Genomic DNA, 55,735 nt, shown 5'->3' with positions numbered 1-55,735 from the left:
CCATCGTCCTTGCCGCAGGCAAGGGCACGCGCATGAAATCCGATCTTCACAAGGTGTTGCACCCGATTGCCGGGCGCCCGATGCTGGAGCATCTGCTCGCCAGTGTGGATGCGCTTTCGCCCGCGCATACGGTGGTGGTGGTCGGCAGCGGACGTGAACAGGTCGAGCCGGTTGCGCAGCGCCACGGCGGGAATGTGGTGGTGCAGGAACCGCAGCTCGGGACCGGCCATGCGGTGCAGCAGGCAGAGGCGAGCCTCGCGGGCTTTGACGGCGACGTCCTGATCCTCTTCGGCGACGCCCCGCTCGTCACCAGCGCGACGATGCAGCGGATGCTGGACCGGCTCCACGGTCCGGACAAGCCCGCCAGCGTCGTCCTCGCCTTCCGCCCCGCCGATACGCTCTCCTATGGTCGCGTCATCACGCGCGAAGACGGCACGATCGAAAAGATGGTCGAGCATAAGGATGCGAGCGAAAAGGAGCGCGCCTGCACCCTCTGCAATTCGGGCCTTATCGCCACCCGCGCCGCCGACCTCTGGCCGCTCCTCGCCCGCATCGGCAACGATAATGCGGCGGGTGAATATTATCTGCCCGACGTGGTCGTACTCGCCGCCGCCAATGGCCGCCGCTCCGCCGCGATCGAGGCCAAACCGTGGGAAGTGGCGGGCATCAACAGCCGCGCCGAACTGGCCGAAGTCGAGCGCCAGTGGCAGGACCGCCGCCGCCTACAGGCCATGACCGACGGCGTGACGCTCATCGCGCCGGAAACCGTCTTCTTCTCCCACGACACGCAGATCGGCCGTGACACCGTCGTCGAGCCGAACGTCGTCTTCGGCCCCAACGTCCGCATCGGGGAGAACGTGAATATCCGCGCCTTCAGCCATATCGAGGGCGCCACCATCGCGTCCGGCGCCGAAATCGGCCCCTATGCCCGTCTCCGCCCCGGCGCGGAGATCGGCGAGAAGGCCAAGGTCGGCAATTTCGTCGAGGTGAAGAAAAGCCGCTTGGGCAAGGGCGCCAAGGCCAATCACCTGTCTTATATCGGCGACGCCGATGTTGGCGCGAACGCCAATGTCGGCGCGGGCACGATTACCTGCAATTATGACGGTTTCCTCAAATATCGGACGGTGATCGGGGAGGGGGCCTTTATCGGCTCCAACACCGCCCTCGTCGCGCCGGTCACGGTGGGCAAGGGCGCCATCGTCGGCGCGGGTTCGGTCGTGACGAAGGATGTCGCCGAAAACGCTTTGGCTGTCGCGCGGGGGAGCCAGGAAGAGCGCCCCGGGTGGGCGGCCCGCTTCCGCACGGCTATGGCGGCGAAGAAGAAGAACAAGTAACAGCATCACCGTTCGCTTCGAGCGTAGTCGAGAAGCATATATGAAAGTGCAAAACGTCTCTCGACTTCGCTCGAGACGAACGGAAGGTTGGAAGAGTATATGTGCGGAATTATCGGTATTCTTGGCCGGGAAGAAGTGTCGGATCGCCTTGTCCAAGGTCTCCGCCGTCTCGAATATCGCGGCTATGACTCGGCCGGTCTCTGCACGATCGTCGATGGCAAGCTGGAACGTCGCCGCGCCGAAGGAAAGCTCGACAATCTCGCCCGCGAACTGGATGCTTCGCCGCTTCCCGGCACCGTCGGCATCGCCCACACGCGCTGGGCTACCCACGGGGCGCCGACCCGCGACAACGCCCACCCCCACGCGACGGACGAGGTCGCGCTCGTTCACAACGGCATCATCGAGAATTTCCGTCCACTGCGTGAAGAATTAATTGCCGAAGGCCGCACCTTCACCAGCCAGACCGATACTGAAGTTGTCGCCCACCTCGTTAGCCGCGAGGTTGAGCGTGGCTCTTCGCCCAAGGACGCAGTCGCTGCGGTCTTGAAGCGCCTCCATGGCGCCTTCAGCCTTGCCATCCTGTTCCGCCAGCATTCTGACATGCTGATTGGTGCCCGCCTCGGCTCGCCGCTCGTTGTCGGCTATGGCGAGGGTGAAACCTATCTCGGCTCCGACGCTCTCGCTCTCGCGCCGCTCACGCAGAAGATCAGCTATCTCGAGGAAGGCGACTGGGTCGTCATCACTCGCGATGGCACGCAGATCTACGACCGTGACGACAATCCGGTCGAGCGCCCGATCACCATCTCCGGCGCCAGCGCGGCGGCGATCGAGAAGGGCAATCACCGCCATTATATGCAGAAGGAGATTTACGAGCAGCCGATCGTGGTCGCTCAGACCCTCCAGACCTACATCCGTTCGTTCGAGCAGCAGGTCGCGCTGCCCGACATGACATTCAGCTTTGCCGACGTGCCGCGCATCACCATCGTTGCCTGCGGCACCAGTTTCTATGCCGGTATGGTCGCCAAATACTGGTTGGAGCAATTCGCCCGCGTTCCGTGCGAACTCGATATCGCATCCGAATTCCGCTACCGCGAACCGGTGCTGGAGGCGGGCGGCATGGCCCTCTTCATCTCGCAATCAGGCGAAACCGCCGACACGCTCGCCGCCCTCCGCCACGCCCGCGCCCAGGGCCAGAAGATCGCCGTCGTCGTCAATGTGCCGACCAGTTCAATGGCGCGTGAGGCCGACCTCCTGCTTCCCACCCATGCGGGTCCGGAAATCGGCGTCGCCTCGACCAAGGCCTTCACCTGCCAGCTTTCGGTCCTCGCCGCTCTCGCCGCGAAGGTCGCCCGCGATAAGGGCAAGCTGACGGCTGACGAGGAGCAGGACATCGTTCTTCACCTCACCGAAGCTCCCGCCGCGATGAATGCCGCGCTTGCGCATGATGCGGACATCGAAAAGATGGCCCCGCTCATCGCCAAGGCACGCGACGTGCTGTATCTCGGCCGCGGCACGGATTATCCGATGGCCCTCGAAGGCGCGCTGAAGCTGAAGGAAATCAGCTACATCCACGCTGAAGGCTATGCGGCGGGCGAGATGAAGCACGGCCCCATCGCGCTCATCGACGACAATGTCCCCGTCATCGTACTCGCGCCGTCGGGCCCGCTCTTCGAAAAGACAGTGTCGAACATGCAGGAAGTCCAGGCGCGGGGCGGCAAGGTCGTCCTCATCTCCGACGCCGAAGGCTTAGCGCAGGCCAGCGAAGGCACGATCGCAACCATCGAAATGCCGAAGGTCCACCCGCTCATCGCGCCGCTCGTCTATGCCATCCCCATCCAGCTCCTCGCCTATCACGTAGCGGTGGCCAAGGGCACGGATGTCGACCAACCGCGAAACCTCGCCAAATCCGTCACTGTCGAGTGACGCATAAGCTCTCCGATCCCGTCGCGCCTGCCGCAGATCCGATTGATTTCGACATGTTCCTGAAGGTCGATATCCGCGTCGGCACGGTTGTCGAGGTTGAGCCCTTCCCGGAGGCGCGAAAACCGGCTTGGAAGCTGAAGATCGATTTTGGTTCCGGTATCGGCGTCAAGAAATCGAGCGCGCAGATCGTCGAGCATTATCGGCCCGACGATCTGATCGGTACGCAGGTGGCGGCGGTGGTGAACTTCCCGCCGCGCCAGATCGGCCCGTTCATGTCCGAAGTGCTCACCGTGGGCTTTCCCGATGAGCAGGGCGCCGTCGTTCTGACCCGCCCCGACCGGCCGGTTCCCAATGGAGCACGGCTTTTCTGACGCGCGAAACGAGTGGAAGAGAGTTGGACTAGGCAACGGGAACGGCTATCGCCCACTGCGTGACAAAGCCCCATGTTCCTCTCCGCCTCACCGTCGATCTCCCTGCCATTCAGGCCAATTGGCGCTGGCTCGACAGGATGAGCGGCGGCGCCGCGTGCGGGGCGGCGGTCAAGGCGAATGCTTATGGTTTGGGCGCTGAGAAGGTGGTCAAGGCCCTCCTCGATGCGGGGTGCCGGGATTTCTTCGTGACGACCTGGTCCGAGGCCCAACCCATCCTGCACCTTCTCGAAAATGCATCTCTCTCCTTGCTTCACGGTGTTTCGAGAGAGGATGTGGCCGATGTCGCTGCGGCGCCGTCCGGCGTCCGCCCGATCCTCAATAGCCTGCAGCAAATCGCGCGATGGAAAGAGGCCGCTCCCGGCCGCCCTTGTGACGTCATGATCGATACGGGCATGAACCGCCTCGGCCTGTCCCCGGAAGAGGCGCTGAGCGGCGCGCTCAGCGGGCTCGATGTCGACATTCTGCTCAGCCATCTTGCTTCCGCTGATGAGGATGTTCCGCAAAATGAGAGGCAGCTTCGAACATTTGAAACGGTCGCCTCACAAGTCGCGGTGAAGCGCCGCAGCTTGTCAAACAGCGCCGGCATTCTTCTGGGTTCAGATTATCATTTCGACCTGACACGCCCCGGCCTGGCGCTTTATGGCGGCATACCGCGGAAGGAGGGGCAGGGGCACATTCGCCCCGCCTTCAAAGTGGAAGCACAAGTGGTGCAACGCCGCACCGTGCGCGCCGGTGATACGATCGGCTATAACGCGACGTTTACGGCGCCGCGCGACATGGAAATCGCAATCGTGAACGTCGGCTATGCCGACGGCTATCTCCGCTGCTTCTCCAACATCGGCGAAGCGCGAGTGGCAGGAGAGACGGTTCCCGTGCTCGGCCGCGTTTCTATGGACCTTACGGCGGTGCAAGTGCCAGTCGCCTCAAGTTTGGACGAGGGCGATTGGGTCGAAATCCAACTCGATTTGCCAAAGGCGTCGGCTCAATCCGGCTTGTCGCAGTATGAAGTTCTGACGTTATTAGGATCGCGCTATTCGCGGGGCACCCTAGTGGGTTGAGACGCCAAACCATTCTTCATTTAAACCGTTGATCCTGGGGCGGGGATTGTGTCGGCGATCAAAGGACGGGCCCTAGCTGGCTCGGCAAATTACCTTAGCTCAGGTGATCGCATCGAAATCAATGTGACTGGCGACAAAAGGGGCCTCAGTTTCCTGAGGCCCCTTCCTAAAGTTAAGTCTGATCGAAATCAGAACTTGAAGGCAGTGTTCACAAAGAAGCTGCGACCGATATAGTCGTAGCCTGAGTAGAGCGGCGCATTGCCGATCGTGTTGACGGCTGCCGAGATGCGCGGCGGCTGCTTGTCAAACAGGTTCCGGACACCGGCCGTAAGTTCGAAGTCTTCGGCAACGTTGAACTGCACCGACGCGGAGTGCAGGAAATAGTCCGGCACTTCGAGGATGTAGCTGTCACGATAGGCCTGAGCGAGGTCTTCGTCCACTTGGCCCGTCTGTTCGTCATAGGCGAAGTAGTCGTAGGTTCCGCTGCTGCTGTCGATCCAATCCAGACCATAACGGAAGGTCACTTTGCCTGTCCGGAACGTGGCGTCGAACGAGCCGACCCAATCTGGAGTTACATAAGTGCCGTTGGCGTCGGTCAGATACTCTTCAGGGAAGAGGCGGCTCGACTGTTCCGTATACTTGGTGACATTGGCATTGAGCGTGAAGCGGCCATCGAAAACATCCACAGCGTAACGTGCGTTGAATTCGAAGCCCTTAACAATGTCGGTCGACAGGTTCACATAGTCGCTGTTGACTTCCAGTTCGTTGTTCGCATCGCGTACCACGAAGCGACAGAAGCCTGCATCCGGATCGAACGCCGTGTCGCCATAGCAGCGGTTGAGGATCGTTCCTGCGCCGAGGCTGGACACGCCGTTTTCGACTTTGATGTCGAAATAATCGAGCGCAAGGCTGAGTGAACCGGCCGAGCCCAGCGTCGGACGCGCAACGGCGCCGACAGACCAGTTGGTCGACGTTTCAGCTTCAAGTCCGAATTCCGCACCGCCACGAGTGAATGTCTTGATGCTGTTGTTCTGGACAAAGGTCGTGACATCAAGGCCGACTGCCGCGCAATTTTGTGCGACCAATTGATCGTTGGCCGAATAATCGGACGGATCGCTGGGGAAGTTGTCCGAATCGCAGGGATCAGTGCCTGCGCCAAGGAAGCCGCTGGTCGCGCCCAGGAACTGTTCTGCCAGTGCCGGTGCACGATAGGACGTGCCGTAGCTTGCACGTAGCCCAAAACCGCGGACAACCTCCCATTCACCAGCAATCTTGTAGGTCACATCGCTGCCGTATGATTCATAATCCGTGTAGCGTGCGGATGCGTTCAGATTGAGGTTTTCGAAGAACGGACGGTTCGAGAGGATCGGCAGGAAAACTTCACCGAAGACTTCGCGAACGGAGTCGGTGCCGCGCGTCGGCAAAGACGAGGTCAGGCCGAGCAGGTTGCCGTTGATCGCATTCTCGTCGGGCGTGTCGTCGATCCGTTGCTGGCGGTATTCGGCCCCGATTGCCAGCTGCGCATCGCCACCGGGGAGTGCGAAGATCGGACCGTCGATACCAACCGCAAACGTCGTTTCACGGAATTTGTTCGTGCCGACCGTGTTCGCGAGGATGTAATCGCGATAGGCTTGCGGCAAACGGCCGCCGATCGTGTCGGCATTAAGCTCCGGAGCCGCGACGCAATTGGCGAAGGTCGCCGCGTTGGTGCAGCTGAACGTGCCGTCCGTATTCTGGGTAACGAGAAGCGAATTCGCGATCCTGTCGATCAGGAACGATTCGACCTCATACGTCGCGTCCGTCCAAGATTTGCCGATATAGGCATCGTAACGCCAGCCTGGCAGGGCGAAGTCGCCGCGAATACCGCCGCCAGCTCGGACATAATCGACATTCTGACGCGAGTCCGTCAGCCCGAAGCCAATGAAGGCGCGCGCTGCTACGATCTGCCCGCTCGACGTTTCGTTCGGCGCCAGAAACGCGCCATTACGGAACTCGGTCGGAAGAAGTGGGCTTCCCCGAAGATAATCGAGGGACAGCTGGCGGTAGAGGTATGCAGAAGACTTACGGCGGGTTGCCAAGACTTCGCCGTAAAGCTCGGCGTTACCGAGGGCGTCGAGATCGTACGTGCCCGAGAAGAAGCCCGTATAGATTTCTGTCGGCGTTACGACATATTCTTCGCCCATGGCCGGGTCGTAGCTGTCACGATCATAGAGACCAACGCCAGCATATCCGGGCGTCGGGCCCGTGGTGACGCTCGCGTCCGGGACGAGACGATTGAACCGTCCAACCACACCGCTGGTGCGGCCGATCGCATCGCGAGTTGGGACGCCGAGGGTGTTGATGGTCGCGCCACCATTGTCGATCGTGAAGCAATTACGGGGATCACCGATCGGATACGGGTCGGCAGAGCCGAATTCCGAACCCTCACCGTCGAGGTAGCCTGGGATCGGGCAGCCGGTGAAGCTGGCATCGTTGATCGAAAAGCCGTCGCGCTTACGGTATTCGAGCGATCCGATGATGTTGAGACGAGTGGTGCCGAAGCCGAAAGTAGCAGCCACGCGGCGATCCACGCCGGCGCCCACTTCCGGCACGTTGACCTGAGCTTCAATTGAAAGGCCGCGGACCTTCTGGTCGGTGATGATGTTCACCACGCCGGCGACGGCATCCGAACCGTAAACCGACGACGCGCCCGCCTTCAGGACTTCGATGCGTTCGACGATGGCGGTCGGCAACACGTTAAGGTCGGCTGCGAGAACCGATCCGCGCGTACCGGCTGGCGAGAGGCGGCGGCCATTCAGCAGAATGAGCGTGCGAGCGGGGCCGAGGTTGCGCAGGCCCAGCGTGTTCGCGCCAGTGCCGCCATCGGTGACGAAGCCGCCATAATAATTGTTGATCTGACCCGATCCGGCGGTGACCGCATTGCTTTGCAGTGCGTCCGTGGCGCTGTTGAAGCCTGCCTGGGTGATTTCTTCGGCGGTTACGACCGTGATCGGCTCAATCGTGGAATATTCGTCCCTGCGGATACGCGATCCGGTCACGACGATCTCACCCTCGCCCTGCTCGGCGGTTTCAACAACTTCGACTTCGTCGGTCGTCGTATCCTGTGCAACAGCCGGAGCAGCGACGACAAGCGCCAAGCCAAAAACAGCGGACGAGCGCAATGCGCTCGTGCCGAGCAATCCTAATCTATTCATTTTTCACCCCAAATTATTGGCTGACGGTGGGTCAGTCCGGTGAAAGGCTGCGGCAAGGAGTTTTATTGTGCAACCAGGGTCGTGCGGATTTTCCGTTTAAATTCAATACTGTCGCCAAATTGCAACAATGTGGGTCATTGACAAGCCTGTCCGGAGGCGCCCGAGTTGCAGGTTGCGGCATGCCATTGTAGCCTATCGGAAATAAGGAGCGCTGGATGGCCACTTCCCCCGACGGCACTGTCATCATCAAGAAATATGCCAATCGGCGCCTCTACGACACGGGATCGTCGTCCTACATCACGCTCGATCATCTCGCCGCGATGGTGCGCGAGAAGAAGGAGTTCAAGGTGATCGACGCGAAATCGGGAGAGGATATCACCCGGGGCGTGTTGACGCAGATTATCATGGAAGAAGAATCGCGTGGCGAGACGATGTTGCCGGTGAATTTCCTGCGGCAGCTCATCACCATGTACGGCGATTCCATGCAGAATATGGTGCCGCAATATCTGGAGGCCTCGCTGGAGGCGTTTCAGCGCAACCAGAGCCAGTTTCAGGATGCAATGACCGGCGCATTTGCCGGGAGCCCGTTCGCGGAGATGGCCCGGCGGAACATGGAAATGTTCCACGCGGCGACGCGTGGCATTCAGCCCCAGCCGAAATCTGAGGAAGGGACGAAGGCCGAGCTTGCCGAGCTCAAGGCACAGCTCGCCTCGCTTCAGGACAAGCTCGACAAGATGAGCTGAGACGAGGCGGCTCCGCGAACGAAGCCGCCCGCTCGAACTTACGGCTTCACAAACTTAAGCGTCATGCGGTCGCTCTCACCGATCGCGGTATATTTCTCACGATCCGCGTCGCCACCCCGAAAAGTCGGGGGCAGGGACCAAACCCCATTCGGATGGTTCGCCGTGTCCTTTGCATTGGCATTCACTTCGGACGCGCCCACGAACTTGAAACCGGCTTCTTCGGCGAGCCGACGGACGGTGGAAACCTTCGTATAGCCACTGCTCTTTTCGAGCGCATCGTCGGCGCTTTCCGGCAAGCGATGTTCGACGATGCCGAGCGTGCCGCCTGATTTCAGCATGGCGAACATTTGCTTAAAGGCTTCGGGAGCGAACGGGCTGTTTCCCATCTGCCAATTGTGAACGTTGCGGAAGGTGAGGACGGCGTCCGCCGTACCGTCGGGAACGCGGGAAGCTTCAGCGCCCATGGCCGGGAAATCCGCGGTCTTGATCGCGCCATAAACGGCGGGATTGGCTTCCTTTAGCCGGTTGACGCCGCCAAGACCCCGGCCGGACGCGACCGTATAAAGCGTGCCGCCGCCCGACGCGACGTAGGGCGCGAGGATTTCGGTGTACCAGCCGTCGCCCGGCCAGATTTCCACGACTGTGTTAGAAGGCTTCACGCCAAAGAAGGCGAGCGTTTCGGCCGGGTGGCGATACTGATCGCGGGCAAGATTGGCAGGCGTACGGCTTGGCGCAGCGATCGCCTTGGCAAGGCCATCGCTTGCATGGGCGCCGTGCTCTTCATGCTGAACGATGGCGGCGCCTGCGGTGCCGGCAGCGAGAAATGAAAGGAGCGCGAGGCTCCGGACAATGGATTGGCGCATCGGTAAACCCTCCCTAAATGATGTTGAAAGCTTGATGCGGGAAGGACGATGACGGCGCAACATTTGTTATGGACGGTTTCGGGAAGCGCCTTCGCGGTCGCTGCGACCGCCGGTCTTGCCGAGCATCGGCGCCAGCGCCGCCGCAACCTCGATAGCGTCGGCTGGATGCCCTGGAACCTTATTCAGGTGATGGGGGGGCTCGTTGCGGTGCTTGCCTTCGCTTATTCGCTGCGTCTTTAGCGCGCCCCGCTAATCCAATTCCAGCTAGGGCTGAGCCTGTCGAAGCCCGGAACAAGCTGGAACCGTCCTTCGACAAGCTCAGGACTAGCGGATCGAGAAATATTTGCCTCTTTCTCTTACAGGCACGCCTCGAGGAAGGGCTGGTCGAAGCCGAACTGCTTGGCCTTTTCGAGCGTGTAGGGGCGCAGGCCCATGGCCCGATATTCGCCGATGATCTTACCGTCCGGCGTTTCATCGAGATATTCGAACTTGAAGAGTTCTTGGGTGACGATCACGTCGCCTTCCATGCCGATCACTTCGGTGATGTTGGTGGTGCGGCGGGTACCGTCGCGCAGACGCTTCACCTGAACGATGAGGTCGACAGAATCCGCGATCTGACGCGAGATCGCTTCCTTCGGCACCTTGATGTCGGACATCATCACCATGTTCTCCATACGCGCCAGCGCCTCGCGCGGACTGTTCGAGTGGAGCGTACACATGGATCCATCGTGGCCGGTATTCATGGCCGCGAGCATGTCGAAACATTCCGATCCGCGAATTTCGCCCAGGATGATGCGGTCCGGACGCATACGCAGCGCGTTGACGACGAGGTCGCGGATGGTGATCGCGCCCTGGCCCTCCAGATTTGGCGGGCGGGTTTCGAGCGGCAGCCAGTGCGGCTGCTGCAGGCGAAGTTCGGCGGCGTCTTCGATGGTAATCACTCGCTCGCCCGGGTCGATCATCTTCGACAAAGCGTTGAGCATCGTCGTCTTGCCCGAACCCGTACCGCCGGAAATGACGATGTTGAAGCGGCTCGCGCCCGCGACCTTCAGGGCCGTCGCCATCTTGTCCGACATCGAGCCGAAGCCCTTCATCATGTCGAGCGTGATCGGCTTTTCGGAGAATTTACGAATAGAAATCGCGGTGCCGCGCAAAGAGAGCGGCGGCACAATCACGTTGACGCGGCTGCCGTCGGGGAGGCGCGCGTCGGCGAGGGGCGTGGTCTGGTCGACACGGCGGCCGACCTTGTTCACGATGCGCTGGGCGATCTGAAACAGATGCTCCTCGTCGCGGAACTGGATCTGCGCGATCTGCAGCTTGCCCTTCTTTTCGACGAAGGTCTGGGCGGGGCCATTGACCATGATGTCGGAGATTTCAGGGTCGTTCAGCAATTCTTCCAACGGCCCGAGGCCGAGCAGTTCGTCGACCAGTACCTTTTCCAGCGCGAATTGCTCGCGGCGATTGAGGTTGATCTTGAGCTCGGCCAGCACCTCGCCGATGATCGGGCGGAATTCCTCGGCCAGCTCGTCCTTTGTCAGCATCGAAGCCGCTTCGGGGTCGACGCGTTCGAGGAGGCGGGGAAGAACCTGTTCCTTGATACGGTGGACGGAGGCTTCGAAGCCCTCGACCTTCGACGAGCCCTGTTCGGCCGACCCTGTAACCCGATCCTGAAGACGCGTCATCGCGTCGGCCTTCGCGGGCGGCGTGTCGCTATCGGTGGGCAGGGGCGCGGTTTCGACTGGCGGAAACTGCTCCGAGGCAGCTTCGGCGGCACGGACCGGGGTGCCGCCCTTCATCGGGCTTGCATTGCCGAAGGCGGGCCGCTGACCGCCTGCATTCATTCCACCACGCCGTCCAAAAGCATTCATCGCGAGCGCACTCTTCCTACCGAATTGGCGCGTTTATGGACGAAATTGGTAAACAGGGCGTGAAGGAGCGAGGAGCTTAGCCTTCGACGCTGGCCTTTTCGGCGAGGACGGTGAGGCCCTTGTCGTTCACTTCGGCAAAGCCGCCTTCGATGGCGATGCGCTCAGCCGGGCCGCCAGCGGTGCGGTGGATGAGGAGGTCGCCGTTGCGGATCGTCGACATAAAGGGCGCGTGACCGGCAAGCACGCCGAAATCGCCATCGGTGCCCGGCACCACGACCATGTGCACATCGTCCGAACGGACGAGCTTTTCCGGAGTGACGAGTTCGAAGTGAAGGTCAGTCATTGCCTTGATCCCTGGTGCCGTCGATCGCCTGATCGAAGGCCTTGGTCGCTGCCTCGAACTTGTCGCGGCAGCCGGTGTTGCAAAATCCGACGACCGCGCCTCGATAGAGCGTCAGTGAATCTGCCGAGACCGGTTTCCCGGACCAAGGACAGAGTTCGTTAACGGCGTCTTCGAGGCGTGGCGTCAGTGTCACTTACGCTTCGGCGGCCAGCTTCTTGGCCTTTTCGACGGCTTCGTCGATGCCGCCGACCATGTAGAAGGCCTGTTCCGGCAGGTGGTCGTACTCGCCGTCCACGACCGCCTTGAAGCTACGGATCGTGTCTTCCAATGCCACGAACTTGCCCGGAATGCCGGTGAAGACTTCGGCGACGTGGAAGGGCTGCGACAGGAAGCGCTGGATCTTGCGGGCGCGGCTGACGGTGAGCTTATCTTCCTCGGAAAGCTCGTCCATGCCGAGGATCGCGATGATGTCCTGAAGTGCCTTATACTTCTGCAGGATCGCCTGGACGCCGCGGGCCGTTTCATAATGCTCTTGGCCGACAACGCGCGGGTCGAGAACGCGGCTGTTGGAGTCGAGCGGATCGACGGCCGGGAAGATGGCGAGCTCGGCGATCGCGCGGTTAAGCACTGTCGTCGCGTCCAAGTGGGCGAAGGAGGTCGCCGGGGCCGGATCGGTCAAATCGTCGGCCGGAACGTAAACGGCCTGCACCGAGGTGATCGAACCCTTGTTGGTCGAGGTAATGCGCTCCTGAAGCTGGCCCATGTCCGTCGACAGGGTCGGCTGGTAGCCCACGGCCGACGGAATACGGCCCAGTAGCGCCGACACTTCCGCGCCCGCCTGGGTGAAGCGGAAGATGTTGTCGACGAAGAAGAGCACGTCCTGGCCTTCCTGGTCGCGGAAATATTCCGCGATGGTGAGGCCGGAGAGGGCGACACGCGCACGGGCGCCCGGCGGCTCGTTCATCTGGCCATAAACCAGGGCGACCTTGGAACCTTCGGAGGTCGCGTTGCCGTCCGCATCCTTGGCGATGACGCCCGCGTCGAGGAATTCGTGATAAAGGTCGTTGCCTTCGCGGGTGCGCTCACCGACGCCCGCGAACACGGAGGTGCCGCCATGGCCCTTCGCGATGTTGTTGATCAGTTCCTGAATGAGCACCGTCTTGCCGACGCCCGCACCGCCGAACAGGCCGATCTTGCCGCCCTTTGCGTAGGGGGCGAGAAGGTCGATGACCTTGATGCCGGTGACGAGGATGCTCGTTTCGGTCGACTGATCGATGAAGAGCGGGGCTTCGGCGTGGATCGGGGCGGTAAGCTCCGAACCGATCGGGCCGCGCTCGTCGATCGGCTCACCGACCACGTTCATGATGCGGCCGAGCGTCTTCGGGCCAACCGGAACGCGGATCTGCGAGCCGGTCGCAGTCACGGTTTGGCCACGCGTCAGGCCGTCGGTCGAGTCCATCGCGATGGTGCGGACGGTGTTTTCACCGAGGTGCTGCGCGACTTCGAGGACGAGGCGGTTGCCGTCGACCGTGGTCTCGAGCGCCGACAGGATGGCGGGGAGGCCGGTGTCGAAGGTCACGTCGACGACGGCGCCGATGACCTGGCTGATGCGGCCGACATTGTTGGTGGTCTGCTTCGCGGCGGTTGCCATGATTTGCTTCCTTGCCTTCTTGAATTCTTAAAGCGCTTCGGCGCCGGAGATGATTTCGACGAGTTCGGTCGTGATCGCGGCCTGGCGGGTGCGGTTATACTGGATCGACAGGCGGTTGATCATGTCGCCCGCATTGCGCGTCGCATTGTCCATCGCGGTCATGCGGCTGCCCTGTTCGGACGCGGCATTTTCGAGCATCGCGCGGAAGATCTGCACGGCAATGTTGCGGGGGAGGAGATCGGTGAGGATTTCCTCTTCGCCCGGTTCGTATTCGACGACCGCATCGGCGCCGGAAGTTGGCGAAGATGATGCGGAGGGCGACATTTGGACCGGGATGATCTGCTGCTCGGTCGGTTCCTGAACCAAAGCCGATTGGAAGCGGGCGTAGAAGAGGTGGGCGACGTCGAAGCCGCCGCTATTGTAGCGCTCGATCACTTCCTCCGCGATCGCCTGGGCGTCGCCGAAGTTGACATATTTGATCGCAGACGTGTCATATTGATGCACGATCTGCTTCGGGAAGAGGCGGGCGATTACCGCGCGGCCCTTGCGGCCCACGAGGTAGAAGTAGACCGTCTTGCCCTGAGCCTGAAGTGCGTCCGCCTTCTTGCGGGCGGCGCGGACGATGTTCGAGTTGAACGCGCCAGCGAGGCCGCGATCCGACGTGCAGACGATCAGCAGGTGGGTGTCGTCCTTGCCAGTGCCGGTCAGGAGCTTCGGACCTTCCGGACCGACGCTGACCTTGGAGGCGAGGCTCGCCATCACCGCTTGCAGGCGTTCCGCATAGGGACGGCCAGCCTCGGCAGAGGCCTGCGCGCGGCGCAGCTTCGCCGCGGCGACCATCTTCATCGCCTTGGTGATCTTCTGGGTCGATTTGACCGAGTTGATCCGCCCTTTGAGTGCCTTGAGAGAGGCCATGATTTCCTACTCTTCTTCCCTAATCGTCATGCTGAACTTGTTTCAGCATCCAACTGCGAGCATCCAAAACTTCATCCGCATGGACCCTGAAACAAGTTCAGGGTGACGGATCAGGCAAACGTCTTCACGAAATCGGCGAGGATCGACTTGAGCTTCGCCGTCGTGTCGTCGTCCAGCGCCTTGCTGTCGCGGATCGCGGCCAGAACATCGGCATGATCCGAACGCATGTGGCTGATGAAGGCGCTTTCGAAGCGGGTGACGGCGGCAACCGGCACGGTGTCGAGATAGCCGTTCACGCCGGCGAAGATCGAGACGACCTGTTCTTCCATCGGCATCGGGTTGAACTGCGGCTGCTTCAGGAGTTCCGTCAGGCGCGCACCGCGGTTGAGGAGCTTCTGGGTCGACGCGTCGAGGTCCGAACCGAACTGGGCGAAGGCGGCCATTTCGCGATACTGGGCGAGTTCGAGTTTGATCGAACCCGCGACCTTCTTCATCGCCTTGGTCTGCGCGGCCGAACCGACGCGGCTCACCGAAAGGCCGACGTTAATCGCGGGGCGGACGCCCTGATAGAAGAGGTCGGTTTCGAGGAAGATCTGGCCGTCGGTGATCGAGATCACGTTGGTCGGAATATAGGCCGACACGTCGCCGGCCTGCGTTTCGATAATCGGCAGCGCGGTCAGCGAGCCGTTGCCGTTCGCGTCGTTCATTTTCGCGGCGCGCTCGAGAAGGCGGCTGTGGAGATAGAAAACGTCGCCCGGATAGGCTTCGCGGCCCGGCGGACGGCGCAGCAGCAGCGACATCTGACGGTAAGCGACGGCCTGCTTGGAAAGATCGTCATAAACGATCACGGCGTGCATGCCGTTGTCGCGGAAAAATTCGCCCATCGTGCAGCCGGTGTAGGGCGCGAGGAACTGGAGCGGAGCCGGTTCCGAAGCGGTGGCGGCAACGACGATCGAATATTCCATCGCGCCATTTTCTTCGAGCGCGCGGACGATCTGCGCGACGGTCGAGCGCTTCTGGCCGACAGCGACATAGATGCAATAAAGCTTCTGGCCTTCGTCGCTGCCCTGATGGGCGGCCTTCTGGTTGATGAAGGTGTCGAGAGCGACGGCGGTCTTGCCGGTCTGGCGGTCACCGATGATCAGCTCGCGCTGGCCACGGCCGACGGGGACGAGAGCGTCCAATGCCTTGAGGCCGGTCTGCATCGGTTCGTGCACCGACTTGCGCGGGATGATGCCCGGCGCCTTCACTTCGACGCGGCGGCGCTCGACATTTGCAAGCGGACCCTTGCCGTCGATCGGATTGCCGAGGCCGTCCACGACGCGGCCGAGCAGGCCACGGCCGACCGGAACGTCGACGATGGTGCCGGTGCGCTTCACGGTATCGCCTTCGCCGATTTCGGCGTCGGAACCGAAGATCACGGCGCCGACATTATCGGCTTCGAGGTTGAGGGCCATGCCCTTGGTGCCGTTGGCGAATTCGATCATCTCGCCGGCCTGGACATTGTCGAGGCCGTGGATGCGGGCGACGCCGTCGCCGACCGACAACACGGTTCCGACTTCGGAAACCTGCGCTTCGGTGCCGAAGCTGGCGATCTGGTCCTTGATGACCTTGGAGATTTCTGCGGCGCGGATATCCATTTTCAGCCTTTCATCGCATGTGCGAGAGTGTTGAGCTTCGTCTTGATCGAACCGTCGATCATCTGGCTGCCGATCTTGACCACGAGGCCGCCGAGGATCGACGGATCGACGTTCAGGTCGACGGCAATGTCACGGCCCATGCGGGCACGGAGATTCTTCTTGAGCTCTGCGACCTGATCGTCGTCGAGCGGGTGGGCGGAGGTGACTTCCGCCGTGGTTTCGCCGCGATGGGCGGCGGCAAGCTGGTTGAACGCGCGAATGACAGGCCCAAGCTGGCCAAGGCGGCGGTTCTGGGCGAGGACGCCGAGCAGGTTGCCGGTCAGCGGGTCGAGCTTCATCGACTGCGCCACGGCGGCGACGGCCTTCACGGCGGCATCGCGGCCAATGAGCGGGCTGACCGTCAGCTCCTTGAACTCGGCCGATTCGGCGAGCGCGGCCTTGAGGGCCGACAGGCTGGCCTGAACCGCCTCGATCTTCTTTTCATCGCGGGCAAGATCGAACAGCGCGGTCGCGTAGCGCCCTGCGAGACTTGCCTGAATGCCGCCGGAATTCTCCACGCGCCCTGTCACTCCCGTAAAGGATTTTCCATGCGAAAGAGAGGTTATGGGGCGGGGTCCGTGGAGCATTGCCACACGGGTCTCGACACACACCTCTCATCGGGTTGCGCGGCCCCTAGCAGGCGGGTGCGGGGGATGCAACTGGGGTGTTGGCTTTCGGCAAGCGCAGGGTTCTCAGACCACAAAGGCCGTTCGCCCTGAGTAGCCTTTGAGCTTGCCGAAACGGCGTATCGAAGGGCTCCATGGGACGATGCTTCGATACGGGTCTTCGACTTCGCTCAGCCCCTACTCAGCACGAACGGTTTTTCTGCGATTCATTCATTTAGCCGCAAGCTTGGAGTGCGGATCCCTCCCGTCCTGTCTTTCGTCACCCCGGCGGAAGCCGGGGTCTCTTGGCAAGAGAGGCGCGTTCTCGTCATGAGATTCCGGCTTTCGCCGGAATGACGCTAATTAGAATGTTTGATCGCAAGCTTTGGAGTGCGGCTCGCATCGCCAGCGCCTAAATAGCCCTTATGTCTATCCAGCCCATCACCGACGACGAAGCCTGGAGCGCTGTCTTGGCGCGCGATCGCCGCATGGATGGGCGGTTCGTGACGGGTGTGCTGACCACAGGCATCTATTGCCGCCCGTCCTGCGCGGCACGGCATCCCAAGCGGGAGAATGTGCGCTTTTTCGCCACCGGGTCGGATGCGGCTGCGACGGGCCTTCGCGCCTGTTTGCGCTGCAAGCCGGATGAGGTGAGCCGCGACGAGGGAGCTCTGGCGCAGTGTTTCGAGCTGATGGCGAATGCGGAGGAGGCCCCCTCGCTCGAAGATCTGGCTGCCGCCACCGGCTATTCGCCCTTTCACCTTCACCGCATCTTCAAGCGCGCGACGGGCATCACGCCCGCCGCTTATTCGCGGGCCCTGCGCGCCGGGCGGCTGAAGGAGGCGCTGGGCGATAGCGCAAGCGTTACCGAGGCGATTTATGCGGCGGGCTATTCCGGATCGTCGCGTTTCTATGCGGATGCGAAGGGGAGGCTGGGCATGAACCCCAAATCATGGCGGGACGGCGGGCGTGGCGAGACGATCCGCTGGACGACGGCGGAGACGGCGCTTGGCACCATGTTCCTTGCCGCGACGGATAAGGGCATCTGCCGCCTGTCGTTCGACGAGGATGAGGCGATGTTGCGGGCGCGCTTTCCACATGCGGTGATTGAGGAGGGCGGCGCGGACCTCGCCAATCTCGTCCAGCGCGCTGTGGCTGCGGTGAACGCGCCGGAAAAGCCGCACGATCTGCCGCTCGACGTGCGCGGCACGGCCTTTCAGGAAGCGGTGTGGCGCGAGCTTTCCCGCATTCCACCGGGCGAGACGCTGAGTTATGCGGCGCTCGCGGCCCAGGCGGGCAATGCAAAGGCCGTCCGCGCGGCGGGTACGGCATGCGGCGCCAATCAGATCGCTATCCTCATTCCTTGCCACCGCGCCAAACGCGGCGACGGGACGCTCGGCGGCTACGCTTATGGGCTGGAGCGGAAGGTGAAATTGCTTGAGCGGGAGAAAGACGTATGACGGGTTATCGTATCAGCGGCTTACCGCTTGCGGACTTCCAGCCGCTATTCGGCCTTAGCGATGAAGCGCTGAAGGCGCGTGGCGTCCTTCGCATGGTTGCGGACAGCAAGCCGGGCTTTCCATGTCGTATCACGTTGGAGGATGCAGAGCCGGGCGAGACGTTGCTTCTCCTCAATCACGAACATCAGGGCGCCGACACGCCCTACCGGTCGCGTCACGCCATTTTCGTTCGTGAAAATGCGCGTGAACCCGCCCTGTTCGAAAATGAGGTGCCGGCCGTCCTTGGCATAAGATTATTGTCCATCCGCGCTTTCGACGCGATGCACATGATGGTGGATGCGGAATGTGTGGAGGGCGCGGAACTCGAGCCGTTGATCGAACGCATGTTCGGCAATCCACACGTCAGCTATCTCCACATTCACAATGCCCGGCGTGGCTGCTTCGCCGCCCGCGCCGATCGGATCTGATCCGGAACCAGAAAGGCCGCTTCCGCATTGCCGTTTCTGAAAAAGGAGGCTGCGATGAATGGGATTCGCATTGGCCAGCAGGTGCTTGGCTCCGACGGCGGAATGATCGGTGTCGTTGATCGGGATGATCGCGAGCGCATTCGCATCCACTCGACCGTGCATCCGCAGGGCCATTATTTCATCCGGTCGGAATGGGTCGCGCGAGTGGACGATCATGTTCACCTCTCTTTGCCCGCCGCCACCGCGCGCGACCGGTGGGTGGGCGATACTGAAACGGTATCCGCATCGGCCTGGGCTTCGGGCGACGTGACGGGGGAGGTCGATCGGAAGGAGGCCAAACGCAACCTTCCGATGATCATTATTGGTATCATCTTTCTGCTCGCCATTCTGGTCTTCGCGGTGCGGAGTTGCGGTTATGCCGTGGATGAAAGCACCAATACCGAGCAGGCGCTGCCATCCGCCGACAGTGACGCGACGGGTACGGGGGCAGCGAACGGGCAGTAGGCAGCATCATTGTGCTCCTGCGAAAGCAGGAGTCCAGCTCTTCCGGTGGCGCGACGGGGCTCCTGCTTTCGCAGGAGCACGAAGGTGATGGGCTTAGAGAAAGCTATAAGGATCGACGTCCACCGCGACGCGCACGCCGCGCGGCCAATCGAGCTTGCCTAGCCATTCGCGGATGATGTCCTGCACGTCCAATGACCGCGCGGCATGGACGAGAAGGCGCTGGCGGTGGCGGCCCCGGAGCATGGCGAGCGGGGCGGGGGCGGGGCCGAAGACCGCCATATTTTCGACAATTGGCGCGGTCTTGCCGATGAGGCGGGCGGTTTCGGTGGCTTCAGCGAGGTCTTCGGATGAGACGATGATCCCGGCGAGGCGGCCGAAGGGGGGCATGGCGGCGCTGCGGCGAGCCTCGGTTTCGGCGGCGTAGAAGCCTTCGACATCGCCGCTGACCAGGGCGCTGATGACGGGGGCCAGGGGTTCGTGGGTTTGGACGAGGACTCGGCCCGGCTTTTCGCCACGTCCGGCGCGGCCCGATACCTGGCAAATCTGCTGGAAGCTCCGTTCGGCGGCGCGGAGGTCGCCCCCTTGCAGGCCGAGGTCCGCGTCGACCACGCCGACGAGGGTGAGGTTCGGGAAATGATAGCCCTTTGTGACGAGTTGCGTGCCGACGACGATGTCAATCTCGCCGCGTTCCATGCGGCCGACGAATTCGGCGGCCTTGGCGGGGGACCAGATGGTGTCGGACGTAACGATCGCGGTGCGCGCCTCGGGCCAGAGGGCGGCGACTTCGTCCGCGATGCGCTCGACGCCGGGGCCGCAGGCGACAAGGCTGTCTTCCTCACTGCATTCCGGGCAGGCGCGAGGTGGAGGCATGACATGGCCGCAATGGTGGCAGGCGAGGCGGTGCATCAGCCGGTGCTCGACCATCCATGCGGTGCAATTGGGGCATTGGAAGCGATGCCCGCAGGTGCGGCACAGGGTGAGCGGCGCATAGCCGCGACGGTTAAGGAAGAGCAGGGTCTGCTCGCCCCGCTCCAGGTTATCCTCGATCTCGCGGACGAGGCGGGGAGCGAGCCAGCGGCCGCGCACGGGCGGATCGGCGATGAGGTCGATCGCCTCTATGTCCGGCATTTGCGCGGCGCCATAGCGGCCTTCGAGCTTCACTTCGCGATAGACGCCGATCTCGGCCATCTGGCGCGTTTCAATGGCGGGGGTGGCGGAGGCGAGGACGACCGGAACGGCTTCGAGCTTGGCGCGCATCACCGCGACGTCGCGGGCGTGATATTGGACCCCGTCTTCCTGCTTGAAGCTCACCTCATGCGCTTCGTCGACGACGATGAGGCCGAGATTGGCGTAGGGCAGGAAGAGGGCGGAGCGGGCGCCGACCACGACCCTTGCCTGTCCGGCGGATATGGCCCGCCAGGCGCGGCGGCGCTGGGATTGGCGCAGGCCCGAATGCCAGGCGACGGGCTCGACGCCGAAGCGGGCGGAGAAGCGCTTCAGGAAGGGCTCGGTCAGCGCAATTTCGGGGAGGAGGACGAGGGTCTGGCGGTCGTTGCGAAGCGCCTGCGCGACGGCTTCGAAATAGACTTCGGTCTTGCCCGAGCCGGTGACGCCGTCGAGGAGGAAGGGGGCGAATTCTGCCTTCTGAACGGCGTCGATGAAGAGGGCTGCGGCGTCCTGCTGCTGCTGTTCCAGCTCGGGCGGAGCGTGGTCTGGATCGGGAAGGGGGAACGGGGCGTCGATATCGACTTCCACCGCCTCCACCGCGCCTGCCTTGACGAGGCCGCGGATGACGGCGTCGGAGACGTCGGCCGCGAGGGCGAGTTCCTTCACCAGCCCCTGACGCCCGGCGATCCGATCCAGTGCCTGCGCGCGTTGCGGCGTCAGGCGATCGGGGACGAGGCCTGTGGGGCGATATTCGGTGATCGTGCGGGCGCCCTCCAGCGCGCTCATCGAGGCGAGCGCCATGCGCAGAACCGAGGGGAGCGGCGCGAGATAGTAATTCGCCGTCCATTGGATCAGGCGTCGCAACGGCTCCGATAAAGGTGGAGCGTCATAGGCGTGGAGAAGGGGGCGGAGGCGATTGTCGCCCACTTCCTCGGTCGCGAGCCGGTCAGGCTCCCAGACGACGCCGACCAGCTGGCGCGGACCGAGCGGGGCGATGACGATCGAGCCCGGCTCGACGTTCATGCCATGGGGCACGCGATAGTCGAGCGGGCCGAGGGCGGAATTCAGGATGATGACACGGACCCGGCTCACGCCCTCCATCTAAGGTGGAGTTCGGACGTTGGGAAGCACGGCCCGGACCGAACGGGCCGTACACTCTTTGCCGTTCCTCAAGGTTCCAAGTCATCGGCCTGGGGCATTTCACCCTCGCTGCTGGCAAGGCGCGCGGTGATAGCCTGGGCTACCACCGGCTCAACGGCCCGTCTGATCTTTTCCAGCCGATCGCGCAGCAAATACGGGGTGAGGTCGAAAGGCTGATAAGTATCGGCCTGATTGTCGGCCATGAAAGCGAAATAGGGATCATCGGAGGTGCCCCCCGCCTGCGCGATGCCGCGATCGATATAGCGCGCCGCGAAGTCGAAAGCGGCGCAGCGATCCGCGGCTTGCCAGGACGGCGCCTGCTCTTCTGCCTTGTGGCAGCGCTGGCTGAATGCCCGGGGCGCCCGCCAGGCCCTTATGCGCCATAACTCGGTCGAAGTCATAGGCCGCGCGCTCAATATCGGTGAAGCTCAACGGCGTGGGGGGCGCCGGCGGCTGGAAAAGCGGCTCGGAAATATTGGCCAGATCCACCTGGGCATTGGTGTCCGCAGTCAGCCAATCCGATGGTGGCGCTTCGGCGGCGAGGGAGTCGGCCGTGTCGAGGACCAACTCGTTCCCCAATTCGGTCATGGCGACGTTGGCGAGGCTCGACTCATCATCGCGAAAGGCCGCGATGATGAGAAGGAGTGCTACGATCCCGCCCGGAACGAACAGGCGGTCCCACGACCAAGCCTTGCCGTTGTCAGAGGTCTCCCCTCCGCTGTGGGGTGTGGGTGGAGGTGGAGGTGGAGGTGGAGGTGGAGGTGGAGGTGGAGGTGGAGGTGGAGCTGATGATGCTCCTCCGCCTTTTAAGGCGTCGTAAGCGCGACGGCGCTCCGGGTCGCCGAGGATGTGATAAGCCGCATTGATCTCAGCCGCTCGGCGCGTCGCGTCCGCCGAGCGATTCGTGTCTGGATGATATTTGAGCATAAGCGCTTTGAAGGCAGCGCGGATGACGACGTCGTCCGATGACGGCGAGACGCCCAGAATGGCGTAATGATCGATCGCAGCCATGCGTCCCCCAAGCATTTTCCCGTGTCGTGCATCAAGTCTGCTGACAGTGCAATCGGGCCGGGGAGCGCATTGGGAAAGACAGGTGCCGGCGCGACCGGTTTATCGCGCAGCCGCGTGGGTATACGAGCCGCCGGCCAGCTGGATCCCGTCGCGATTATAGATGTCGTCGCGGAAGGCGATGCGGCCCTTGTCGGCGGCCGCTGTCAGGTAGGTGATGTAAACCGGAACGGGCTTGGGCAGGTCGAGGCGCTGTTCGGGCTTGCCGCGCGGTACGGCGACCGGCTTGCCATAGAGCCAGCGGGCGAGACGCGGCGCATCTTCAAGGCGCACGCAGCCCGCACTCGCCCGGCGGTCGCTATCGCCGAACAAATCCTTGTCGGGCGTGTCGTGCAGATAGACGCCGAGCTTGTTGGGAAACATGAACTTCATCCGGCCCATGGCATTGGCGGGGCCGGGTTTCTGCCGGACGCGAAGCTGCGTCGCGCCATTGGCCACCGCCCGCCAATCGATGCGCGTCGGATCGACTGGAACGGCATTGTCCGACCAGTCGGACAGAATTTCATAACCTCGGGATTGAAGGTAGGGCAGCCCGCTCGACAGCACATGCGGCGCGATGCGTTCGGCGACGAGATCGGGCGGCACGTTCCAATAGGGATTGACCGCGGTATAGCGGATGAAGCCCGCCATCATCGGCGTCTGCTGGCTTTCCTTGCCAACGACGACGCGCATCGAATCCTGTACCTTGCCATTGTCATAGAGATAGAGGCGCTGGGCTGCGGCATCGACAAGGACATAGCGGCCCTGGGCGGGCAGGGTACGCAGCCGATCGAGATTGAGGTTCAGGATTTGACGTTCGGCAGGGCCATAACGGCCCGGCGCGGCGATATATGCCGCCCGGAGAGCCCCATAAGACGGATGCATCCAGCCCATCGTATCGAGGAAGGTGCGGAGCGAAGGCGCGGCACCCAGTGCGTCGAGCGCCGCACGGCGGCTCAGCGCGTCGGGCGCCAATTCAGGGTCCACATAATGAATATCGAGCTTACCCGGCTTCGCGACATCGCGCGCATAATCCGCATAAGCGCGGGACAGGCGGAGCTCCACTTCGGCCAGCGCTTCAGCATCGCCGGTGCGGGCTTTCGCCAAAGCTGCGGCGAGTGCGCGCGGCTTGTAATCGTCGGGGTCGAGCCCATCGACTCCAGCATGTTGAAGGAGGGCGACGAGCCGGTCCGCCTCCGGGCGGACAACCGTTCCCGAAACCCAGACCGGACGATAATCCCGCGCCCGGTAGAATTCCCGTATCTCTTTCTTCCCGCCTTCCGCGCGGATTTCATCCTTAAGCTCTTGAAGCGTAGTGGGAACGCGCACGTCCGCCATCGCCGGACTCGCGAAGGCGAGCAAAGCGGGCATGACGGCCGAGAGGAGGAAAATATGCGCCGACCGTCGGGGGTGTCGGCCGGCGCATGAGGATAGAGATATTGTCATTTTTCGAAGTCGATACGCTCTTAGCCGCGTTCGCCGGAAGCCATCGGAGCCTGGGCGGGCGGCGGAGCCTGATAGACGGGCTGGGTGTTTGCCGGCGGACGGCCTTCATAATAAGTGCCGTTCTGGTAATAACCATCGGCGCGTCCGTCATTGTCGCGGTCGGCCCAGATGGCGCCGGCAATGCCGCCGACTGCGGCACCGATCACGGCGCCTTCGATCGGGCTGAGGCCGCCGACGACGGCGCCTACACCAGCACCGGCTGCGGCGCCAATAGCGGCACCGGTGCCTGCGGACTGCAGGGTTTCTTCATTCTGGGCGGTGTCGGTGGTGCTGCACGCACCAAGAGACAGAGCACCAGCCGAAAGGACTGCGATGAGGGCATTCTTCATGTTGCTTCTCCCGTTTATTGCGGACCAAAGGGGCGAAAGCCCAGCTAGGGGATGCCGGGCGGCCCGCATATTTGGCATGTCGAAAACGATAAGCCGTTGGAAACGTTCCGCCCCGGTAATGCCCGCTTTTCAAGGCGGTGGATGCGAAAACGGAGATTTCGCGCCGGGCTGTTCGGTTTCGTCGCTATAACGAAAATAGACTTGCGGGTTGGGGTGGACGATAAGACGGAAAGAGAGGCGGGCGCCCGCAGGCGCCCGCGCAAAGGGGCTTATTCGCGGCCGCGTCCCCGGCTGCCTTCGCCCTGCTGGCGTTCCTTATGACCGCCATGCTGTTGTTGCTGCTTATTGTCGCTTTGGCGGCTGCCGCCTTGCTGCTGCTGTTTGTTCGCACCTTGACTTTGGCGGTCGCTGCCTTGGTCTTTGTTGGCCATGTCACACATCCTAACACCGTTGTTTCGCCCGCCCGCAAGCGAGCGTCGGAAAAACCGGCCGCGAAGCGCGCCTGTTCCGGAACGTCATGGAAAAACAGGGTGGTAGGACGATCTTTCGGGCCGAAGTGCGATGCCGTCTTCAGGAGCGGCAATAAAGCGGCTAAAAGCGGCTTTTGCGGAGAAGCATGCAATGATCACGATGCTGGCGCTTGTTGCCGCCGCCTTCTTCCAGGATCGGGCCGAAGAAATGCGGGGCCGTGAAATATCCTGGACGGAAGCGGCGTCCTTGCCGACGCAGGTAAGGGGCGATTTCGACGGCGACGGCGCGGACGATGTCGCGCGGATCAACGTGGTGCCGCACAGTTACAGGCACGATATCGATATCGTTCTTGCGAAAGCGGCCAACCGGTCGGTGCATATCGTGGCGGCACATCAGCCCGACAAAGGCGCGCTCATTCATCGCGGCATCCGGTTGCTGCAACCTGGACGCTATGCCATCGCCTGTGCACGGGCGGATGGCCGCGACACGCCGGAATGCGTCAAGGGCATTGCGGATGTGGCGATGCCGGGCATCGAGGTCTTTGCGCCGGGCGGTACGCGGCATCTGATCTGGCGGGAAGGCGAGAATTTCGTCGCTGCCCGCGCTGTCGAACCTGACACGGATCAGATGGTCGGGGCACAAAAGGCCGATTGAAATGCCGCTCCGACCTGAAGAAGAGAACGTCATCTAACTTTGCCGAGATTATCAGATTCTCGACCGCCGATCCGCGCTATAGGGGCGCCCATCACTTCCACGATTCGGGGACGCCCCAGCCATGAAATTCTTCGTCGATACCGCGGACATTAACGACATCAAGGAACTGGCCGGCACCGGCCTGCTGGACGGCGTTACGACCAATCCTTCGCTGATCCACAAATCGGGTCGCGATTTCCTGGAGGTGGTTGCCGAGATCGCGAAGATCGTGCCCGGTCCGGTTTCGGCCGAAGTCGTCGCGCTCGACCACGCGGAAATGATGCGCGAGGCGGAAATCCTTCGCAAAATTGCCGACAACATCACGGTGAAGGTGCCGCTGACCGTCGATGGCCTCAAGACCTGCAAGGCGCTGACCGGCGAAGGCACGATGGTGAACGTCACCCTTTGCTTCTCGGCCAATCAGGCATTGCTTGCGGCGAAGGCCGGTGCGACGTTCATCTCGCCTTTCGTGGGCCGTCACGACGATGTCGGCTATCCGGGCATGGAGCTGATCGCCGACATCCGCGAGATTTACGACAATTACGATTTCGGCACGGAAATCCTGGTCGCAAGCGTGCGCAACCCCATTCACGTGCATGATGCGGCAAAGCTCGGCGCGGACGTGATGACCGCGCCTCCGTCAGTCATTCACCAGCTGTTCAAGCATCCGCTGACCGAGAATGGCCTGAAAGCCTTCCTTGCCGACTGGGAAAAGACCGGCCAGAAGATCGGCTGACGGCGTTCCGCCGGGCAGGGCCCGGCGGACACCTATTCAGTTGGAATAATCGCTGTCGAATTCCGGTCGCGCGTCCGGATCTAGGAACAGGGCGAGCGCGATGCTGCCGATAATCGCGGCCTCGCGGTAAGCGGGATCGCGCGGCAGATAGGCGCGCTTGTGCTGGCCAGCGGTGAGATCGACGCCGCCAATATCCTGGCCGTTGACCGACATCGTATAGCCGAGCGGCGCCGAAGACGGGTGCGTGGTCAGCGCGCCATCGTGGGAGGAGCGAATTTCGATCCGTTCGCCGCGATAGAAGAGATAGCCGGCCCTCTCGTCACGGTAGCTCGCCTGTTCTTCCAGTTCGAGGTGCGCGTCGATCTGGCGGCCGTTCCGTTCGAACTGGCAGCGATAGCGGAGCGGCTTCTGGCGATAGGAGAAATTGTTCGAGCCGTAGTCGCTGGCGCGGAACTGGCAATCGCCGCTGACCGCGCCGTCGACGCCGGGGCCACGGGCGACAAAATGCGCGCCGCCTTCCTTGTTGCGTTCGCCGCCCATGCGATAGCGGTCTTCGCCGCGCTCGAAGGGGCCGACAACGCCGGCAATCGCGAATTCGCCTCTATAAATACCGGGCGCGATGCCGGACAGAACGGCGTCTTCCAATGCGCCGGGCGGCGCGTTGGGCATTTCCATTTCATCAAGCGTGCAGCCGCCGAGCGTTACCGCAGCGCCCGCGAGCAAGAGCCAAGATGTTTTCATGTCCCTAATCCCCCAAATTCCCTTTTGACCGGGACAGTTAAGTCCACGCTCCCTGACGCGCGGCTGAACGGATCGGCCGATCAGCCTTTCTTCGCGACGCCGACGAGAGCCGGACGCAGCAGACGGTCCTTGATCATATAACCGGCCTGCATTTCCTGCACGATCATGCCGGGCTCCGCATCCGGGCTTTCGATTTCGATCATCGCCTGATGCTTGTTGGGATCGAGGGGCTGGCCCATCGCGTCGATGCGGGTGATGCCGTGGCGCTGGAAAACCGTGTCGAGTTCGCGGCCGGTGGCTTCGAGGCCGGTGACGAGGCCCTTCATCTTTTCATCCTCGCGCATTTCTGCGGGGATAGCGGCGAGGGCGCGGTCGAGATTGTCCTTCACAGAAAGGATGTCGCGGGCGAAGGCGGTCGCGGCATAAGCGCGGGCGTCCTGCGCGTCCTTTTCGAGGCGGCGGCGGACATTCTGGGTTTCGGCCTGCGCGTAGAGCGTCTGCTGCTTGGCCTCGGCAAGCTCCTCCTGAAGCCGCGCGATTGCGTCATGCTCCTTCAATTCAGGCGCGTCGGCGGCGGTTTCCGCGCGGATCTCTTCGGCTTCGTCGTGCAGATTTTGTTCGTTGGTCATGCCATCAATCTCGATAATGCCTGTGCAGTAAAATCAACCATTGGGACGACGCGCGCATAGTTCAAGCGGGTGGGGCCGATCACGCCCACTACGCCGACCACGCGACCATCGCCGCCGCGATAGGGCGCGGCGATAACGGATGAGCCCGATAACGCGAAGAGCTTGTTTTCGGACCCAATGAAAATCTTCATGCCTTGCCCCGCGCGTGCGCTGTCGAGGAGGCGCGCGATTTCCTCCTTGCCTTCCAGCTCGTCGAGGAGCTGGCGGACGCGTTCCAGATCGGCGGCCGCAGCCTGATCGATGAGGTTCGCCTGTCCGCGCACGATGAGGACGGGGCGGGCGGCGCCGTCTTCGGACCAGATGGCAAGGCCGCGCTGGATGAGCTGCTGCGCGGCCTGATCGAGCGCGGCCTGGCCTTGCGCGATTTCTTCAAGGAGGCGCGCTTGCGCTTCGCCGAGGGTGAGGCCGGTGAGGCGAGCGCTCACATAATTGCCGACTTCGTTGAGCTGCGAGGCGGTGACGCCGGGGGGGAGGTCGATGACCCTGTTTTCGACCGACCCGTCATTGCCGACCATGACGGCGAGGGCTTGTGTCGCGGAGAGCTGGACGAAACCGAGTTGCCGCAAAACCGGCTCGCGCTTTGGCACCAGCACGATTCCGGCGCAGGCGGAGAGTCCGGAGAGGGCAGCGGTGGCGGCGGCGAGGGCGTCTTCGATCGGGCCGCCGCCACGGGCTAGGCGGGCTTCGATCTGCGCTTGTTCCTCGGCGCTCGGCTGCGCGGCCTGCATCATGCCGTCGACGAAGAGGCGGAGGCCGGTTTCGGTGGGGATGCGACCTGCCGACGTGTGCGGCGCGGCAAGGAGGCCCTCTTCCTCCAGATCCTGCATGACGTTGCGGATCGAGGCGGGGGAGAGATTAAGCGTGGAAATGCGCGATATGGTGCGCGAGCCGACCGGCTGGCCGGTGTCGAGATAGCCCTCGACCACGAGCCGGAACACATCGCGGGCGCGGGCGGTGAGTTCGGAGACGGGCGGGGTGGTCATGGGGGGTATTTAGTAAAGATCGACCGGTTCGTCACCACCGTCACCCTGAACTTGTTTCAGGGTCCATCGTGAAACGCATCCCGCTGGCGGAGAAATGGATGCTGAAACAAGTTCAGCATGACGGTGTTGGGGGGTGGCGCAAGCGAAGGGGCGGCGGTAAGGCCCGTCCAAACCTAACGAAAGGAATTTCATGCGCCCTTCAGGACGCGCGCCCGATCAGATGCGGGCCATCTCCATAGAACCCAATTTCACCCGCCATGCCGAAGGCAGCGTGCTGGTGAGCTTTGGCGATACCAAGGTGCTGTGCACCGCCTCTATCGAAGAGAAGGTGCCGCCCTTCCTGCGCGGCAAGGGGCAGGGCTGGGTGACGGCCGAATATGGCATGCTGCCGCGCGCAACGCATACGCGGGGGAGCCGTGAGGCGGCGAAGGGCAAACAATCGGGGCGGACGCAGGAAATTCAGCGCCTCATTGGCCGGTCGCTGCGCGCGGCGGTGAACCTTCAAAAGCTCGGCGAGCGGCAGATCACGCTCGACTGCGACGTCATCCAGGCCGACGGCGGCACGCGGACGGCGGCGATTTCCGGCGCTTGGGTGGCGCTCCGCGTCGCGGTCGACAAGCTGATCGCGCAAGGGCTAATCGCGGAAGATCCGATCGAGCGGAAGGTCGCGGCGGTGTCCTGCGGCATCCATGGCGGAACCGCCGTGCTCGACCTCGATTATGATGAGGATTCCACCGCCGGCGCCGACGGCAATTTCGTGCTGACTGACGACGGCAACATCATCGAGGCGCAAGTGACGGCAGAAGGTGAATGCTATGACGAGGAAGGCCTGCTCCGGCTGCTCCGCCTTGCGCGGATTGGCTGCACGGAAATCTTCGCCGCGCAAGACAAGGCCAGCGGCCGGTGACGCGCCGTCTGGAGCCGGGCAGACTGGTGATCGCCAGCCATAACAAGGGCAAGATTCGCGAGATCGCCGCCTTGCTCGGTCCCTATGGGATCGAGCCGGTGTCGGCTGCGGACCTCGGCCTGCCGGAGCCGGACGAGACGGGAAACACCTTTGTCGACAATGCCGAACTGAAGGCGCGGGCGGCGGCGGACCTGTCGGGTCTGCCCGCGCTGGCCGACGATAGCGGCCTTTGCGTCGATGGATTGGACGGGGCGCCCGGCATCTATTCGGCGCGCTGGGCGGAGCTTCCCTGGTCGGAGCGCGCGGTCGATCCGGCGGACGATGCGGGCGACGTGAAGGTCGAGCGCGACTTTGGCTATGCGATGGAGCGGGTCCACAACGAACTGCTCGCCAAGGGGCCGGAGGCGGGGCGCAGCGCCCATTTCGTGTGCGCGCTGTCGGTCTGCTGGCCGGATGGACATATCGAAAGCTTCGAAGGCCGGGTGGACGGCGCGCTCGTCTGGCCGCCGCGCGGAGAGCGGGGCTTTGGCTATGATCCCATGTTCCAGCCGATCGGGCGGGACGAGACGTTCGGTGAGATGGACCAGAGCGAAAAGCACGCGATGAGCCATCGTGCGGATGCTTTTCGGAAGTTGGTGGAGGCTTTGATCGGATGACGAGCGTCACCCTGAACTTGGTTCAGGGTTCATCTGACCATGCATTCCGTCGGTGGAGAAATGGATGCTGAAACAAGTTCAGCATGACGGAGGGGGCTTGGAAGATGCGCTCGCCCTCTACATTCATTGGCCATTCTGCGTTTCGAAATGCCCTTATTGCGACTTCAACAGTCACGTCCGCGAGGCCGTGGACCAGGCGCAGTGGCGGGAGGCGCTGCTCGTCGACATGGCGCATGAGGCGGCTCTGCTTCCCGAACGCAGGCTGACGTCCATCTTCTTCGGCGGGGGTACGCCTTCGCTCATGCCGCCCGCGACCGTCGCCGCGCTTCTTGAGGCGGCGGAGCGGCATTGGGGCCTCGCGCCCGATATCGAGATCACACTGGAGGCTAATCCGTCGTCGGTCGAAGCGGCGCGCTTCGCTGACCTCGCGGCGGCGGGGGTGAACCGGGTGTCGCTCGGTTTGCAATCGCTCGATAATCAGGCGCTGCGCTTCCTCGGCCGCGCGCATGACGTGGAAGAAGGGCTTGGGGCGCTCGACACCGCGCAAAAGCATTTTTCGCGGGTCAGCTTCGATCTCATCTATGCGCTTCCGGAGCAGGATGAAGCCGCGTGGGAAGCGGAACTGGCGCGGGCTTTGTCCTTCGGGACCGGGCACATGTCCCTCTATCAACTCACCATCGAGCCGGGGACGCGCTTTGCCGCCTTGTTCGCCAAAGGAGAATTGGCGCCGAAGGATGCGGATGAGGCGGCTGGCTTTTACGAACTCACGCAGGCGATGACGGGCGCGGCGGGCCTTCCGGCTTACGAAACGTCCAACCATGCCCGTCCCGGCGAGGAGAGTAGGCACAACCTCACTTACTGGCGCTACGGCACCTATGCGGGCATCGGTCCGGGCGCACACGGGCGGCGCGGGGGGCTGGCGACGCAGCGGCACCGGAAGCCGGAAAACTGGCTGTCGGCATTGGCGCGTAATGGTCATGGGCTGCAGGAAGAGGCTCCGCTTGCGCCCACCGATCAGGCGATGGAAGCCCTACTTATGGGGCTTCGGCTTCGCGAGGGTGTGGATTTGGATCGCATCGCCGCGCTCGTTGGCAAAGGTGTGGCGGATATCGTCGATCTGGCCGCAGCCGGGCGGCTCGAGCGTGCGGAGCTGATCCGGCGCGACGGGGAACGGCTGGCGGTCACACCACGCGGCATGATCCTGCTCGACGCGATCCTTGCCGAGGTGGTTCGGGCTTAATTACCACCGCTAGCCCTGAGCTTGTCGAAGGGCGTGTGCAACGCACGATTCACACGGGCTTCGACGGGCTCAGCCCTAGCGGGGTCGGGGCAGTTCATTTCTTTGGGGAAGCGGGATTAGTCCCTTCCAAAGCCCTTGGGCGCGGCTGACACCACATTCGTCCCCGTCGCCGTCACTTCCTGCACGGCCAGCATCCGCTGCGCGGTGCCGTCGCTCTTGAAGCGGAAGGCGCCGTCGACGCCGGTGAAGCCTTCGTCGGACAGGATCGCGCGGGCGGGGAAGGGGCGGCCCAAGTCCCAATCGCCCGCGATCCGCACCGTCAGCAGCACCGCGTCATAGCCCAGGCTCGCGAGGCGGTAGGGCGTTTTGTGGTAGCGCGCGCGGTAGCGAGTGATGAGCTGGTTGAAGAGTGTGTCCGAAGGCGCCGCGAACCAGGCGCCGCGCAGGGTGGGTGTCTTGCCAAGCTCGCGATCGGTCGACCAGAGTTCGGTGCCGAGCAGGCGCGCGGCCTTGGACGGGCCGTTCTTGATGAGCGGCGCGGCGGCGACGGCGATGCGGCCGCCGTCGGCGATCAGCACCGCATCATATTGCCCCTTGCCGTTGAGGCGGGTGATGGCGGAGCGGAGCGAGGCCGGAGTGCGGTCGAAATTTTCCATGGCGACGAGGCGGCCGCCGGATGTCTTCACTGCATCGATCATCGCCTGGCCCGCGCGCTGGCCATAGACGCCGTCCGGAACGAGCGCGCCGAAGCGCTGGACGCCTGAGGATCGAGCATGAGCGACGATCCGGTCGATCGACTGGGTGGGCGTAAAGCCCATCACGAACACGCCGTCGCCCGCAATGCCGGTATCGTTTGAGAAGGAAATGACGGGAATTCGCGCGGCGCGGGCGATGGGCGCGACGGCGCGCACGTCTTCGGAAAGAAGCGGGCCGAGGATGAGGCCGTTGCCCGCCGCGAGCGCCTCATTGGCCGCCGCCGCCGCACCGGATTTCGCGGTGTCGTAAACGGTGATGCGGATACGCTCGCCGCCCGTGTCGAGAAGCGCGAGATTGGCGGCATTGGCGATGGAGGTTCCGACGCCCGCATTTTCGCCGGTGAGCGGCACGAGCACGGCGACTCGATTGCGCGTTTCTTCGGGCGGAAGATTGATGGCGGGTTCGTGGCCCGGCTGCGGCACGCCCGGCTGGCGCGGCGGGCCCTTGGGCACGACCTGACAAGCGGCAATGGCGAGCGTGATGAGTCCAGCGCCCGTAATCTTGAGGAACGAGCGACGTGCTTGCGGAATGCGGGACTGGTCTGCCATGACGAAACTCACCTTATGAACGCGAACCTTGCCCCCGGCCTTTATATCGTGGCGACTCCAATCGGCAATCTTTCCGATTTGAGCCCCCATGCTGCAGACGTGCTGACCCGCGCTGACGTCATCGCGGTGGAGGACAGCCGCGTCACCGCGAAGCTGCTCGCCCATATCGGCGTCCGTAAGTCCATGACCCCCTATCACGATCACAATGCCGACAGGGTGCGGCCGGACCTGATCGCGCGGATGGCGGGGGAGGCGGTGGCTTTGGTGTCGGACGCGGGAACGCCGCTTATCTCCGATCCCGGCTTCAAGCTGGTGCGCGACGCACGGGCGGCAGGGCGGGCCGTGTACACGGTGGCAGGGCCGTGTGCGGCGATCGCGGCGCTGACCCTGGCGGGGCTTCCGACCGATCGGTTTCTGTTCATGGGCTTCCTGCCATCCAAGGCTGGGGCGCGGGCTTCGGCCATTGCGGAAGTGGGGAGCGTTCGGGCGACGCTCATTTTCTACGAGAGCGGGCCAAGGCTTAATGCAGCGCTGGAGGCGATGGCGGCGGGGCTGGGTGATCGCGAAGCGGCGGTATCGCGCGAGATTTCGAAGAAGTTCGAGGAGACGGTGACGGGCACCCTTTCCGAACTCGCCATCCGCTATTCTGAGGCGCCGCCCAAGGGCGAGATCGTGATCGTGGTGGGCCCGCCCGGTGAACCGGAAGGGGCCAGCGCCGATGATCTCGATGCGGCACTGAAGGACGCGTTGGAGCGGCTGTCCGTCTCGCGCGCGGCGGCGGAGGTTTCGAAGGCCTTGGGGCTGCCGAAGCGGGACGTGTACGAGCGGGCGCTCCAGCTGAAATGAACCGGAAAGAGGCGGAGAAGCAGGGGCGACGGGCGGAAAGCCTTGCCGCTTTATGGCTGCACCTCAAGGGCTGGCGGATCGTCGCGCGACGGGTGCGGACGCCCGTGGGGGAAATCGACCTCATCGTGCGGCGCGGGCGGATGGTGGCGTTCGTCGAGGTCAAAGCGCGGGGAACGGCGGATGGCGTAGGGCTGGCGCTTGATCGGCACCGGCTGAAGAGGGTCGCAGCGGCGGCCGAGGCGGTCGCGCCCCGGTTTGTGAAACCTGGCGAGGATATGCGGATCGACGCGGTGTTCGTGGTTCCGGGGCGGTTGCCAAGGCATTTGGAGAATGTCTGGCACGGGTGACAAAGTGCGCCCGTCTTCGTAGACACCCACAAACGTTCGTCCCGAGCGAAGTCGAGGGGCGTGATAGCGGCATTGCGCCAGCGCCTCTCGACTTCGCTCGAGACGAACGGGATTGGTAAGGATAGCCTCATGACCCTTCGCGTTGCCGTGCAGATGGATCCGCTGGAAAGCATCAATATTGCGGGGGATTCGACCTTTGCGATTATGCTGGGCGCGCAGGCGCGGGGGCATAAGCTTTTCCATTATGAAGCGGGCGATCTCAGCTATCGCGAGGGGCGAGTGACGGCACCCGCGCGGCCGGTGACGGTGCAGCGCGTGGAGGGCGATCACTTTACGGCTGGGGAGCTGGTGACGCTCGATCTCGCCGAGGATGTCGACGTCGTATTGATGCGGCAGGATCCGCCTTTCGACCTTGCCTATATCACCGCGACGCACCTCCTCGAGCGTATCCAGCACAAGACCCTCGTGGTGAACGACCCGGCCTCGGTGCGAAATGCGCCGGAGAAATTATTCGTGCTCGATTATGCCCGGTTCATGCCGCCGACGCTCGTCACGCGGCGGCTGGAGGATGCGCGGGCCTTTCATGCCGAACATGGAGAGGTGGTCGTGAAGCCGCTTTACGGCAATGCCGGGTCGGCGGTGTTCCATGTCGGGCGGAACGACGCCAATCTTGCCGCGCTGACTGAGCTATTCGGGCAGGTGTGGCGCGAACCGTTCATGGTGCAGGCCTTCCTTCCCGACGTGTCGAAGGGCGACAAGCGCATCGTGCTGGTTGACGGCAAGCCGACGGGGGCGATCAACCGACTGCCGCGCGAAGGGGAAATCCGGTCAAACCTCGCCGCTGGTGGGCGAGCGGAAGCGACAGGCCTGACGCCGCGCGAGCAGGAAATCTGCGATGCGCTGGGGCCGGAACTGGCAAGACGCGGGCTGCTGTTCGTCGGTATCGACGTGATCGCGGGCTATCTGACCGAGATCAATGTCACCTCGCCCACGGGGATCGTGGCGATCGACCGCTTCAACGGGACGGATACGCCGAGCCTCATCTGGGATGCGATTGAGGCTAAGGTCCGCTAAGCAATACCCCGCCATTCCGGCGGACGCCGGAATCTCTTGACGAAAGGGCGCCTTTCCCGTCCTGAGACCCCGGCTTTCGCCGGGGTGACGGTGAACAGCGGATAAGGGAATTGAGTAAGTGACTGATTGGGTGATCCAGTTGATCGAACAGACCGGCTATCTGGGCGTCGGCTTTCTCATGTTTCTCGAAACCGTCTTCCCGCCCATTCCGTCCGAAGTGATCATGCCGATCGCGGGCGTCGCCGCGGTTAACGGGCCGATGACGCTTTGGGGCGTGATTGCGAGCGGCACGACCGGTGCCATGCTCGGCAATTTCTTCTGGTATCTCGTCGCGCGCGTGATCGGGGTGGACCGGTTCCGCCCCTTTATCGAAAAGCATGGCCGCTGGCTAACCCTCGATTGGTATGATGTGGTGAAGGCCGAGAAGCTCTTCGGCCGCTTCGGATCGGTGATCGTCGGGGTAGGGCGCCTTCTCCCCACGGTCCGCTCCGTCGTATCGATCCCGGCAGGCCTCCTCCACATGCGCCTCAAGAGCTTTCTGTTCTGGTCGAGCGTCGGCACGGCGGGGTGGAGCTCCGCCCTGGCCGTCGCTGGCTACGCTCTGGGACGGCAATTCGGTGCGATCGAGAGCATTATCGGGCCGCTCTCGACGGCGGTAATCGGCCTGATCGTTCTTGCCTATGTGTGGCGCCAGCTGACGTGGCGGAAGCGGCACCCGGCCGAGGACCAGCCTGCCGACTGATCAGGCGCGCGGGTGGGCGTTGCGGTAGACGTCCAGCAGATGGGCGGCATCGACGGCGGTGTAAATTTGCGTCGATGACAGGCTCGCATGGCCGAGCAATTCCTGAAGCGAGCGGAGGTCAGCGCCTCTGCCCAAAAGATGGGTGGCGAAGCTGTGGCGCAAAGCGTGCGGCGTGGTCCGATCGGACAGGCCGAGACGCATGCGGGCCGCGCGGACGGCGCGGCGGACGATCTCGCCATGCAGGGGCCCGCCGCGTGCGCCGCGAAAGAGAGGCTGATCCTTTGCCGCCGGATAGGAGCAGAGGGCGAGATAATCCTCGATCGCCGCGCGCACGGGCGGGAGGAGCGGCACGATGCGCGTCTTGTTGCGCTTTCCCGTGACGGTCAGTGTTTCGCTTAAGGGCAACACGGCGCCCGTCAGGCCCAACGCCTCCGCGACGCGCAGGCCCGAACCATAAAGCAGAAGGAGAACGGCAAGGTTGCGCGCGGCGATCCAGTCTTCGGAGCCTTCCTCCGCCGCTTCCTCCGCCAAGGCGACCGCTTCGTCAGGAGAAACGGGACGCGGAACGCTGCGCGGCCTTTTCGGGCCTTTGAGCCGGGGGAGTGCGACCGGCAGCCCCTGCTGTTCGGCGACATAGGAGAGAAAGCCCCGGATCGCCGACAATTCCCGCGCGGCCGAAGCATTGCCGAGCCCCGCCATACGGCGATGGCCAAGGAAGGCGCGAAGATCGGCGGGCTGGAGCGCGGTCAAAGCGGCGCCGTCCACCGCCTGGCCGAGGTGCGTGCCGAGGAATGCGATCAGCCGGTGGGCGGTCGCGACATAGGCACGCACGGTATGTTCCGAACGGCGGCGGTCCTGGGAGAGGTGGTCGTGCCAGCGCGCGGCGAGGGCGCTGGCGGGGTGATCCGTCAGGGCAGCAGCCATCGGCCCATCGTGCGGGTGAGAACGTGGCCGAGGAAGACGAGGAGTTCCGAACCATGCCGCGTCTCGAACGCCTGCTCGGCGCGCTGGCCGAGCGCGAGGAGGCCGCGCGGCAGCGGCGCTTCGCCATTGAGCGGAATGAGCGCTTCCGCGCGGACAAGATCGCAGGCCGGGCCGAAGAGCGGATGGCCGCGCTCGACGCCGCGCAGCAGGACACCGTCGAAGTCGGCGATGCTATGCTCGACGATGCGCGGATCGACAAATTGCAGGCCTGAGGCATCGGCGCGCATGCCCTTGTCGCCCACGAAAAGGGCGAGGGCCACTGCGTCGAGGCCGAGTATGTGCGGCCATTCCTGTGTCACGATATGGATGAGGTGATCGAAGCCCTCAGCCTCGATCGCGGCGAGGACGGCGGCGTGGATCGAAGAGACCGCGCCCGAATGGCCGCGCGCGAAGGCGATAAGATCCTGATTGGCCTCCTCCGCCGCCGCAACCCGCGCCTGAAGCGCCGCGACCGCCCGATCCTCGAAGTTGATCACCGTACCCATTTCGCCAGTGTAACCCTTTGATGGTTAACAAGCGATGGGGAAAAAGAGAAACAACGTCATTCCGGCGCAAGCCGGAATCTCGTGACGAGAGAGGCGCCTTTTCCGGCCTGAGACCCCGGCTTTCGCCGGGGTGACGGACGAGGCATTTAGTCGAACAATTCTTCCAGGAAGGATTTGCGACGCTTTTTGTAATGGCCGTGATGACCCTGGTGGCCGTGGCCATAACCATAAGGCTGTTGATAAACGGGCTGCGGCGGGGCCTGCGGAGGGACGGGAGCGGCGGGGGGCGCATCCTGCTGGCTGCGTTCCAGGATCTTGTCGAGCTCGCCCCGGTCGAGCCAGACGCCCCGGCACTGCGGGCAATAGTCGATCTCGACGCCCTGGCGCTCACTCATCACCAGCGGGATCTTGCAGACGGGGCAGGGCATTCCAACGGCGGCATTCGTCATGACGGGCTCCTTTGCAGGTCAAAACGGTCCGACATCACAGCCACCATGGCTGCCAGAGGGGCCCGGTCCGCATCGATAAAGTGGGCGGGAAATCGCGTTGTTTCAAGCGGGGAGCGAAGCCGATCGGACCAGCGGCTCCAGTTCGCCGAGAGTGGGCGCGTTGGCCAGCGGATAGCCTTGGCGCCGGAGGAAGGCGTGGCGGATGATTTCCGCCTGCTGTTCGAGGCCGTAGCGGGTGAGCGGCCAGCCCGGCTGCAGCGTGTAGCGATAACGGCAGAAGGGATGACGCATAAGGGGCAGATAGAAGCGCCCGCGCTGCTGCGTCTGCCAGACATGGGTCATTTCGTGGATGAAGAGACCCTGAGCGGGCAGCGGGGCGAGGCTGTAATCGTCCTGCCAGAGATCGCTGTGCGGGTGGATGTGGATATGGCCGCAGGGCGCCATCACCGTATTGCGGGGCTGGAAGGGAAACCATTTGCGGCGACGAATGGTGACGCAGGTATAGTCGATCGTGTCGCCGAATATGGTGCGGGCGAGGGCGATTTCGCCGAGGGTGAGGGGGCGGGACGTCATGTGCCTGCTCAAACTGCGGTGACTACAATCAGTTCAACCCACCCCGTTCGCCCTGAGTAGCCATTGAGCTTGTCGAAATGGCGTATCGAAGGGTTGGTGGAAACGCTTCGATATGAGCCTTCGACAAGCTCAGTCTCTACTCAGCGCGAACGGGGATTTAGGATTTAATGAACATTATGGCTGCCCGCATCGCCCGCGACGGTCTGCGCTTTAGCTTCGGCGCGCATTGCGGTGCCGTCTTCGAACTTGAGGTCGAGCGCCACCGTATCGCCAGCCTTCAGGGCGGGGTCGAGGCCGAAGAGCATGATGTGGGTGCCGCCCGACGCGAGCGTCACGGTTTCGCCGGCGGGGATGGCGAGACTTTCGAGCTTCCCCATGCGCATGACGCCGTCCTCCATCTTGCTTTCGTGGATTTCGGCGCGCTCGGCCTTGTCCGATGACACCGATGTCAGGACGCGCGCTTCGCCCTCATTGCGGAAGGTGAAGTAAGCGGCGCCCGGGCGGCCAGCGACGGCGGGGAGGCGGACGGTAGCATTGGAGATACCGGCGGGGGCCTCTGCGGCGGTTCCATGCTCGGTTCCAATCTCGTTTGCGGAAACATTGGCTTCCGGTGCGCCGTCGCACGCAGCGAGAGCTGTTAGGCTGGCAAAGGCGAGAAGGGCGCGGCGCATCGATATGTCTCCTGTGAAACGACCCGCGCCGCGCATAGCCGCCCGGGCCGTCTTGCAGCAACCAAAACCGCTCCTATATCGGCCCCGTTCACATGCTGCGTGCCTCGTTTCTGGGCGCGGCTGTAAATAATTGAGGGGCTCAAGAGGATAATATGGCAAAAGTAATCGGTATCGACCTCGGCACCACCAACAGCTGCGTTGCCGTGATGGAAGGCGGCAAGCCGAAGGTCATTGAAAATGCCGAGGGCGCGCGCACGACGCCGTCCATCGTCGCCTTCGCCAAGGATGGCGAACGGCTGATCGGTCAGCCGGCCAAGCGCCAGGCGGTGACCAATCCCGACAATACGATTTTCGCGGTGAAGCGCCTTATCGGCCGCCGCTTCGACGATCCGGTGACCAAGAAGGACACCGAACTGGTTCCCTATCACATCGTGAAGGGCTCGAACGGCGACGCTTGGGTTCAGGCGGGCGGGCAGGATTATTCCCCCAGCCAGATTTCGGCCTTCACGCTGCAGAAGATGAAGGAAACCGCCGAGGCCTATCTCGGCGAAACGGTGACGCAGGCCGTCATCACGGTTCCCGCTTACTTCAACGACGCGCAGCGCCAGGCGACCAAGGACGCCGGGCAGATTGCCGGCCTTGAAGTCCTCCGCATTATCAACGAGCCGACGGCCGCTGCGCTCGCTTACGGCCTCGATAAGGACAATAACAAGACGATCGCGGTCTACGATCTTGGCGGCGGTACGTTCGACGTGTCGATCCTGGAAATCGGCGACGGCGTGTTCGAAGTGAAGTCGACCAACGGCGACACGTTCCTTGGCGGTGAAGATTTCGACGCCAAGCTCGTCGAATATCTCGCTGAGGGCTTCAAGAAGGATGAGGGCATCGATCTTACCAAGGATCGGCTTGCGCTGCAGCGCCTGAAGGAAGCTGCGGAAAAGGCGAAGATCGAGCTGTCGTCCGCCGCGACGACGGAAGTGAACCTTCCCTTCATCACCGCCGACGCCAATGGGCCGAAGCACCTTGTGAAGTCGATCAGCCGCACCGACCTTGAAAAGCTGGTCGACGGCCTCATCCAGCGCACGATCGATCCGATGAAGAAGGCGCTCGCCGATGCGGGCCTGAAGGCCGACGGCATCGACGAAGTCGTGATGGTCGGCGGCATGACCCGCATGCCCAAGGTGCGGGAAGCCGTGAAGGCCTTCTTCGGCAAGGAACCGCATACGGGCGTCAATCCGGACGAAGTCGTTGCGATGGGCGCCGCGATCCAGGCGGGCGTGCTACAGGGCGACGTGAAGGACGTCCTGCTCCTCGACGTTACGCCGCTGTCGCTCGGTATCGAAACGCTTGGCGGCATCATGACCAAGATGATCGACCGCAACACGACGATCCCGACGAAGAAGTCGCAAACCTATTCGACGGCGGACGACAATCAGAATGCTGTGACGATCCGCGTCTTTCAGGGCGAGCGTGAAATGGCGGCGGACAACAAGATGCTCGGCCAGTTTGACCTGGTCGGCATTCCACCCGCACCGCGCGGCGTGCCGCAGATCGAGGTGACGTTCGACATCGACGCCAACGGCATCGTGAACGTCAGCGCCAAGGACAAGGGCACGGGCAAGGAGCAGCAAATCCGCATCCAGGCCTCGGGCGGTCTTAGTGACGACGACATCGAAAAGATGGTGAAGGACGCCGAGCAGTTCGCCGAGGACGACAAGAAGCGCCGTGCTGCGGCGGAAGCCAAGAATAATGCCGAGAGCCTCATCCACACGACCGAACAGCAGCTCAATGAGCATGGCGACAAGGTCGACGCTTCGCTGAAGTCCGAGATCGAGGCCGCTGTTGCGGAAGCCAAGACCGCAGTCGAGAGCGGCGATGCTGATGCGATGACCGAAAAGAGCCAGGCGCTGGCGCAGGTTGCGATGAAGCTCGGCCAGGCCATTTACGAGAAGGAGCAGGCGAATGCTGCTTCGCCGGAAACCGGTGCTGCCACAGGCAGCGAAGCGGGCGGTGAAGAGGTGGTCGACGCCGAATTCTCGGAAGTGGACGAAGACAACAAGGCGTAAAGCATGCGCACCGCTCGGTCTGAGCTTATCGGAGGACTGCCCTTTCTTTTGAATCAGAAGGTAGGCAGGTGTTCGAAAGGCTCAGCCCGAGCGGGTTCTTTTCTCAGGTCTTTTATGAAAACGATCGTCACTCCGGCGGAAGCCGGAATCTCAGTGGGAAGGGCTGCGGCCCTGCTCTACGAGACCCCGGCTTTCGCCGGGGTGACGGCGTGGGGGCGCCGTCATGCTTGATACCGATTATTACGAACTGCTCCAGGTCGAGCGCACGGCGGACGAGAAGACGATCAAGACCGCCTATCGCCGCATCGCGATGGAATGCCACCCGGATCGTAATCCGGGCTGCAAGATGTCCGAGGAGAAGTTCAAGGCGGTCAGCCAGGCCTATGATTGCCTGAAAGATCCGCAGAAGCGCGCGGCCTATGACCGCTTCGGCCATGCCGCCTTCCAGCAGGGCGGCGGCGCGGGCGGGGCGCAGGATTTCGGCTCCTTCTCCGATATCTTCGAGAATATCTTTGGCGAGTTCATGGGCGGATCGCAGGGGCGGCAGCGGTCCAGCGCGTTGCGCGGATCGGACCTGCGCTACGATCTCGAGATTAGCCTGGAAGACGCCTATCACGGCAAGCAGGTGACGCTGGATATCGACACCACCGCATCCTGCGACACGTGCGGCGGATCGGGCGCCAAGCCCGGCACGGCGGCGCGAACCTGCACCTATTGCGAAGGGCGCGGCCAGGTTCGCGCGCAGCAGGGCTTCTTCGTGGTCGAACGCGTCTGCCCGACCTGCCGGGGTTCGGGCCAAGTGATAGCCGATCCCTGCCAGCCCTGCCGCGGCGAAGGCCGCGTTGAAAAACGCAAGTCATTGGACGTGCGTATTCCGGCTGGTGTCGATGAAGGTACGCGCATCCGCCTGTCCGGCGAAGGCGAGGCCGGGTCGCGCGGCGGCCCGGCGGGTGACCTCTACATCTTCATCCATATTGCGCGGCACGCTTTGTTCCAGCGTGAGGGCACGACGCTCTATGCGCGTTGCCCGATCAGCTTCACGACCGCCGCGCTTGGCGGGTGCATCGAAGTGCCGGGGCTCGACCGTACCAAGCACGAGATCCGTATTCCAGCGGGCATACAGTTCGGAAAGCAGCTGAAGCAGCGCGGCGCCGGGATGCCTATCCTCAACGGACGCGGAACGGGCGACATGGTGATCGAGGTGGAGGTCGAAACCCCCACCAAGCTTTCGTCCCGGCAGAAGGAATTGCTGGAAGAATTCCGCAAGACCGAAACGGGCGAGGAATGTCCGGCTTCGACGGGGTTTTTCTCGAAGATCAAATCGATGTGGGACGATTTGAAGGAATAAATTCGCTTTCCTTCGACCCCGGGGGACGGGTGGACGCGATTGCGTAGTCCCCCAACATCATTCCGCTTTCTCCAACTCTCTCCCTAAGGGGGCGAGAGCGCCGCTTCTCCTCTTGCCTCATCACCGTCACCCCGGCGAAAGCCGGGGTCTCGTAACGAATAAGGCGCGATCTGGTCCTGAGACCCCGGCTTCCGCCGGGGTGACGGTGGGAGGGCGGTGAGACGAGGTGACGGACAGGGAGGCGAACCCGGATGAGCATCAATATCCAGGTGATCTGAACGATTACTTCGCCGCCTCCGCCGCATTGTCCAGGCCGCCGGTCAGGATCGGCATGGCGCGGGCGACATTCTTCAGCGTGTAAGGCTTTTGCAGAACGACCCTGGCCTTGTGGTCGGCCGGCAGCTGCGCCTGCTCTCCATAGCCTGTGGCGAAGAGGAACGGGATGCCGACTTCGTTCAGGCGGTCCGCGATCGGGAAGCTTGTCTGGTCGCCAAGGTTAATGTCGAGCATGGCCATGGTCGGCTTCACGTCCTCGATCAACGTGAGCGCGGTTTCGACATTGGCGGCGGTCACCACTTCGCGAGCGCCGAGGCGCTTCAATATGTCTTCGGCGTCGAGAGCGATGATGAGGCTGTCCTCGACCAGCAGCACGCGGTGGTTGGCGATGAGGCCGTTATAGGAATCGATAACCGCCTGCTCTTCATGATGACGCGGGATCGAGATGCGCGGCATGGACGAGGCTTTCGCTTTCGACACGTGGCGCGCAGGGATACGGAAGGAGGCCTCCAAGCCCGCCGACTTATAATCCATGCTGGCCGTTCCGCCGAGGTCATAGGGCACCGAGCGGTCGATGATGGTGGAGCCGAACCCTTTGCGCGTCGGCGGCGTGACGGGCGGCCCGCCCTCTTCCCGCCAATTGATGATGAGATCGCCAGTTTCTTCGATCGACCAATTGAGCAGCACGCGCCCGCTATCCGACAGGCCGCCATATTTGGCGCTGTTCGTAACCAGTTCGTGCATAACGAGGGCCATTGTCGAATAGGCTTGCGGATTAAGGAGGACCATCGGGCCGTCCGCGATGATCCGGTCCGCGCTGTCGGCGAGGAAGGCGGCGGCTTCGGCATCGATGATATTCTGCAAGGGCGCGGGGCCCCAATGGTCTTCCGTGATCTGATTGTGCGCACGCGCCAGCGCATGGATGCGCCCGTCGACGAGCTTCACGAAATCCTCGATCGAGATCCTGCTCGTCTGCGATTGGCGGATCAAACCGCGGATTACGCCCAGGATGTTGCGGACGCGGTGATTGAGCTCCGCGATCAGCAACTCCTGCCGCTCGCTCGCCTGCTGTCGTTCGATGCTGGCTTCGTCCGACAGGCGAAGAACGACTTCGATGAGCGTGGCGCGCAGGGTTTCGGCGACGCGGATTTCAGAGGCTGTGAAGGGACGGGAGCGGCCTTGGACCAGTTCCTTCCATTCCTCGAAACTCTGGCGGGGGGTCAGGCGCGGGCCGTTTGGGCCATATTCGACGGGTTTGTGGGGATCGCCCGCCCACCGCACGGACCGGACGATTTCGCGCCGGAACAGCACGACGTAATCGCGCGGCGTGCGCGAAATCGGAATGGCGAGCATGCCCGCCGCTTCGTTGGCGAAACGCTCGGCGCCCGGCACGATCGATGCGATGCAATCGGTGGCGTAGATGCGGCCGGACGCGGTGCCGTTCAGCGCCTTCACGATGCGCGCGAATTCGTCGGTACGCGGCGTAACGCCGGAGAAAGCGTAATTTCCGTTGATCCAGACGCCGACGCCGTCCGCGGCGATCGCGCCCGTCAGGATGTCGCTCAGCCAATCGGGATCGTTAAGAAGGGTTTCGTCCGATGCGACGGCACCGAGCAATTGATCGGAAATATCGCGGGCGCGGCGCTCGAATTCTACCGTCTGCTGCCGCTCCCGGCTTTCGAGGCGCATCGAGAACATCTGGGCGAACAGCTCGCAAACCGATCGCCGTTCGAACGTGACGCGGCGCGGCGAATAATGGTGGCAGGCAAAGAGGCCCCACAGCTTGCCCTCCACGACGATCGAAATCGACATGGATCCGGCAACGCCCATATTCTTCAGATATTCGATATGGATGGGCGAGACCGAGCGGAGGATGGAGAGGGACAGGTCGAGCGGTTGGCCGCTCTCGTCCAGCTCCGGAAAGATGCGAACCGGTTCCGCGTCCACATCCGCAATGACGCGCAGGAGGTTGCGGCGATAGAGTTCGCGTGCCTGGGCCGGAATGTCGCTCGCCGGATAATGCAGGCCGAGGAACGAGCCGATGGCGGGCTTAACCGCTTCGGCCACCACCTCGCCCGATCCGTCGGGCGCGAAGCGATAGACCATGACGCGGTCGTAACCGGTCAGCGCACGCACTTGCCGAGCGCCTTCGGTGAAGAAGGTGGTGAGGCTGTCGGCCTGGTCGAGGCGGGCGATCATCGAGCGGACGACACCAGTTGCGTCGCCATGTTCGTCCGAGGCCGGTTCGGCTTCGATGATGATGCGGCCGTTCGCCATGTGAATAGCGATGTCGAAGCTTTCGTCCGACGCGGTCAGCGCGCAATCGAAAATCCGCTCCACGGAATCGGCGCCGCGCAACATGGCGAGACGGTTGCGCAGGCTGTGAAGCGCGGATGGCGTAACGAATTCGCCGAGCGGGCGGCCAATGACCGCACTCGCGTCTTCGCCCAGGAATTCCCCAATATTCTTCGAAGCGCGCTGGATCATCCAGTCGCTCGACAGCGCGAGGAGGAAACCGAAGGGCTGGATCGCACCGAGAATGTGAATGGGCTCGCGATCGCAAGTGGTGAGATTCACCGGCTCGGGGGGGCTTATCACGCTAACTCTAACTCCAACACGCGCTTTGCCCCGAGTTCAAAGCGCTGAAAAACCGCACGCGCGGCCCCCACCGCTGCGTCGATCCGGGCTGAATCGTAAAGAAATTCATCCAGCATTTCCAGTAGGCTGGGCCATGCCCCCCGCAGCGCGGATGCGGACAGGAAGCGAGTCGGAAAATGCGGCGGCACGGATCGGGCGAGCAGCTTGCCACCAAGCCGCGATCCCTCAAGGACGTAAAGTGCGCCAAGAAGGGCCGCATCATTGTGCTCCTGCGGAAGCAGGAGCCCAGCGACAGCGGTCCCTTCATCTGGGCTCCGGCCTTCGCCGGAGCACAATGATGCGAAATCCTCAGCGAGCAGATGCCCGCGCTTGCGGTGCGGCCAATCAGATATCAGCCGTCCGATACCTGCCTGCTCCAGTTCTGCTTCGGTTGAAAGGAAGGGCTCCGCCTGCGCTGCAAGAAACGCGCAATAGCCTTCACGCGTGCTGAGATCGAAGGCAGAGAACAAAGCGTCCACCCGCTCATGGTCGTCAGCCGTAGCCGCGCGCAACGTCTGACGGGCTGTCACTCAGTCTCCAAAGACGCGCGCAAAAATCGTATCCACGTGCTTATAATGATAATCGAGGTCGAAACGTTCCTCGATTTCTTGCGGCGACAGCAAGGCGGTCACTTCCGGATCGGCCTTGAGCAGCTCGAGCAGCGATAATTGGCCGTCGGATTCCCAGACCTTCATCGCGTTGCGCTGGACGAGGCGGTAGCTGTCCTCGCGGCTCGCGCCTGCCTGCGTCAGGGCAAGGAGAACGCGCTGGGAGTGGACGAGGCCGCCCATGCGGTCGAGATTCTTCTGCATCCGCTCCGGATAGACGACGAGCTTGTCCATCACACCGGTGAGGCGGGCCAGGGCAAAGTCGAGCGTCACCGTGGCGTCCGGGCCGATATAGCGTTCGACCGAGCTGTGGCTGATGTCGCGTTCGTGCCAGAGGGCGACGTTCTCGAGCGCCGGGGTCACATAGCCGCGCACCATGCGGGCGAGGCCGGTGAGGTTTTCGGTCAGCACTGGATTGCGCTTGTGCGGCATGGCGGACGAGCCTTTTTGGCCCGGCGAGAAATATTCCTCCGCTTCCAGCACTTCGGTGCGCTGAAGGTGGCGGATTTCGGTGGCGAGGCGCTCGATCGATGAGGCGACGACGCCGAGGGTCGCGAAGAACATGGCGTGGCGGTCGCGCGGGATGACCTGCGTAGAGACGGGCTCGACGGACAGGGCCATCTTGTCGGCGACATGAGCCTCGACGCTGGGGTCGATATTGGCGAAGGTGCCGACGGCGCCGGAAATGGCGCAGGTCGCAATGTCCGCGCGGGCGGCGATCAGGCGGGCGCGGTTGCGTTCGAATTCGGCATAGGCCTGGGCGAGCTTCAGGCCGAAGGTGACCGGTTCGGCGTGAATGCCGTGGCTGCGGCCGATGGTCGGCGTCAGCTTATGTTCGTAAGCGCGACGCTTCAGCACCACGAGCAGCTCGTCAAGATCGGCGATCAGGATGTCGGATGCGCGTGCAAGCTGCACCGCAAGGCAGGTGTCGAGCACGTCGGAGCTGGTCATGCCTTGATGCAGGAAGCGCGCTTCGGGGCCAACCTGTTCGGCGACCCAGGTGAGGAAGGCGATGACGTCATGCTTCACCACCGCCTCGATCTCGTCGATGCGGGCGACGTCGATGGCCGGATTGGTCGCCCACCAGTCCCACACCGCCTTGGTCGCGCTTGCCGGCACGACGCCGAGCTTGGCCATCGCATCGAGCGCATGAGCCTCGATCTCGAACCAGATGCGGAAACGGCTCTCGGGTTCCCAGATGCCGGTCATCTGGGCACGCGCGTAACGAGGGATCATGGCTTTTGTCCTGAAGCTGAAGGCGTTTGCGGGCGGGTAGCAAAGTCGAGCCGCCCCTTCAATCCGACGAAAGGCGGAGCGCGGCGCTATGGCAACCGTTCTTCCGGCAAAGGTCACACCTTCGTGCAGGCCATATGATTAGGAGAGAGAGATGCTACGCACCCTGCTTCTTGCCGGTGCCGCGACTTTTGCGGTTCCGGCCCTTGCCCAAGTGACGACGGATGGTGAAGCGGCCGTCCAGACGCCCGGCACGATGACGGAAATGGAGATGGAGGCGAATGTCACGCCCGATCACACCATGTCGTTAACCAGTACAACATCGACGATCACCCAGCATGACCGCGCGACCACCAGCGCGACGAGCCACGACATGTCGACGATGAACCGCGCAACTCAAGCGGAAATGAACCGGCCCGCCCAGGCCGACACGAATATGGCGCAATCCATGCCGCGCGATCCGATGCTGACCGGCATGGGCGGCCCGCTCAACATCGAATCAAATTGGGGCCGCTTTGACGCTGGCTCCAAAGGTTATCTCACCCCGCTGGAATTCGGCGAATGGGTGATGGAAACCAACGGTCAGAATATGTCCGCTGCAATCGACAAGACTCTGCGCAGCCGCGCATCGGGGATCGCATCGGTGCAGGTGCTTAACAACACGGCAGGCGCTCTGGCGCAGGTCGACAGCAATCATGACTGGCGCGTGAGCCGCGACGAACTGGCTTCGATCGCCGAGTAAGGGTTCCTCGGCGATCGCAAGGGCGGCTGTCCGGATGCGGACGGCCCCCCTTCTTGTGCCTGCGTTATTGAGCCAGATATGAAAACTGAACCTCACCCCGCTAGGGCTGAGCCTGTCGAAGCCCGTTCCGCTGGAACCGTCCTTCGACAGGCTCAGGACTAGCGGGAGGGGTATGTCACACGTTGGGTATTAACTTGAGGGCATGAACGTGGGCCGCAGCCCTTCTTGCCTCGTCATTGCGAGCGAAGCGCGGCAATCCAGGCCCTGTGCCAAGCCGACAGATGGATTGCTTCGCTACGCTCGCAATGACGAAGAAAGCTAAATCAGCCCCAAGGCCCGGAAGCTTGAATGTCCGCGCGCGCCGACGATGATGTGATCGTGGAGAATGATACCGAGCGGTTTGGCCGCGTCCGCGATGCGGCGGGTGAGGGCGATGTCCTGTTTGCTGGGCGTCGGATCGCCGCTCGGGTGATTGTGGACCAGGATCATGCCGGTGGCATGAAGGTCGAGCCCGCGCCGGATCACCTCGCGGACGTGGACGGCGGCTTCATCCACGGTGCCTTCGCTCAACAGTTCGTCGCGAATGAGCACGTTCTTGCCGTTCAGGTAAAGGACGCGCACCCGCTCCAGCGCCTGCGCGGCCATATCCCCTTGCAGATAATCGAGTAGAGCCTGCCAATTGGCGAGCACCGGACGATCCATGATTTCCGCGCGGAGGAGGCGCAGCGCGGAGGCTTGGGCGATCTTGAGCGCCGCGGCTGCGCCTTCGCTGATGCCGCCAATCCGCATGATCGCATCCGCATCGGCGCTGACAAGCTGCGCATAGCCGCCAAATTCCTTGATCAACAGCTTGGCGAGCGGCTTGGTATCACGGCGAGGAAGGGCGAGGGCGAGGAGATATTCGACCAGCTCATGATCGAGCAAGGCATCCGGCCCGCCGTCGAACAGCCGCTGCCGAAGCCGCCCGCGATGGCCCGTTCCGTCAAGTGGCAAATCCCCCATGCCCCTTGTTGTGGCGAGGAATGAGGGTCCAAGCAAGGCCTCGCCCCACCACGCTAGCCCTGAGCTTGTCGAAGGGCGTGGGCAACGTGCGATTCACACGCCCTTCGACAAGCTCAGGGCTAGCGGAGCCGAAGAAATAGAGAGCGAATACACAAAGTGACGGTTGCGGAACGGAGGGCGATGGTGGAGGTTATGCGTAGGTCAGCTTAGCGGGTTTCCCAAGATACAGGCGCCAGTGGACGAAGATGTAGAGTATAAGAGGCGCCGTCTGGGCGGCCGACGGATCGCGGCCATTTCGGCTTTGGTCATCGTCGCGATGCTGCTCATTGTGTGGAGCCAGCGCGTCGATATCGCGACCGGATTTATCGACCGGGAATTGGAAAAGCGCGGCGTTAAAGCGAGTTACACGCTGCGCCGCATCGGCTTTCGCACCCAGCAGCTTGAAAATCTGGTGATCGGCGATCCGGCAAATCCCGATCTCACCGCCCGCTTTGTCGAGGTGACTCTGCCCCTCGTCAGCCTGCTCGACCCAAGCGTCGAAAAGATCACGGCGCGGGGTGTCCGCCTGAAGGGACGGATGGTCAACGGCAAGCTGCGTCTTGGCGAGATCGACAAATTGCTGCCGCCGCCGAGCGGCGCACCTTTCGCGCTTCCGGACCTCAACGTTGACGTTGCCGATGTCAGCATGTCGCTGACCGGACCTGCGGGCCGGATCGGCCTTGCGATCGAGGGGCGGGGCAATCTTTCCAACGGCTTCAAAGGCAAGGTCGCCGCCTTGTCCCGCCAGATCGATTTTGGCACTTGCCGCGTGCTGGCCGCCGCCACCTATTTCGACGTCGCGATCGCTGACCGCCGCCCCGCGGTGAAAGGGCCGTTAAAAGCGCAGGATCTGACCTGCGGGCAGGCGCTGCAGGTGGCCGGGCCCGCCTTGATGTTCGACGCCAATTTTCCCGAAACGATCAATGAGTGGCGCGGCAATGCTGGTATCACCGCCGCCGCCGTGCGGTCCGGCATCAACCGGCTGGACGGCGTCGAGGGCCGCATCACCTTCGACGGTAAGGCCAAGGAAACCAAAGGCGATCTTGCCATCGGCAGCCGCACGATCCAGATCGCGGCCTTTGGCGGCAGGCAACTCGACCTTGATGGCAAATATGCGCTGTCCCTGACAGAAGGGCGACTGTCGCTGATCGGCGAGGGCGGCGCGCGGAACATCGCGGCGGCATCCTCATTGCTCGGGCCGGTGACAGCGGCCCTTTCGTCCGCCAATGGCACGCCCATCGACCCGATTGGCGAAGGATTGGCCGCCGCCTTGAGCCGGGCTGGCCGCGATTTCGATGCGCGGGCGCGGGTTCGGCTGGTTAACGGCCCGGGCGGCGGCGCGGTGCGCTTCGACACGATGAACGGCATGAGCCGCAGCGGCATGACGCTCGCGCTCGCGGGCGGCGACGGCATCACTTATTACTGGCCGCAAGGCGCGATACGGACGGATGGCGAATTCGCTTTGTCCGGCGGCGGTTTCCCGACCACGCGCCTCAGCCTCGACCAGCCTTATGCAGGCGCGCCGGTGCGCGGCGAGGCGCGGATCCAGCCGATGCGAGCGGGCAGCGCCCGGCTGGCGCTGGGCACGATCCGCTTCCAGGAAGGGGCAGACGGCAGCACGCGATTCCAAACGATGGCGGCGATGACGGGGCCGTTCGACGGCGGCTTCGTCACGAACCTCGTCCTGCCTCTTGTGGGGCGGTTCGACGGAGCGGGCGGCTTTGCGGTCAACGAACGCTGCGTCACCGCCAATTTCGCGGGCCTTCGCTACGGCAGCCTTAATCTCGGGCGCACCCGGCTTCCGGTCTGTCCGGTCGGCCGCGCTCTGGTGTGGAAGGCGCCGGGTGGCGACGTGAAGGGGGGGCTGGACATCCGCAGCCCGCGCCTGATCGGACGGCTCGGTTCCTCGCCGCTGGACCTGACCGCTGGCAGGTTTCGCTTCGAATTCGACGAGAGCGATTTTGCCGGCACCGATGTGATCGTGCGGCTGGGCCCGGACGGTTTTGCCAACCGGCTGGAACTGGAGCGGATCGCCGGGCAGATCGGCGACAGCGGCGTCACCGGCACGTTTGCAGGCGCGTCCGGCAAGATCGCCAACGTGCCGTTGCTGATCAGTCGGGGGCAGGGGAAGTGGAGCGTGATCGGCGGTCGCCTGTCGGTCGCGGGTGGTCTCACCGTGGCGGACGACCATCCCGAGCCGCGTTTCTACCCACTCATCACCAATGCCTTTCGCCTGACCCTGGATGGCGACCGGATCGATGCTTTCGCGCCCCTTCGCGATCCGGAGGCGGGCGTGCTCATCACCAACGCGACGATCCAGCACAATCTAGCGAGCGGCAGCGGGAACGCAGTTCTCGACGTGCCCGGTATCCGTTTCGCGGTGGATGGTTACCAGCCTGAGGATATGACGCGGCTGACACTTGGTGTGGTGGCGCTGGTCGATGGTATGTTTCAAGGGCGCGGCAACATCGGCTGGGGCGATGCCGGCACGACCAGCGACGGTGTTTTTTCCATCGTCGATACCGATCTCGCCGCAAGCTTCGGCCCGGTGCAGGGGCTGAACACGACGCTCACCTTCACCGACCTCCTCGGCCTCGTCACCGCGCCTTCGCAGCTCGCCACGGTCGAGCGGGTGCAGGCGGGGATCGACGTGTTTGACGGGCGCATCCGCTATCAGGTGCTGCCCGACCTGCGCGTGAAGGTGGAGGAGGGGCGCTGGCCCTTCGCGGGCGGTCAGCTCATCCTTGAAGAAACGATCCTCAATTTCGCCGAGGAAAGCGAAAAGCGGCTGACTTTCCGGATCGAGGGGATGGACGCCGCCGCCTTCGTCCAACAGATGGAATTTTCGAACATCGCGGCGACGGGCACGCTGGACGGTGTGCTGCCCATGGTCTTCGATCAATCGGGCGGGCGCATTGTGGGCGGGCGTCTCGTCGCGCGGCCGGGTGGCGGCACGCTCTCTTATGTGGGCGAGCTCACCGACAAGGATCTCGGTGCCTGGGGGATCATCGCCTTCAATGCGCTGAAGTCGCTCAGCTATTCGAAGCTTGTCATCCAGCTTGACGGCTCGCTGGCAGGCGAGTTCACCTCGCGGATCGAATTGGACAGCATCAGCCGGACCGTCAATTCCAAGGGCGGTGGGATCGTCGATATGGTGCTGGCGCAATTCGCCAAGGTGCCGATCGATTTCAACATCAACATCAAGGGCCCGTTCCGATCGATCATCGCGATGACGCGATCCTTCGACGACCCTTCCGACCTCATCCTGCCGGTGCTCCCGGAAAATCTTGAGGTCGTGCCGACTACAACCGACGTTCAGCGTGAAGAAAGCGAGACAGTGCAATGAAGACGGCGATAATGACGCGAGATCGTCTCGAGCGCGGGGTAGCCGCTCTGGCTTTGCCGGCGGTGCTTTCCGGGTGCGTGCAATTGAGCGCGCCGGAAAAGCCGATCGAGATCAATCTCAACATCAATATCCGGCAGGAGGTTGTCGTCCGCCTGCAAGAAGACGTAAACAAGCTTGTCGAGGATAATCCGGGGATCTTCTGAAATCATGATGCGCCGCACTCTTTTCACGGCCCTGGCCGCCGCCCTGCTCGCGGGCGGAGCCTCGGCACAGCCTGACGTTTCGGCGGATGTCGCAGCGAATTTGCGCGCAAGCGGCAAGGTGGGCGAGCGATTCGACGGCTATCTCGGCCTTGTCGGCGATGCCCCGGCCTCGGTCCGCGCGGAAATGGACGCGGTCAACATCAAGCGCCGCGCCTTCTACACCGATCTCGCGGCAAAACGCGGCGCCAAGATCGAGGAAGTGGGCGCAACCGCCGCCTGCCGCATCCTCGGCAGCCGAGTCCTGGCCGGCCAATATTACCAGCTTCAAGACGGCGTCTGGCGCCAGCGCGAAGGCGACACGCCAGTCGCCCGCCCCACTTATTGCGGGTAAGCGCCCATTGACTGTCCCGCTCCGCTAAGGGCTGAGCTTGTCGAAGCCGGTGCAAATCGCACGTTGCACACGCCCTTCGACAAGCTCAGGGCTAGCGGTGGTGAGGCCGTGCCCGACATTTGACCTGATGCTCTATCCCCGTTCGGGCTGAGCCTGTCTGGCCGAAAGCGGCCGCAGGCCAACCCTGTTCCAGCTTCCACACCTGTCAGCCGAAGAAAAAGGCCGCCGATCTTGCGATGGGCGGCCTCGATCTTTTCGACTGGAAGCAACCTTAGGCTGCTTCTTCCTCGCCTTGGGCCGGAGCGGCTTCTTCGTCGGTGACGATCGTGCCGGGCTCGGCATTTGCGTCATACTCTTCCGTGAAGCTCGCCGTGTCCTTTTCGAACATCTGCGCCATGACGTCGACGCCCTGGGCCTGCAGCTCGGCTTCTTCCGGCGAACGGGCGACGTTCACCTTGATGGTGACGGCGACTTCCGCGTGGAGAGCAACCTTTACTTCGCTCACGCCGATCGTCTTGATCGGACGGTTGAGGACGATCTGGTTCTTCTGGACCTTGTGGCCGTCGGCTTCGAGCGCCTCGGCGAGGTCGCGGGCCGAAACCGAACCGTAAAGCTGGCCGGTGTTGGACGCCTGACGGATGAGCTGCACGGTCGCGCCCTCAATCGTCTTGGCTTCCTTTTCGGCGTCGCTGCGGCGCTCGGCGTTCTGCGCTTCGATCTTCTCGCGATTGGCTTCGAAGACCTTGCGGTTGGCTTCATTGGCGCGAAGGGCCTTGCCGTTCGGCAACAGGAAGTTGCGGGCATAGCCGTTCTTGACGGTGACGACATCGCCGATGGCGCCAAGCTTCTCGATACGCTCGAGGAGGATGATTTGCATGTCTGCCGCTCCTTACTTCACGACATAGGGAAGAAGGCCGAGGTGGCGGGCGCGCTTGATCGCCTGGGCCAGCTCGCGCTGCTTCTTCGTGGACACCGCGGTGATGCGGCTCGGGACGATCTTGCCACGCTCGGACACGAAGCCCTGGAGCAGACGAACGTCCTTATAATCGATGCGGGGAGCGTCCTTGCCGGAGAAAGGGCAGCTCTTGCGGCGGCGGAAAAATGCACGTGCCATATTTGCTGGTCCTTTCCTTACGCTTCTTCGAATTCGTCGCGCGGACGGCGATCGCCGCGGTCACCGCGTTCGCCACGCTCACCGTCGCCACGGCGGCCGCGGTCACGCTCGTTACGGCGCATCATCGCGGACGGGCCCTGCTCGTGGGCGTCGACGCGGATGGTCATGTAACGGATGACGTCTTCGTTGATCTGGGTCTGGCGCTCCAGTTCCGCGATCACATTGGCCGGCGCTTCGAAATCGAGCGCGACATAATGCGCCTTGCGGTTCTTCTGGATGCGGTAGGCGAGGCTGCGAAGGCCCCAGGTTTCGGTCTTCACGACCTTGCCGCCATTGTCCTGAATGATGTTGGTGGCGGTTTCCGCCAGCGCATCGACCTGGGCTTGTGCCAGATCCTGACGCGCGAGAAACACATGCTCGTAAAGCGGCATGGCTCACTGTCCTTCATTGTTGGCCGATCGCTGACGCCGCACCATACGGACGCCCCTCCGGCTATCGTCTTGCAATTAAAACCGGGGCTGGACGCTAAAGCCTCCGCCCCGGATGGACCGGCCTATGGCGGAAAGGCGCTGAAAAGGCAAGCCCGGCTTGCGTGCGGGCGAGGGGCTGGCTAGGCGAACCCGAAGTCGATGCGGACAAGGCGGGCAGGAGCGGTAGGCGCCTGGATGATGAAGTCGGGGGTACACACGGTTCCTTTCCACCCGTTCCGCGCCAACCGGCAGACGAAACAACGCCCTTATAAGGTTGCCTAATAAGGTGCCCTTATAAGGCAAGGTGAACTGACGGGGCCTCTTCGGGCCTGTCGAGGTTCTTGCAAGAAGAAGGGAGTGCCATGCGCGCTTATATTTTCCCGGGTCAGGGCAGCCAGTCGGTGGGCATGGGCCAGGCGCTCGCGCAGGCCAGCGCAACCGCGCGCGCGGTGTTTGAGGAAGTGGACGAGGCATTGGGCCAGAACCTCGCCCGCCTGATGTTCGAAGGGCCGCAGGACGAGCTCACCCTCACCGAAAATGCGCAGCCGGCGATCATGGCCAATGCCATCGCGACCCTGCGTGTTCTTGAGAAAGAAGCGGGCATCGCGCTGGCCGACAAGGCCGATTTCGTCGCGGGCCACAGCCTTGGCGAATATAGCGCCCTTTGCGCTGCCGAGACACTCGATCTCGCGACCACCGCCAAGCTTCTGAAGCTGCGGGGCCAAGCGATGCAGGCCGCCGTTCCGGTGGGCGAGGGCGCGATGGCCGCGATCCTCGGCGCATCGCGCGAACTGGCGCAGGAAATCGCCGATGCCGCGGCGGAAGGCGAGGTCTGCACCGTCGCCAATGACAATGATCCGAGTCAGGTCGTGATTTCCGGCCACAAGGGCGCCGTCGAGCGCGCTTTGCCGATCGCCAAGGAGAAAGGCGCGAAGCGGGCGATCCTCCTGCCTGTCTCCGCACCCTTCCACTGTCCGCTGATGCAGCCTGCTGCGGACGCGATGGCCGACGCTTTGGGCCAGGCCGCGATGAAGCCGCCAATCGTCCCGGTCTATGCGAATGTCACCGCCGCTCCGGTTGCCGACGCGGCGGAAATCCGCGCTCTGCTCGTCCAGCAAGTGACCGGGATGGTGCGCTGGCGCGAAAGCGTCGCGGCGATGGCGGAAGCGGGCGTCACCCATTTCGTCGAATTCGGCGGCAAGGTGCTCGGCCCCATGGTCAAGCGCATCGCGCCGGACGTGAATGTGACTAGCGTCATATCGATGGACGACATCGAAGCGCTGGTGAAAGAGATTTGAAGTTTAAGCACCTCGTTACCCTGAATTCGTTTGGGGTCTATCCCCCTTGCATACGTAACCCGTTTCGGCTATACAATGGGTATGAGCAAGAAGCCTCTCACCATTGCACAATTCTTCAAGCAGTTTCCAGACGATGAAGCCTGC

Annotated in this window: 56 protein-coding genes (1 of these 56 cut by a window edge); 25 read left to right on the top strand and 31 right to left on the bottom strand. The window is 63.1% G+C overall.

Annotation, left to right across the window (positions count from 1 at the left end):
* The 4 genes from glmU to alr all read left to right on the top strand — a co-directional run.
* Positions 1-1,334: the 3' portion of a bifunctional UDP-N-acetylglucosamine diphosphorylase/glucosamine-1-phosphate N-acetyltransferase GlmU gene (glmU, locus tag C7I56_RS06200; RefSeq protein WP_106639719.1), read on the top strand. It extends 25 nt beyond the left edge of the window; only the last 1,334 of its 1,359 coding nucleotides appear in the window; its start codon lies off the left edge, out of view; its stop codon occupies positions 1,332-1,334.
* A gap of 99 nt (positions 1,335-1,433) precedes the next feature.
* Entirely contained in the window at positions 1,434-3,257 is a 1,824-nt protein-coding gene (gene glmS, locus C7I56_RS06195) for a glutamine--fructose-6-phosphate transaminase (isomerizing) (RefSeq protein WP_106639718.1), read from the top strand.
* On the top strand, positions 3,254-3,628 hold the full coding sequence (locus tag C7I56_RS06190; protein ID WP_199792344.1) for a tRNA-binding protein: 375 nt from the start codon (positions 3,254-3,256) through the stop codon (positions 3,626-3,628). The genes glmS and C7I56_RS06190 overlap by 4 nt, the downstream gene beginning before the upstream one ends.
* A gap of 59 nt (positions 3,629-3,687) precedes the next feature.
* Entirely contained in the window at positions 3,688-4,746 is a 1,059-nt protein-coding gene (gene alr, locus C7I56_RS06185; RefSeq protein ID WP_106639717.1) for an alanine racemase, read from the top strand.
* Between the two features lie 188 nt (positions 4,747-4,934).
* Here alr and C7I56_RS06180 read toward each other — a convergent pair whose 3' ends face one another.
* Complete coding sequence (locus C7I56_RS06180; protein WP_106639716.1) at positions 4,935-7,940, bottom strand: TonB-dependent receptor plug domain-containing protein; 3,006 nt, start codon at positions 7,938-7,940, stop codon at positions 4,935-4,937.
* Between the two features lie 215 nt (positions 7,941-8,155).
* On the opposite strand from C7I56_RS06180, the gene phaR reads away from it, so the two are divergent.
* Positions 8,156-8,683 (top strand): polyhydroxyalkanoate synthesis repressor PhaR, encoded by a 528-nt coding sequence (gene phaR / locus C7I56_RS06175; protein WP_106639715.1) that lies wholly within the window; start codon positions 8,156-8,158, stop codon positions 8,681-8,683.
* 38 nt (positions 8,684-8,721) lie between these two features.
* On the opposite strand, the gene C7I56_RS06170 is transcribed toward phaR, so the two are convergent.
* Positions 8,722-9,546: a class I SAM-dependent methyltransferase gene (locus C7I56_RS06170; RefSeq protein WP_106639714.1), complete on the bottom strand. Its 825-nt coding sequence runs from the start codon at positions 9,544-9,546 to the stop codon at positions 8,722-8,724.
* A gap of 48 nt (positions 9,547-9,594) precedes the next feature.
* Between C7I56_RS06170 and C7I56_RS06165 the strand changes: the two genes are divergently transcribed.
* Complete coding sequence (locus C7I56_RS06165; protein ID WP_106639713.1) at positions 9,595-9,786, top strand: hypothetical protein; 192 nt, start codon at positions 9,595-9,597, stop codon at positions 9,784-9,786.
* Between the two features lie 116 nt (positions 9,787-9,902).
* Here C7I56_RS06165 and C7I56_RS06160 read toward each other — a convergent pair whose 3' ends face one another.
* The 7 genes from C7I56_RS06160 to C7I56_RS06130 all read right to left on the bottom strand — a co-directional run bounded on the left by C7I56_RS06160 (position 9,903) and on the right by C7I56_RS06130 (position 16,520).
* Positions 9,903-11,387 (bottom strand): TadA family conjugal transfer-associated ATPase, encoded by a 1,485-nt coding sequence (locus tag C7I56_RS06160; protein WP_106639712.1) that lies wholly within the window; start codon positions 11,385-11,387, stop codon positions 9,903-9,905.
* A 103-nt stretch (positions 11,388-11,490) separates the two neighbouring features.
* Positions 11,491-11,757 carry an ATP synthase F1 subunit epsilon gene (locus C7I56_RS06155; protein WP_106639711.1) on the bottom strand — a complete coding sequence of 89 codons (267 nt, stop codon included), beginning with the start codon at positions 11,755-11,757 and terminating at the stop codon, positions 11,491-11,493.
* Positions 11,750-11,950: an eL24 family ribosomal protein gene (locus tag C7I56_RS06150; protein WP_106639710.1), complete on the bottom strand. Its 201-nt coding sequence runs from the start codon at positions 11,948-11,950 to the stop codon at positions 11,750-11,752. The genes C7I56_RS06155 and C7I56_RS06150 overlap by 8 nt, the downstream gene beginning before the upstream one ends.
* Complete coding sequence (atpD, locus tag C7I56_RS06145; protein WP_106639709.1) at positions 11,951-13,408, bottom strand: F0F1 ATP synthase subunit beta; 1,458 nt, start codon at positions 13,406-13,408, stop codon at positions 11,951-11,953.
* A 27-nt stretch (positions 13,409-13,435) separates the two neighbouring features.
* A complete protein-coding gene (locus tag C7I56_RS06140; protein WP_106639708.1) occupies positions 13,436-14,323 on the bottom strand; it encodes a F0F1 ATP synthase subunit gamma in 888 nt (295 codons plus the stop codon).
* Positions 14,324-14,433: 110 nt separating this feature from the next.
* Entirely contained in the window at positions 14,434-15,963 is a 1,530-nt protein-coding gene (gene atpA / locus C7I56_RS06135) for a F0F1 ATP synthase subunit alpha (protein WP_106639707.1), read from the bottom strand.
* Between the two features lie 2 nt (positions 15,964-15,965).
* A complete protein-coding gene (locus C7I56_RS06130) occupies positions 15,966-16,520 on the bottom strand; it encodes a F0F1 ATP synthase subunit delta (protein ID WP_106639706.1) in 555 nt (184 codons plus the stop codon).
* 512 nt (positions 16,521-17,032) lie between these two features.
* On the opposite strand from C7I56_RS06130, the gene ada reads away from it, so the two are divergent.
* Genes ada through C7I56_RS06115 form a run of 3 tightly spaced genes read left to right on the top strand, consistent with a single transcriptional unit; the run spans position 17,033 to position 19,038 of the window.
* Positions 17,033-18,067, top strand: a complete 1,035-nt coding sequence (ada, locus tag C7I56_RS06125; RefSeq protein WP_106639705.1) for a bifunctional DNA-binding transcriptional regulator/O6-methylguanine-DNA methyltransferase Ada — start codon at positions 17,033-17,035, stop codon at positions 18,065-18,067.
* Positions 18,064-18,534, top strand: a complete 471-nt coding sequence (locus tag C7I56_RS06120; RefSeq protein WP_106639704.1) for a DUF1203 domain-containing protein — start codon at positions 18,064-18,066, stop codon at positions 18,532-18,534. Before ada ends, C7I56_RS06120 begins: the two co-directional genes overlap by 4 nt.
* 54 nt (positions 18,535-18,588) lie before the next feature.
* Positions 18,589-19,038, top strand: coding sequence for a DUF2171 domain-containing protein (locus C7I56_RS06115; RefSeq protein ID WP_106639703.1), 450 nt, complete (start codon positions 18,589-18,591; stop codon positions 19,036-19,038).
* A 93-nt stretch (positions 19,039-19,131) separates the two neighbouring features.
* Here the strand turns inward: C7I56_RS06115 and C7I56_RS06110 are convergent, their stop codons facing one another.
* From C7I56_RS06110 to C7I56_RS12285, 6 genes are all read right to left on the bottom strand, one after another.
* On the bottom strand, positions 19,132-21,306 hold the full coding sequence (locus C7I56_RS06110) for a primosomal protein N' (RefSeq protein WP_106639702.1): 2,175 nt from the start codon (positions 21,304-21,306) through the stop codon (positions 19,132-19,134).
* A 68-nt stretch (positions 21,307-21,374) separates the two neighbouring features.
* A complete protein-coding gene (locus tag C7I56_RS12290; protein WP_158703019.1) occupies positions 21,375-21,548 on the bottom strand; it encodes a hypothetical protein in 174 nt (57 codons plus the stop codon).
* A gap of 16 nt (positions 21,549-21,564) precedes the next feature.
* Positions 21,565-22,356, bottom strand: coding sequence for a J domain-containing protein (locus C7I56_RS06105; protein ID WP_158703018.1), 792 nt, complete (start codon positions 22,354-22,356; stop codon positions 21,565-21,567).
* A 99-nt stretch (positions 22,357-22,455) separates the two neighbouring features.
* Positions 22,456-23,763 (bottom strand): L,D-transpeptidase scaffold domain-containing protein, encoded by a 1,308-nt coding sequence (locus tag C7I56_RS06100; protein WP_245409609.1) that lies wholly within the window; start codon positions 23,761-23,763, stop codon positions 22,456-22,458.
* A 95-nt stretch (positions 23,764-23,858) separates the two neighbouring features.
* Positions 23,859-24,227, bottom strand: a complete 369-nt coding sequence (locus C7I56_RS06095) for a YMGG-like glycine zipper-containing protein (RefSeq protein ID WP_158703017.1) — start codon at positions 24,225-24,227, stop codon at positions 23,859-23,861.
* Positions 24,228-24,496: 269 nt separating this feature from the next.
* Positions 24,497-24,658, bottom strand: a complete 162-nt coding sequence (locus tag C7I56_RS12285) for a hypothetical protein (protein ID WP_158703016.1) — start codon at positions 24,656-24,658, stop codon at positions 24,497-24,499.
* A 190-nt stretch (positions 24,659-24,848) separates the two neighbouring features.
* Here C7I56_RS12285 and C7I56_RS06090 point away from each other — a divergent pair, with 190 nt between their 5' ends.
* Both C7I56_RS06090 and fsa read left to right on the top strand, forming a co-directional pair.
* Positions 24,849-25,352 (top strand): hypothetical protein, encoded by a 504-nt coding sequence (locus C7I56_RS06090; RefSeq protein WP_106639699.1) that lies wholly within the window; start codon positions 24,849-24,851, stop codon positions 25,350-25,352.
* A gap of 121 nt (positions 25,353-25,473) precedes the next feature.
* Positions 25,474-26,127, top strand: coding sequence for a fructose-6-phosphate aldolase (gene fsa / locus C7I56_RS06085; RefSeq protein WP_106639698.1), 654 nt, complete (start codon positions 25,474-25,476; stop codon positions 26,125-26,127).
* 36 nt (positions 26,128-26,163) lie between these two features.
* On the opposite strand, the gene C7I56_RS06080 is transcribed toward fsa, so the two are convergent.
* From C7I56_RS06080 to hrcA, 3 genes are all read right to left on the bottom strand, one after another.
* Positions 26,164-26,868: a hypothetical protein gene (locus C7I56_RS06080; protein ID WP_106639697.1), complete on the bottom strand. Its 705-nt coding sequence runs from the start codon at positions 26,866-26,868 to the stop codon at positions 26,164-26,166.
* A gap of 80 nt (positions 26,869-26,948) precedes the next feature.
* A complete protein-coding gene (grpE, locus tag C7I56_RS06075) occupies positions 26,949-27,497 on the bottom strand; it encodes a nucleotide exchange factor GrpE (RefSeq protein ID WP_106639696.1) in 549 nt (182 codons plus the stop codon).
* Positions 27,494-28,540 (bottom strand): heat-inducible transcriptional repressor HrcA, encoded by a 1,047-nt coding sequence (hrcA, locus tag C7I56_RS06070; RefSeq protein ID WP_106639695.1) that lies wholly within the window; start codon positions 28,538-28,540, stop codon positions 27,494-27,496. The genes grpE and hrcA overlap by 4 nt, the downstream gene beginning before the upstream one ends.
* A gap of 190 nt (positions 28,541-28,730) precedes the next feature.
* Here hrcA and rph point away from each other — a divergent pair, with 190 nt between their 5' ends.
* The 3 genes from rph (at position 28,731) to hemW (ending at position 31,343) form a co-directional block, all read left to right on the top strand.
* Complete coding sequence (rph, locus tag C7I56_RS06065; RefSeq protein WP_106639694.1) at positions 28,731-29,447, top strand: ribonuclease PH; 717 nt, start codon at positions 28,731-28,733, stop codon at positions 29,445-29,447.
* On the top strand, positions 29,444-30,103 hold the full coding sequence (gene rdgB / locus C7I56_RS06060) for an RdgB/HAM1 family non-canonical purine NTP pyrophosphatase (protein ID WP_106639693.1): 660 nt from the start codon (positions 29,444-29,446) through the stop codon (positions 30,101-30,103). Before rph ends, rdgB begins: the two co-directional genes overlap by 4 nt.
* A 64-nt stretch (positions 30,104-30,167) precedes the next feature.
* Positions 30,168-31,343 (top strand): radical SAM family heme chaperone HemW, encoded by a 1,176-nt coding sequence (gene hemW, locus C7I56_RS06055; RefSeq protein WP_106639692.1) that lies wholly within the window; start codon positions 30,168-30,170, stop codon positions 31,341-31,343.
* 116 nt (positions 31,344-31,459) lie between these two features.
* Here the strand turns inward: hemW and C7I56_RS06050 are convergent, their stop codons facing one another.
* Positions 31,460-32,647, bottom strand: coding sequence for a penicillin-binding protein activator (locus tag C7I56_RS06050; RefSeq protein ID WP_106639691.1), 1,188 nt, complete (start codon positions 32,645-32,647; stop codon positions 31,460-31,462).
* Positions 32,648-32,662: 15 nt separating this feature from the next.
* Here C7I56_RS06050 and rsmI point away from each other — a divergent pair, with 15 nt between their 5' ends.
* From rsmI to C7I56_RS06030, 4 genes are all read left to right on the top strand, one after another.
* Positions 32,663-33,493, top strand: a complete 831-nt coding sequence (gene rsmI / locus C7I56_RS06045) for a 16S rRNA (cytidine(1402)-2'-O)-methyltransferase (protein ID WP_106639690.1) — start codon at positions 32,663-32,665, stop codon at positions 33,491-33,493.
* Positions 33,490-33,840, top strand: coding sequence for a YraN family protein (locus tag C7I56_RS06040; RefSeq protein WP_106639689.1), 351 nt, complete (start codon positions 33,490-33,492; stop codon positions 33,838-33,840). The genes rsmI and C7I56_RS06040 overlap by 4 nt, the downstream gene beginning before the upstream one ends.
* Positions 33,841-33,969: 129 nt before the next feature.
* Positions 33,970-34,914 carry a glutathione synthase gene (gene gshB, locus C7I56_RS06035; RefSeq protein ID WP_106640161.1) on the top strand — a complete coding sequence of 315 codons (945 nt, stop codon included), beginning with the start codon at positions 33,970-33,972 and terminating at the stop codon, positions 34,912-34,914.
* Positions 34,915-35,032: 118 nt separating this feature from the next.
* On the top strand, positions 35,033-35,656 hold the full coding sequence (locus C7I56_RS06030; RefSeq protein WP_106639688.1) for a DedA family protein: 624 nt from the start codon (positions 35,033-35,035) through the stop codon (positions 35,654-35,656).
* Here C7I56_RS06030 and C7I56_RS06025 read toward each other — a convergent pair whose 3' ends face one another.
* The 5 genes from C7I56_RS06025 to C7I56_RS06005 all read right to left on the bottom strand — a co-directional run bounded on the left by C7I56_RS06025 (position 35,657) and on the right by C7I56_RS06005 (position 38,818).
* Positions 35,657-36,580: a tyrosine recombinase XerC gene (locus C7I56_RS06025; RefSeq protein ID WP_106639687.1), complete on the bottom strand. Its 924-nt coding sequence runs from the start codon at positions 36,578-36,580 to the stop codon at positions 35,657-35,659.
* The gene (locus C7I56_RS06020; protein ID WP_106639686.1) at positions 36,565-37,125 is read right to left on the bottom strand and encodes a DUF484 family protein; all 561 of its coding nucleotides are present in this window, start codon (positions 37,123-37,125) and stop codon (positions 36,565-36,567) included. The genes C7I56_RS06025 and C7I56_RS06020 overlap by 16 nt, the downstream gene beginning before the upstream one ends.
* Positions 37,126-37,271: 146 nt before the next feature.
* Positions 37,272-37,574 (bottom strand): TFIIB-type zinc ribbon-containing protein, encoded by a 303-nt coding sequence (locus C7I56_RS06015; protein ID WP_106639685.1) that lies wholly within the window; start codon positions 37,572-37,574, stop codon positions 37,272-37,274.
* Positions 37,575-37,676: 102 nt separating this feature from the next.
* The gene (locus tag C7I56_RS06010; RefSeq protein ID WP_106639684.1) at positions 37,677-38,147 is read right to left on the bottom strand and encodes a vgr related protein; all 471 of its coding nucleotides are present in this window, start codon (positions 38,145-38,147) and stop codon (positions 37,677-37,679) included.
* 164 nt (positions 38,148-38,311) lie between these two features.
* Positions 38,312-38,818 carry a copper chaperone PCu(A)C gene (locus C7I56_RS06005; protein WP_158703015.1) on the bottom strand — a complete coding sequence of 169 codons (507 nt, stop codon included), beginning with the start codon at positions 38,816-38,818 and terminating at the stop codon, positions 38,312-38,314.
* 152 nt (positions 38,819-38,970) lie between these two features.
* Between C7I56_RS06005 and dnaK the strand changes: the two genes are divergently transcribed.
* The gene (gene dnaK / locus C7I56_RS06000; RefSeq protein ID WP_106639682.1) at positions 38,971-40,884 is read left to right on the top strand and encodes a molecular chaperone DnaK; all 1,914 of its coding nucleotides are present in this window, start codon (positions 38,971-38,973) and stop codon (positions 40,882-40,884) included.
* A 223-nt stretch (positions 40,885-41,107) separates the two neighbouring features.
* On the top strand, positions 41,108-42,232 hold the full coding sequence (gene dnaJ, locus C7I56_RS05995; RefSeq protein ID WP_106639681.1) for a molecular chaperone DnaJ: 1,125 nt from the start codon (positions 41,108-41,110) through the stop codon (positions 42,230-42,232).
* A gap of 282 nt (positions 42,233-42,514) precedes the next feature.
* Here the strand turns inward: dnaJ and C7I56_RS05990 are convergent, their stop codons facing one another.
* Genes C7I56_RS05990 through purB form a run of 3 tightly spaced genes read right to left on the bottom strand, consistent with a single transcriptional unit; the run spans position 42,515 to position 46,989 of the window.
* The gene (locus C7I56_RS05990) at positions 42,515-45,106 is read right to left on the bottom strand and encodes an HWE histidine kinase domain-containing protein (protein WP_245409608.1); all 2,592 of its coding nucleotides are present in this window, start codon (positions 45,104-45,106) and stop codon (positions 42,515-42,517) included.
* Positions 45,103-45,675, bottom strand: coding sequence for a biliverdin-producing heme oxygenase (locus C7I56_RS05985; RefSeq protein WP_245409607.1), 573 nt, complete (start codon positions 45,673-45,675; stop codon positions 45,103-45,105). Before C7I56_RS05985 ends, C7I56_RS05990 begins: the two co-directional genes overlap by 4 nt.
* Positions 45,676-46,989: an adenylosuccinate lyase gene (gene purB, locus C7I56_RS05980; protein ID WP_106639680.1), complete on the bottom strand. Its 1,314-nt coding sequence runs from the start codon at positions 46,987-46,989 to the stop codon at positions 45,676-45,678.
* Between the two features lie 151 nt (positions 46,990-47,140).
* Here purB and C7I56_RS05975 point away from each other — a divergent pair, with 151 nt between their 5' ends.
* Complete coding sequence (locus C7I56_RS05975; protein ID WP_106639679.1) at positions 47,141-47,728, top strand: hypothetical protein; 588 nt, start codon at positions 47,141-47,143, stop codon at positions 47,726-47,728.
* A 318-nt stretch (positions 47,729-48,046) separates the two neighbouring features.
* Here the strand turns inward: C7I56_RS05975 and radC are convergent, their stop codons facing one another.
* Positions 48,047-48,730 (bottom strand): RadC family protein, encoded by a 684-nt coding sequence (gene radC, locus C7I56_RS05970; protein ID WP_106639678.1) that lies wholly within the window; start codon positions 48,728-48,730, stop codon positions 48,047-48,049.
* A gap of 235 nt (positions 48,731-48,965) precedes the next feature.
* Here radC and C7I56_RS05965 point away from each other — a divergent pair, with 235 nt between their 5' ends.
* From C7I56_RS05965 to C7I56_RS05955, 3 genes are read left to right on the top strand one after another with little or no spacing between them, the layout of a single operon-like run.
* Positions 48,966-52,115: an intermembrane phospholipid transport protein YdbH family protein gene (locus C7I56_RS05965; protein WP_158703014.1), complete on the top strand. Its 3,150-nt coding sequence runs from the start codon at positions 48,966-48,968 to the stop codon at positions 52,113-52,115.
* An 11-nt stretch (positions 52,116-52,126) separates the two neighbouring features.
* A complete protein-coding gene (locus C7I56_RS05960; protein WP_106640158.1) occupies positions 52,127-52,318 on the top strand; it encodes a YnbE family lipoprotein in 192 nt (63 codons plus the stop codon).
* Between the two features lie 4 nt (positions 52,319-52,322).
* Positions 52,323-52,709 carry a YdbL family probable chaperone protein gene (locus tag C7I56_RS05955; protein ID WP_106639676.1) on the top strand — a complete coding sequence of 129 codons (387 nt, stop codon included), beginning with the start codon at positions 52,323-52,325 and terminating at the stop codon, positions 52,707-52,709.
* Positions 52,710-52,980: 271 nt separating this feature from the next.
* Here C7I56_RS05955 and rplI read toward each other — a convergent pair whose 3' ends face one another.
* Genes rplI through rpsF form a run of 3 tightly spaced genes read right to left on the bottom strand, consistent with a single transcriptional unit; the run spans position 52,981 to position 54,254 of the window.
* Positions 52,981-53,586, bottom strand: a complete 606-nt coding sequence (gene rplI, locus C7I56_RS05950; RefSeq protein ID WP_106639675.1) for a 50S ribosomal protein L9 — start codon at positions 53,584-53,586, stop codon at positions 52,981-52,983.
* A gap of 12 nt (positions 53,587-53,598) precedes the next feature.
* On the bottom strand, positions 53,599-53,823 hold the full coding sequence (rpsR, locus tag C7I56_RS05945) for a 30S ribosomal protein S18 (protein WP_106639674.1): 225 nt from the start codon (positions 53,821-53,823) through the stop codon (positions 53,599-53,601).
* Positions 53,824-53,840: 17 nt separating this feature from the next.
* Positions 53,841-54,254 carry a 30S ribosomal protein S6 gene (rpsF, locus tag C7I56_RS05940; protein WP_106639673.1) on the bottom strand — a complete coding sequence of 138 codons (414 nt, stop codon included), beginning with the start codon at positions 54,252-54,254 and terminating at the stop codon, positions 53,841-53,843.
* A 401-nt stretch (positions 54,255-54,655) separates the two neighbouring features.
* Here rpsF and fabD point away from each other — a divergent pair, with 401 nt between their 5' ends.
* Positions 54,656-55,591: an ACP S-malonyltransferase gene (gene fabD / locus C7I56_RS05935; RefSeq protein WP_106639672.1), complete on the top strand. Its 936-nt coding sequence runs from the start codon at positions 54,656-54,658 to the stop codon at positions 55,589-55,591.
* Positions 55,592-55,735: the final 144 nt, after the last annotated feature.

This window comes from Allosphingosinicella vermicomposti (genome assembly GCF_003012815.1).
GTDB lineage: Bacteria > Pseudomonadota > Alphaproteobacteria > Sphingomonadales > Sphingomonadaceae > Allosphingosinicella > Allosphingosinicella vermicomposti.
The sequence above is the reverse complement of the archived record's forward strand: the minus strand, read 5'-3'. Positions and strand labels throughout refer to the sequence as shown.

Bases quoted from the DNA above. Each gene is read 5' to 3' on its own strand.
- glmS (WP_106639718.1), top strand. From the start codon at position 1,434: ATGTGCGGAATTATCGGTATTCTTGGCCGGGAAGAAGTGTCGGATCGC.
- C7I56_RS06180 (WP_106639716.1), bottom strand. From the start codon at position 7,940: ATGAATAGATTAGGATTGCTCGGCACGAGCGCATTGCGCTCGTCCGCT.
- phaR (WP_106639715.1), top strand. From the start codon at position 8,156: ATGGCCACTTCCCCCGACGGCACTGTCATCATCAAGAAATATGCCAAT.
- C7I56_RS06170 (WP_106639714.1), bottom strand. From the start codon at position 9,546: ATGCGCCAATCCATTGTCCGGAGCCTCGCGCTCCTTTCATTTCTCGCT.
- C7I56_RS06165 (WP_106639713.1), top strand. From the start codon at position 9,595: ATGACGGCGCAACATTTGTTATGGACGGTTTCGGGAAGCGCCTTCGCG.
- C7I56_RS06160 (WP_106639712.1), bottom strand. From the start codon at position 11,387: ATGAATGCAGGCGGTCAGCGGCCCGCCTTCGGCAATGCAAGCCCGATG.
- C7I56_RS06155 (WP_106639711.1), bottom strand. From the start codon at position 11,757: ATGACTGACCTTCACTTCGAACTCGTCACTCCGGAAAAGCTCGTCCGT.
- atpD (WP_106639709.1), bottom strand. From the start codon at position 13,408: ATGGCAACCGCCGCGAAGCAGACCACCAACAATGTCGGCCGCATCAGC.
- C7I56_RS06140 (WP_106639708.1), bottom strand. From the start codon at position 14,323: ATGGCCTCTCTCAAGGCACTCAAAGGGCGGATCAACTCGGTCAAATCG.
- atpA (WP_106639707.1), bottom strand. From the start codon at position 15,963: ATGGATATCCGCGCCGCAGAAATCTCCAAGGTCATCAAGGACCAGATC.
- ada (WP_106639705.1), top strand. From the start codon at position 17,033: ATGTCTATCCAGCCCATCACCGACGACGAAGCCTGGAGCGCTGTCTTG.
- C7I56_RS06120 (WP_106639704.1), top strand. From the start codon at position 18,064: ATGACGGGTTATCGTATCAGCGGCTTACCGCTTGCGGACTTCCAGCCG.
- C7I56_RS06115 (WP_106639703.1), top strand. From the start codon at position 18,589: ATGAATGGGATTCGCATTGGCCAGCAGGTGCTTGGCTCCGACGGCGGA.
- C7I56_RS06110 (WP_106639702.1), bottom strand. From the start codon at position 21,306: ATGGAGGGCGTGAGCCGGGTCCGTGTCATCATCCTGAATTCCGCCCTC.
- C7I56_RS12290 (WP_158703019.1), bottom strand. From the start codon at position 21,548: ATGGCCGACAATCAGGCCGATACTTATCAGCCTTTCGACCTCACCCCG.
- C7I56_RS06105 (WP_158703018.1), bottom strand. From the start codon at position 22,356: ATGGCTGCGATCGATCATTACGCCATTCTGGGCGTCTCGCCGTCATCG.
- C7I56_RS06100 (WP_245409609.1), bottom strand. From the start codon at position 23,763: ATGCCCGCTTTGCTCGCCTTCGCGAGTCCGGCGATGGCGGACGTGCGC.
- C7I56_RS06095 (WP_158703017.1), bottom strand. From the start codon at position 24,227: ATGAAGAATGCCCTCATCGCAGTCCTTTCGGCTGGTGCTCTGTCTCTT.
- C7I56_RS12285 (WP_158703016.1), bottom strand. From the start codon at position 24,658: ATGGCCAACAAAGACCAAGGCAGCGACCGCCAAAGTCAAGGTGCGAAC.
- C7I56_RS06090 (WP_106639699.1), top strand. From the start codon at position 24,849: ATGATCACGATGCTGGCGCTTGTTGCCGCCGCCTTCTTCCAGGATCGG.
- fsa (WP_106639698.1), top strand. From the start codon at position 25,474: ATGAAATTCTTCGTCGATACCGCGGACATTAACGACATCAAGGAACTG.
- C7I56_RS06080 (WP_106639697.1), bottom strand. From the start codon at position 26,868: ATGAAAACATCTTGGCTCTTGCTCGCGGGCGCTGCGGTAACGCTCGGC.
- grpE (WP_106639696.1), bottom strand. From the start codon at position 27,497: ATGACCAACGAACAAAATCTGCACGACGAAGCCGAAGAGATCCGCGCG.
- hrcA (WP_106639695.1), bottom strand. From the start codon at position 28,540: ATGACCACCCCGCCCGTCTCCGAACTCACCGCCCGCGCCCGCGATGTG.
- rph (WP_106639694.1), top strand. From the start codon at position 28,731: ATGCGCCCTTCAGGACGCGCGCCCGATCAGATGCGGGCCATCTCCATA.
- hemW (WP_106639692.1), top strand. From the start codon at position 30,168: ATGCTGAAACAAGTTCAGCATGACGGAGGGGGCTTGGAAGATGCGCTC.
- C7I56_RS06050 (WP_106639691.1), bottom strand. From the start codon at position 32,647: ATGGCAGACCAGTCCCGCATTCCGCAAGCACGTCGCTCGTTCCTCAAG.
- rsmI (WP_106639690.1), top strand. From the start codon at position 32,663: ATGAACGCGAACCTTGCCCCCGGCCTTTATATCGTGGCGACTCCAATC.
- C7I56_RS06040 (WP_106639689.1), top strand. From the start codon at position 33,490: ATGAACCGGAAAGAGGCGGAGAAGCAGGGGCGACGGGCGGAAAGCCTT.
- gshB (WP_106640161.1), top strand. From the start codon at position 33,970: ATGACCCTTCGCGTTGCCGTGCAGATGGATCCGCTGGAAAGCATCAAT.
- C7I56_RS06025 (WP_106639687.1), bottom strand. From the start codon at position 36,580: ATGGCTGCTGCCCTGACGGATCACCCCGCCAGCGCCCTCGCCGCGCGC.
- C7I56_RS06020 (WP_106639686.1), bottom strand. From the start codon at position 37,125: ATGGGTACGGTGATCAACTTCGAGGATCGGGCGGTCGCGGCGCTTCAG.
- C7I56_RS06015 (WP_106639685.1), bottom strand. From the start codon at position 37,574: ATGACGAATGCCGCCGTTGGAATGCCCTGCCCCGTCTGCAAGATCCCG.
- C7I56_RS06010 (WP_106639684.1), bottom strand. From the start codon at position 38,147: ATGACGTCCCGCCCCCTCACCCTCGGCGAAATCGCCCTCGCCCGCACC.
- C7I56_RS06005 (WP_158703015.1), bottom strand. From the start codon at position 38,818: ATGCGCCGCGCCCTTCTCGCCTTTGCCAGCCTAACAGCTCTCGCTGCG.
- dnaK (WP_106639682.1), top strand. From the start codon at position 38,971: ATGGCAAAAGTAATCGGTATCGACCTCGGCACCACCAACAGCTGCGTT.
- dnaJ (WP_106639681.1), top strand. From the start codon at position 41,108: ATGCTTGATACCGATTATTACGAACTGCTCCAGGTCGAGCGCACGGCG.
- purB (WP_106639680.1), bottom strand. From the start codon at position 46,989: ATGATCCCTCGTTACGCGCGTGCCCAGATGACCGGCATCTGGGAACCC.
- C7I56_RS05975 (WP_106639679.1), top strand. From the start codon at position 47,141: ATGCTACGCACCCTGCTTCTTGCCGGTGCCGCGACTTTTGCGGTTCCG.
- radC (WP_106639678.1), bottom strand. From the start codon at position 48,730: ATGGGGGATTTGCCACTTGACGGAACGGGCCATCGCGGGCGGCTTCGG.
- C7I56_RS05960 (WP_106640158.1), top strand. From the start codon at position 52,127: ATGACGCGAGATCGTCTCGAGCGCGGGGTAGCCGCTCTGGCTTTGCCG.
- C7I56_RS05955 (WP_106639676.1), top strand. From the start codon at position 52,323: ATGATGCGCCGCACTCTTTTCACGGCCCTGGCCGCCGCCCTGCTCGCG.
- rplI (WP_106639675.1), bottom strand. From the start codon at position 53,586: ATGCAAATCATCCTCCTCGAGCGTATCGAGAAGCTTGGCGCCATCGGC.
- rpsR (WP_106639674.1), bottom strand. From the start codon at position 53,823: ATGGCACGTGCATTTTTCCGCCGCCGCAAGAGCTGCCCTTTCTCCGGC.
- rpsF (WP_106639673.1), bottom strand. From the start codon at position 54,254: ATGCCGCTTTACGAGCATGTGTTTCTCGCGCGTCAGGATCTGGCACAA.
- fabD (WP_106639672.1), top strand. From the start codon at position 54,656: ATGCGCGCTTATATTTTCCCGGGTCAGGGCAGCCAGTCGGTGGGCATG.